The following is a 56,497-nucleotide window of genomic DNA, read 5'->3' as shown; positions in this document are numbered from 1 at the left end:
ATATCTCGGGGCGGATATACTCTTCATAATCTTTGATATTAAAATCTGTGTAACTACCACCGATATGACTAGTTACTTGCACTTCCCCAGCAGCCTTAAGTATTTTGTTGTAAACCTCATACTTTTGTTCTTGCTTTTCCTCAGAATTTTTCTTCTCAGCATCCGCAATATCCCAGTTTCTCTTTAATTCTGCTTGTTTATATTCTATTTTTGAACGCTGCCCATTCACAAGAAGTGTACCGATAACACCCAGGATACTACCCGCAATCGTCCCGAGAACAGGTAATGAAATTTCAAAAGCGGTTTTTTCCATAATTTAAATCCCCTCCCTATTCAATCCTATTAACTATAGCAAAATACTAGTACGCTCTCTATCTGTACTTCCAGTAAAATCGACAGTCCATTTGTAATGGTTTGTTAAAAGTCATATCCTTTATACACAAGATGCCTCCCCTAGCAAATATTTCCCCCCGTTCTACCTAATCAAGAACGTTTTCCTTGGTCAATTAGCGTATCCATTGAAGGGATTTACCGACTATTAAAGCTAATTCTGATGTAGATATTTCCCTATGTTGTAGCTGATCAATTTTCGCCTTTGGTTTCGCCAATTTCATCACCTCACTTTCGTTTTTAGCTAAAAATCACCATTGTTTATTTTTTACGCATTAGATGAAGCCGAAATTAAAAAAGTGTTAAATTAGTCTATCCGCAAGCAAAAGCGAAAGTAAATTTCAAAATTAAAATCTAGCGGGATTTCGGGGCTCGCTCGACCCGCATAGGGCCTACCCTGTCAGAAGGACCCACAGCCGCAACCTCCCAAGCATCGGAAGTTTAATTGCGCCTCACTTATTTGGGCATCCACACGGTTATACACACGTGAATACTAACAACTGCTAATACGCACGTGAACCTTAACTTTTCTTAACAAGGTGACTGTGTAAAGGAATCCCTCGCTGCTGCCCTTAAAATTGAGGGGAGTGTCAAATTTGACGCTCCTTTATTCAACGTTGAACGGAGTATGCCAGCAAAAAAAGTTTTGGGAGATTCACACTATTGGAAAAGGCTGTCGGAGTCGGTCTACAGAAATGCGATCCGGATAGTTATCATGTGGGGGGATACCTCAGAACAAGGGGAGAAGACAGTCGTTAAGATTTGTCTTTTTTCTTTGTAAACAAAAAGAAAACAGACACATGAGGTCTGCTGATTGGTAGGAATTGTTATGAGCTTTATTGTGTTTATCGTATCTTGTTACAGTTATCCTTGTGGGTTATCGCTATACATAATAATAGGAGGTTTTTTAGGTAACGACATGCTATTTGCACCAGTGGAAACAACAACTAGAAAGCAAGCTATTACCAGTGAAACTCTTGAAAGGACAGCTAAAAACTTCCTCATATGTTACCCCTCATTTCTTTTCCCGAATTTAATCATATTATATACTTCATTCAATTTTTTCAGAAGTTCCAAATCCATATCTTTTTTTAATTCACAATGATGCATGTTTATCTCAACAGCGCAAGACATTATTTCTTCGATTCGATTGATTTTTCCGTAATACACAATACTTTGTAGATAAGCATCCATGCCCTCATTGAAATGACCGCGACTAACAAGGAAGGCTCCTTTGTTTTTGTAATAATTACCCATTCCTGAAAAGTTGTAAGCATTATTAAAATCAAAAGAGAAGTTATGTTCCTCTGTGTTGATAACTTGTTCGATGGAGTTTACGTCATTAACGTAAAGTAATGCTTCTATTAGGTCGTTGACTCTATGGATTAGATTGTTCTTTGTCGCTTCCCCTACACACTCCCTGAGCAATGGTATTGCTTCCTGATAATGACCAGTCTTTGACAAGATAATTGCACGTAGATACTTGGAGCGTTCCATGATAAAACGATAGCCTAACTTTTCGTACATTTCTATATGGGATTCCATGTCTTCAAATTTGCCCATTCGCATATAGGAATTACAAATAGCCAAGGCAATGCGTTCCTTTATTTCATTGCTTGTAGAATCCTCGGCATGTCCCATTTTTCCAAGTTCAATACACTGCTCATATTTTTTCAAGTCATGTGCATCAAATGCCATTAAGTAGCAAAGGTTAATTCTCTCTTCATGACTCAAAAACTCTATGTAATACAATACTTCTTCCCCGTGACGAAAGGTTTCTTCGAGGCGGTGTGGGTTATTTCTTTCGATACGGTATCTATGAAATAAAGCTTTAGACATGTATGGTTGAATTCCGCGAATCCGACAATATTGAGCAAGTTGGTTAAAGAGCACTAGCTTAATTTCTGTGTCTTCAACATTGAGGGCAGTATTGTACAGGATCTCTACTGAGTCCTCAGTTTTTTCTTTTGGATTTTCGAGTATACGGGAAACTATTTTTATAGTTAGGTCTTCATTTGGGAGTTGAATAGCTTCGAGCAACAAATCGTGTAAGCTATTGTGTCGTGTCTCATTAGAGATGTAAAGTTCGATTATCTCCTCATATTGTACATCTAAGGCTTCAAAGATGCGTAACAAGGTTATTAGTTCTGGTCGCTTTGTTTCTCCATTTTCTATTCTTGAAATAGAGCTTTTACTGACACTTGACTTTTCTTCTAGTTCAGAAAGAGTGAGGTTATTTTGGGTTCTGTACCGTAATATTGTTTCGCCAATATGGTCTTCCACATTGTTCACTTAATTCACTCCTTTACCATTTTATTACATTTACGAAAAGCATTATATCAATAGGAGTTAGAACTATCAAATGCAAGTATTCGATCTGTTTCGACAATTTATGGCTTTTAAAATTATTTTGTGTCGAACGTTGCATAAATGGAAAAATACTCGTTATTACGCAACAACTGGTATTCTTTGGAAGAAGCGAGGTGATGTAATGGGGGTGAGTTAAATAATGAGAAGGCATGAAATGAGGAACGAAGACTTATTACAGAAGATTGATACCCTTCAATTCCAACTGAACGAAATTTTCAAACAGAAGGGAAGTCTAACTGACTGTGCTGTGGTAAGGGTGAGTCAAGAGCTTGATGATTACTTAGTGGAGCATCAACGTAGAATGCAAGATGAAGTGTCTGGCAAAGAGAGCATCACCAGTAAAAGTCGAAGAGTAATCTGATTAACAATTTAGGGGGTATTGTGATGAAAAAGGCAGTTCTGGCAGCATTTTTATCTTTAAGCCTGCTATCGAGTGTATCTTTACTGTTTTTAGAGAAGAATGATTTATTGGATGATGCGTAGAATTAAGTCAGCTATTGGATCAATACATTCTAGTAATTCAATCAAAAATGATGGAAAAAGAATAAATGTATAAAACGCTAGGACAGCAACACAAGGATTTAGAAAACGAAAAGGGGTGGAAGTCCATGAAAAGATTCAAACAAATGTTAGTTCCTTTGGTCACGTTCTCATTGTTACTAGTTCCCGTATCAGTATCAACCCCTGCATCTGCGGAAAGTACAGAAGAAGTCGTTGAAAGTCCAAAAGAAATTGCCGAGACAGAAGAGGAAAACAGCGAAAGTATAGAGGAAGTCGCGGAGACAGAAGAAGTCGTTGATTTCGAAAACCTTCCCATACAACTGGCGGAGGGGGTAACCCTAGAGGAATTGGCGGAAGCCATGGACGAGCCTGGCATACTCGAAAGCAAAAACGTAACTATTATGGAGAGCAGCGCAACGGATGAAGTCGTCGGAGTGCGCCAAATGGTGTATAGCCCCAATGCAGCCCCAGTTGAAAAAGAAGACGACTCTAAGTTTGACTTCGGTGCCTTCTCTTACAACAGTGCTGACAAAGCTGTCGAGGTTGCTGAATCTGACACTGATGAGGTTGGAGCTATTGAGCCAAGGAGTTGGCTTCCTACCGTTGATGGAGTGTTCTTTGATCACCAGATGACGTCCGACTGGGCTGGTGGTGACGTATACTCGACGGTTAAAGTAATCGCCGTGGTAGGCAGAGTAGCCTCTGTGGACGCTACTCACACTATTATCCGTTCGGCATCAGAGGACGGGAAGTATAACGTAGAAAGAAATGGAAATTTGGATTTTAAGCCTCCTTACGCGAACCTATCTACGCATAGGGTACGCGCTAATGCGGAGACTTACTGGTGGTCAGGGAAATTGGAAGGAACTGTTAGGTACCTGGGAGGAGGCTCCTCACCTATCGCCCATTTGAAGGAGGTAGAAAAGATCCTGACTAACAATAAAGGCGAAATCTACCCTGATTATGTCGATCCACAGTCGAACATCCAGTTAATTAAACCGGACGCTGACATGGTGCCTCAGAAGAGGGAACGAGCGGTGGATAGAGAGGCCTACAAGAAACGTTACGAGGGTTACTTCGGCCCCTCTCAATATTTCAGTTGGAACGAAGTTGAAATCCATCATATGATTCCGTTAGAATACTATGGAAAAAACGATTTCGACAACCTGATCCCCCTTCTCAAAAAAGGTTACAAAAACGATTACATCCTGGTACATGATGAAGTAAATGACTGGTGGAGAAGTTACCGAAAAAATTAAAAAAACGGACTGTCATTTAGGTGGCAGTCCATACTTTTATTGAAAGGGTGTGTAGACATGAGTAATTCGTTTGACGGAAGCATCCGTATGATCCGAGGAAGTCGAACAGAGCGGGATGGGAACTTGCATATTATAAATGGAAAAAATGAGTTCATTTTTTACAAAGCAAACGATCCAAATACCAGTATAGAGGCGCATTTGAAATCGTTTGATCTCCCTGAAGACTATGTAGAATTTTTACATAAATTCGATAGTGCCGTCTTATTTCAAGGGTTGGGATATGGCGGTGGTTGCAGTATTTTGAGCCCCCAACTCGTCATTCAGTATTGGAAAGGATACAGTATAGATCATCCTTACTATCCTATCGCATGGAGTAGCCACTCGCTAGGTTGTATATGCGTAGATCAAGACAGAATCGACAGCGGAAACGGCTACCTCACATGGATTGAATCAATGGACCCCGATAACCCGATTGACATTGACCTGACATTTACAGAATGGCTGGATAAGCTCATCGAACACGAAGGGAAGGAATTCTGGATACCGCCCTTTGGAGAGCAGTAGGCACGAGAATTTGAATGGTAGTAATTCCTAAAGCCCCCTCTTTAACAGCTTGAGGGGGCTTTACTATACTGAAAAGGAGAGTGCCCATGATACTTTTTTTAATTATTTTACTGGTTTTTTGGGGATTTTCTTTTATTTTTTCGTTGTTGGAATCTATTAAATATGTAACGCAGAAAAATTTCATTATATACAACACCTTACGGAACATTTCTTTAATAAGTTTTGTTCTGCTTCTTATCGTTTCTTTTTTTATTGCGAGAATAATAGCTAATTAAGATTCAATTTTAGAGATTTAAAAGAAAGGGCTGTCCCTAGGTATACTTGTACCCTTGTGGAGAGCTACGTTATTTTAGTAACGTTCCCATTCGATTCAGTAGTTACGTAACCATTGCCATTAGTAACGTTAGCGCGGCTCGTCAAAGGGTAGTTGGCTCACCCCTTTTCTTTCGGAAGTAAAAAATAAATCGCTTCCTATTCTTGACCCAAGGTAATTCGGGACAGTAGATGAAGCGTTTTTTCAGTAATAGCAATGCTCTGTGAATAGGAAGTGACTTTTTAAATTTAAGTCTATCTGAATTTCGGGGCTCGCACGACCCGCATGCTTCTACCTCTCCAGAAGGACCCGTTCCTTTTCCTAACGTCGATTCTGAGCCATATTTCGTGATTAGATAGACACGATTTAGCTCCTTTCTTATCAGTCTAGGTATCTCTGTACTCTTCCACATAATCAATCATGTTTCAAAGCAATCTCATAGATGATATCAAACTCTCATTCCTCTAATAGACTATTGGTATCTCCCTCCTTTCACTGCAATAAAAAATGCCACTCTAAATACGAGTGACATATCGCGAGTATATTTCTTTAATATTTTCTTTAAAGATTTTCTTTAGGCTTCGCGCTCTAATGATGGAAAAAGTTTGACTGTACTCTACGTGGAGTACGGATCTGTACCCTTTCCGTTTGCCAAATTCTTAACCATGACGGAAAAACTCTGGAGCCAGGAGCAAAAACGGCATCAGGTATCCGCTCCATTGGCATCGATAAGGTAACAGCAATTGAGTTAGAAAAACTACGCTACCGCACTAAAGAAGAAAAGATGGCAAATCGAAATATATACGAGGATAACGACCTGATGATATGCACACAGTTAGGCACTCCAGTTTCACCACGAAACATCAATCGCACTTTCTATCGCCTAACTGAAAAAGCGGGATTGAAAAGAATTCGTTTCCACGATTTACGTCATACTCATGTTGTTATGCTTTTAAAAATGAGAGAGAACAACAAGCGAATTGCTGAGCGTATGGGATGGTCGAGCGTGAAGATGCTGGATCGCTACTCGCACGTTACTCCACACATGCAAAAGGAAACAGCGGATGCTTTCGGGGAGATGTTCTTTTCGGCACCAAATGGCACCAAAAAATCTTTAGTCGAATAAAGGGCACCATTTCGGCACCAATTTGCTTTTGTTCGCACAAAAGGGGAACAAGCGGGGTCGCTACAAAAATAAGAAAAACCCTTGATTACCAAGGGTTTCAGCATTCGTTCTATGGTGATCCGGACTGGGTTCGAACCAGCGACCCCCACCCTGTCAAGATGGTGCTCTCCCAACTGAGCTACCGGATCATGGGATATGTGTGTGATCGTTTAATGGTGGGCCCTGTAGGACTCGAACCTACGACCAATCGGTTATGAGCCGACCGCTCTGACCAACTGAGCTAAGGGCCCGAATCGTATCGGACGTCGATCACATTTATTACTATACAGTATCGTAAAATGGATTTCAAGAGGAAATGAATAATTTCTTGTAAAAATTTTCACTCGTACCAAAAGAACACTAAAAAACCCAGTGAAATCAGGCTTGTTTTTTCCTTGTAAAAAGCCATTCCCCACCGCTGCTGCCCACATCCCCCTACAAAACATGGGGATTTCCTACAAGATGGCATCACATCATACATGACGCATCAAGCATATGAGCTACACCGGTGAAGAATTGGTCTCCTGCTAAGCTGAAAACTATTCAATAGAGATGAAAACAAACAAGATAATTAGGTAACGATCGAAACAAACTCCCTCATCCCATACCTAACCTACCCAGCCTGCTCCGTCCCTTTCCCTTTCTCCTCAACACGCAGCTCCGCTTCCTGTTGCTTCAACGCCTCACTTCGTGCCAATTCCGCCTCCTGCTCATCTCTCATCCGATGGGCCATGCGGCTAGATGCATTGGCTGCCACACTCGCCACGAGGTCGTCCAAAAATGTGTGAACACGTCCCTCTGCCGACTTGGTATCCAGTCTTTTAATCACCCCGACCTTGTGTTTATCCAAATGTCCAAAGGTGGTCACCGCGATACTTCCATATCCAAATACGGAGCCTAGTGCCAATGTTTCGTCGCATCCGAACAGTCCTTCATCTGACGCGATGATGGATTGGAGCGGCTCGGACAAGAGGCCCTTTTCTGCTAACGTATCCAACTCAACGCCAACCAGGATGGCGTGCTGCATTTCCCTTTTTTCCAAGACCGCTTTCACGCTCTCGATGCACTGCGCCATTGTGAGATCTGGATGGTAGGGCGACTGCATGAGATAGACGATCTCTGCGATATCATCCAACGTCACTCCGCGTTCTGCCAAACGTGCGAGAGCAGCGTTTCTGACTTCGATGCTGTGTACTTGCTTCTTCATATAAGAGACAACCCCTTCCACAAATCGAGTGAAGTCGTTTCCTACCATAGTATCACACGCTGACCAAATTGCGACAATCTTTCGCCCAATGCCTGACCCTGCACCCAAACTATTGGGCATGCCCGCTCCCTCCTGTATAATAATGAACAGAATATCCCAATAAGGAGGACACCGCAGTGGCCCTTGAGGAAATCGTCTTGAAAAGCCGGCATTTGGGGACGCCGGAAAAGCTGGTTGTCTACACACCCCAACGCTACTCGCCACTCTACTCGTATCCAGTCCTCTACGTACAGGATGGAGAAGATTACTTGGCAATGGGCCGGATGGCTACTTTGTTGGATCAATTGAATCAGGACAAAGAACTGCCTGATATCATCGCTGTCTTTCTCCCTGTCGAGAAAAGCAAACGGAACGACCGTTATCATCCGGATGGCAAGGAGCACATGGCCTACCGACGCTTCCTCGCCGAAGAAGTCGTGAGCTATGTCGATACGCATTACTCCACACATCCTTTGGGGAACGCACGAACACTTCTTGGCGAATCTTTGGGCGGGGTTGTCTCTCTGTTCACTGCTCTTAACTATCCACATACGTTTGGACAAGTTGCCTGCCAGTCGATAGCCATGGACGCAAACCTAAATCGTTTGGTAGCTGACGCTGACTTTTCCGTACCACAAACCATTTATTTGGAAATTGGGACGGAGGAAACGGCAGTAAGCACGGGGCGCGGCACATTGAATCTTCTTGCGGCCAATGAAGAACTGCGCGAGATTTTGGGCACGAAAAAAGCCACCCTCGTTTATGAAACGTTTGAGGGTGACCATACGTGGGGCCACTGGCAGCGCAATCTACCGCGTATGCTTAAGACGCTTTACGGGTAAACTTACCGTGGCTGTTCTTCTTGTGGACCTTCATCCTTGATAGTGGATACGAGTGCCTCTTCGAATTCTCCTTTTCGTATCGCAGTCAAGATGGTGAAGGTCAGCACAGACAGTAGAAGCAGAACGAGAAAAATGAATGTGATCATCATAGCCGTATACATGCAGTGCGGCACCTCCTTGCACTACACAGTCTTTCCTTAGGCGCAAGGAATATACGGACCCACGCTTAACATTACACAAATGAAGAATTTTCTGTTAAAATAATATCTTGTAGAGCATGATAGATAGTAAGGAGGAGTGGTCCTGATGATGTACAGTATCGTAATATTCCCATCTAGCAAGGTGCAAGAAGTTGCCAACTCTTACCGGAAACGTTATGACCCGGGCTATGCTTTGGTTCCTCCGTATATCCGTTTGAAGGAAGCCTTTGAGCTGGACGAAGCCAAGCTGCCTGAGCTGGTGAGCCATCTGGAGCAGGTTGCCTCCTCTACCGACAGCTTTTCGGCTCATTTCCATCGAGTATCTTCTTTCCACCCTACCAACAACGTGATCTATTTGGCTGTGCAAAACAAAGAACCATTTAATGAGCTGCATCAAAAGATTGCCAATCAGTGTGTGAATGAAAAAGAAACCTATGCATACGTACCGCATCTGACCATCGGGCGCGACCTGTCCGACGATGAGCTGCGAGATGTAACCGGCCAACTAAGCATGGCAAAAATTGACCTGAACAGCGAGATTGATCGCTTCCACTTGATTTATCAGCTCGAGGATGGCATCTGGAGCGTTTACCAGACTTTCCTTCTCAAAAAATAAACACCCTTTCCTCAATCACCAACCCTCACTGCGTATCCATCGCAGGGAGGGATATTTTCTAACAAAGGACGAATATCGATGAACCTGCAAACCTACCAGATCCAAAGAGTCACCACTGAACAAGAATTGGCGGATGCCCTGTCCGTACGCCGCGTCGTTTTCATCGAGGAACAGGAAGTACCGGAAGAGTTGGAAATAGATGAGCATGACACATTGGATGGCGGGACGATTCATTTTGTGGCCTACCGCGATGGAAAGCCAGTGGGCGCAAACCGTCTCCGTACGTACGCACCTGGGGTGGGAAAAATTGAACGGGTGGCGGTTGCTAAAACAGAACGCGGTACCGGGCTGGGCCGCCAAATCATGCTCGCGATGGAAGAGCTAGCCAAACAACACGAGTATGACAGCCTGAAGCTGAACGCACAGACGCAAGCCCAACGGTTTTACGAAAAGCTCGGCTATGAACCTTTTGGCGACTTATTTGACGATGCGGGTATCGAGCATATTGCGATGGTCAAATCCATTCGCGAATAACAAAAGCTGCGTGCAGCTCAATCCCCTTAGTCGGAAAACAACCTCGTTTTCGCTATGATCATCATGCGAAGCGAGGTTGTTTTAAATTTCAACCAAAAAAATCAAATCACCAGCGGTTTCCGAATTGCCTCAATCACGCGCTCAAAAGAGTCAGCACCCTAGCCCTCTGCTACACTGCCCGCCAGCACTGCCCCCTTCTCGACTAGACCTTTGGCTCTATCTGCTGAACGGTTCCAGACAGTGGTTGGATGACCGCCTTTTAGAAAAGCATCCGCGAGTGCTACTCCCATATTACCAAGGCCAATAACTGATACAGACGCAGGAATTGATGTTGATTTCATTGTTTGACACTCCTTTCATTTTTTTGCAAGCGAGATGAACCAGCGCTACATGCAAGGTCTATCGCTCTTGATTGCGATTCTAAAGCTTTACACTAGTGTGAATGTCAATACAAAATTCAACGCTTCTTGACACTTCTCACTCGGTGGAATAACATGGAATCAGAAACATACGATATCGTATCTTTTGAGGTGAGCCATGCAATACGTACGTGAAGATTGGATTCGAGCAGGGCTCGATATGTTGGCTGAAGCAGGCATTGACGCTGTCCGTGTGGAACCTCTCGCCAGAAAACTAAAGATCAGCAAGGGGAGCTTTTATCATCACTTTACAGATCGTCAAGCGTTACTGGACTCCATGATCGATTATTGGGAGGAGCATGCGACCGAGCGGATTATTCGAGCGCCACACTCAGACAACATGTCGTTGGAACAGCTGTTGTCGAGCGTTTTTAGTAGCGAACGGAAAATCGAAGCCGCCATCTACAACTGGGCGAAACAGCATCCTGCCCTTTCCAAACGTCTCGTGGAAATCGAGAAGCGCAGGATCGGCTTCGTTGCCTCTTTGTATGAGAAAAAAGGGCTGGCTCCCGCTGATGCAAAGGCACGCGCTCAACTCGCGTACCTCCTCTATATTGGTTGGCTCGTGCGCAGAGAGCTAGAAGCGCCTTTTGATATGTCTACACCCTTGCATCATTTTATGACTTGGATTTGATTACCCCCTTCCTGCCTGACAGATTGTCTTGCACAGGGATTTTTTCACCCAAAACATACGGATGCGTATCTTCTACAAAAACCTTACGAATCATTAGGAGGCATTCCCATGACGCATGTTTTCCCTATCTCATCTGCTATCTTCTTAGTCATCGTGTCCTTGCTGCATTTTTATTGGGCCTTCGGAGGAAAATGGGGGACAGATTCCGTCATTCCCACAACTGCTGATCATTCACGTCGAACTTTTTCCCCTCGGAAAGGTGGTACGATCGTCGTTGCCTGCTTGTTGACTTGTGCCGCTTACCTTTTGCTTGCCCAGAGCGGTTATCTCCCGCCCGTAATAGCCCCTTCTTTGATTCAATGGGGATGCATTGTCTGTGCCGCTGTATTTGTCCTGCGGGCTGTGGGAGACTTCAACTACATTGGCTTTTTCAAAAAAGTAAAAAATACGAAGTTTGCCCGTCAAGATACGGCATTGTTCATTCCTCTATGCTTGTGGTTAGGGATATCATTTCTACTCGCATTGTTTTAAGATCACAAAAAAACCCTCTTCCCATAAAAGAGAAGAGGGTCGCTTCCATTACGTATGGATGAATTACGCCTTCCGCTTCGCCGAAATCGCACGTAGCTGTTCAACAGCATCCATCGCTGCGGTATGGGAGCCGAGCATCGCATGAAACGGCTCCTCTCCACGCCAGCCATGGAAATCAGAACCGCCCGTTACAACAAGTCCGTATTGTGCTGCCCACTTGCTGTAGCGCATTTTTTGTACCTCATCGTTGTCCGGGTGATTGACTTCAATCCCGTCCAATCCGAATACGATCAACTCCTGGACCAACTCATCATCGTCATACAGACCCGGATGAGCCAGCACCGCCACTCCGCCAGCCTCTTTGATTAGCGTGATTGCTTCCTGCGGGGTAATGCGTGGAGGATTGACATAAGCCGCTCCCCCTTTGCCCAAGTACTTATCGAAGGCCTCCGCAATCGTAGAAACGACGCCCAGCTCTATCAGTTCTTCGGCAATATGCGGTCGCCCGATGTTTTTGTCCGTGCCCTGCTTGCGGCGGTATACCTTTTCCAATGAAATGTCGATACCGAGCTCCTGCAACCGTGCTATCAGCAGTTGGTTACGCTCATGCCTTGTCTCTCGCAAACGAAAGAGACGCTCTTCAAAAGCTGGATCTTCATACGGGACAAAATAGCCGAGAACGTGAATATCCTGCCCCTTCCCTACGGAGCTCACTTCAACTCCCGGAATGATTTCCACGTCGAGTGCGCGGGCAGCCTCCATTGCTTCTGGAATCCCTGCTACCGTGTCGTGATCCGTGATCGCCAGTGCAGCAAGTCCCGCCTCCTTCGCCAAACGTACGTTTTCCGCTGGCTCGCAGGTACCGTCTGACGCTTTTGTATGTGTGTGCAAATCTGCTATAAATTCCATCCTCGTCCACTCCTTCTTTTCTTTTTCTACAAGTCTGAATTGGTATTGCCGTACATAGTAATGGAGTAAGCTTGATTTCTCAATGGTTGAACCGAGGAGGATGTCCATGCGGTTAAAAAACAAGACCCTTACCGGTGTCGTTCAGCCACTCTCTTATGTTGACAAAATGCTGCGGCAACAAGGCTTTCATCGATCAGGCGGGGACAGTATGCTCACGTACGATGTCGTCATGTACGATTCCGCCAGCAGCAGCGCGTATTTTTTGCGCATCCCTACGAACTACACCAACACAACAACCGGAAAAGGGGAACTGAATGTCAAACTGGGTCATCCGTATTTAGAAGCAAAGTTCTATATGAACACCACATCCGAAGAAGTTTTTTTCATTCCCAAGGCCGTCCGCGAAGCTGCAGAGCATAAGCTAGCAGAAATCGCCGATTACCTGTCTGCTCCCTCCGCTCCATCCTGAACTGTTCTCCACAACCACCGATTATGTTCAAACCGGTATGCCACCCTCTTTGTTTTCTGAAGCCCGACCAAGTAACCCATAAACGCCGTCCGAAACAGGACGTAGCTCGAAGCATTCTCTATGGAAATGTGTAAACGCTCACACAGGAGAGTTAACGCTTCTTCTGGTGTTCTCTCCTCTACTAAAATGTCGCAGATCACCGAGAAAATCCGCTCATGCCAAGCAATATTTTTGTTCACGGCATCATGAGAGGTGGTGGTATATGCTCCGTGCCCAGGCAAGTATCCCTTGTAGTTGGTTGCAAGCAGCTTATGTAGACTAAGTAGGGTCTCATGCGCATCCACAAGAAACGGCAGCTTGTGCTTTTCCAAAACCTCTTCGCCTAAATAACTGTCGGCAGCGAAGCAAATCTCGTCACAGACGACGCCAACCTGTTGCCAGCTATGCCCCGGCAGAGAAAGGATATAGAAAGGTACGCCAGCAATTTCGATCCCTTCATCCAGTGGAAGGAGGTGGTCCACCCGAGAAGGTTGCGCCAACAAAAACTTGTTTTTGAGATCCTCAAGTGGTGCTGCACCCATGTTCAAGTAAATGGGCTCAAGTATCGGATTCCGAATGATCGCCTCTTCCAGCGGTGGCGCATAGACCCTTGCTTCGGGCCAGCATCCGAACAAGTAGGCGTTGCCACCGAAATGGTCGGCATGAGAGTGTGTTTGAATGATTGCACACAAGGGCTGGGCGATAGCGTCCAGTCCTTTCTTGATTTTTTTTGCGTTCTGGGTATCCAGACCAGAATCAATCAAGATCGCTCCATGCTCACCAATAACAAGGCCTATGTTAACATGACCGGGAAAATATCCAACACGCTCCGTTATCATTTGAAATGCTTGTCCAGACAAAATAGTCCCTCATTTCATCCTTTTCCTATTTATTTTCTCCAAAATATCGCCTTCCCCTTCCCTATTCCTATATCTCGTGTACGTGTTTACATAGAGCCGCGACGAGCGACCATCCATTTTACGCGAAAAAAGCGGGCCAATGATCGTATACGGTGGCAGAGGTCGTCCGAGTCCACTGAACATATGCGTAGTCGCCGCAACCGCAACGATTGTCAGCAAAGAGAAAATCAATCTCTCCATCCCGATCGTTTGAATCGAGCAGAGTACGATCAACCCATCAATTAGAAAAATTAGCAAAGCAACCCGCAGCTTGTATCGCCTGGCAAGAAATTGCGCGAGCAGGTCTGTCCCACCCGTATTCGTCTCGTAGGCAAGCATCAAGCCAATCCCCATTCCGATTAACACGCCGCCAGTTACAGCGGAAAAGGATGTTGACCATAGATTCCAACCACGCATATCCGAGAGAATGTCTATAAAGAAAGCAGAAATCAGCATGCCGTGAAAGCTGTGAAAAAACAATCGGCGATCATAAAAAAAGACGATGACATACACAGGGATACTTACCAAAATCATCACGAGCCCCGGCGGCATCTGCATGTAATACGTCGCCAACAAACCGATCCCGATCATGCCCCCGTCCATCAGGCGATGTGGAACCAAAAACAGATTGACTCCTACCCCTAGAAGCACGCTTCCTGTGAGAATCGCTAGACTTTTTTGCAGCCAGTACACGTCGCTCTCCCCCTTGGACCGTGCTCGTTTATGTTTATGATCGGAAAGAAGCAGGTATGTCCAAGTATTACCTAAGAATGCGCTCGTTCAAATCGGAACGTTTTGACTGTTCGGTTGACCTATTGGTATACTTACGAGTAACAAGTAAACCTGTAGCATGGCTCATGAAAAGCATATCCATTGCAGGTTTTAGATCGAATATTTATCCGTTTTTGGTCGTACATGTAAAATACCATTATCGTATCGGAGGTGAATTCTCCACCTTTCGCACTGCGGGAGGCGGAGGTGTGCTTGGAGAGTCCGATAGGGGAGATTACGCTGAATCTGCTGCTCGTGGTATTTTTGGTTCTTCTGAACGGCTTCTTCGTCGCAGCAGAATTCTCGTTGGTAAAAGTTCGCCAAACTCGTCTGACCCAGCTCGTCAGTGAAGGCAATAACAAAAGTGCCCGCTACGCGCAAAAAGTCACACGAGAGCTCGACGCCTATCTGTCCGCCTGCCAGCTCGGAATTACGCTGGCTTCGCTGGGATTAGGCTGGGTCGGTGAACCTGCCGTCGCCCATTACGTCGCGCCCGTCATGGCATTTTTTCATTTCCCATCTTACTTGGTCGGTCCGACCTCACTTGCGGTTGCCTTTGCTATCATCACATTTTTACATATCGTCTTCGGAGAGCTTGCGCCTAAGTCTTTGGCAATTCAAAAAGCGGAGGCCACTTCCCTATGGACTGCCGCACCGCTCATGTTTTTTTACAAGCTGAGCTACCCGCTCATCTGGTTTTTAAACGGAGCAGCCAATTTACTGATCAGACGCCTTGGAGTCGAGCCTGCCACCGAAAACGAATCTGCTCATACAGAAGAAGAAATCCGCCTGCTCATGAACCAGAGTCATAAAAGTGGTCACATTGACCAGACCGAGATGGCTCTCGTCGACAATGTCTTCGTGTTTTCCGAACGTCTTGCCCGGGAAATTATGATCCCACGGATTGAAATGATTTGCCTCTACGACGACAACACGTTTGATGAAAACCTCGAAATTATGAGAGAGTCTCGCCATTCACGATTTCCCGTTGCTCATGAGGATAAGGACAGGCTGATTGGCTTTGTGCACACTTCTGATTTTTACCTTTCTGCACTAACGACAGGGAAAGCAGAGTTAACTGATTTTCTCCGTCCATTATTGACGGTGCCGGAATCCATGGAAATTAGCCACGTCTTGCGCTTAATGCAAAAACGCCGTTCCCAACTCGCCATCGTGATTGATGAATATGGCGGTACAGCAGGGTTGTTAACAATGGAGGACATTTTGGAGGAAATCGTCGGAGATATTCAGGATGAGTTCGATGAAAATGAGCGCCCTGAAATTGAAGAAAGCTCCAGCAATACGCTCTCGGTTTCCGGCAAAACTCTCTTGACAGAACTGAATGATTACATATCGATTGAAGTCGTTTCCGACGAAGTCGACACCATTGCCGGATGGCTCTACAGCCAGTTAAATGAAGAGGTCGCGAAAGGCAAAACCGTTACATTCCAAGGCTATCTTTTTACGATCAGTGAACTGGAAAACCATCGCATTACACGGGTGAGCATCACATATTTGGGAGCAGAAGATTCGTCCCCTCTTCCTAAGGATATCGTGTCGCTGCACTCCTAATCGAAAAGAACAACCAAAATGGCAAGTGTCCCCTGCCGACAGGGGGCACTTCTTGTTTCCGAGGTGTCCTGATGAACTACGCTTTACTAGACAACAAACCCATCCTGTTGCTACCAGAGAACTACAACCGCATACCGTTTTGGCGCATGGCTGCCCGGCAGGACAAGGTACGCTGTCCAGCCTGTGCATCGGCGCTTCGTCTTCATGCTGGCATCAGCTTTGAGCCGCATTTCTTCCATCCTGAAGGAGCAGAGTGCCCGCTTCTGACGGAAAATGGTCCTGCTCCTCTCGATTCGCTACAAGCGATTAATGAGACGGCTGCCACTGCCTTTCAGGCTGTCTTGGCTGCTACGGTCGAAAAGGATCACAGCGTCGATAACACGAAAGAACCACTCGCATTCTCAACCAAGGAGAACAGCGAGGCATCCATAGACGAAGAAAATACACCGACCATCGGCTCCTTTCGCCTTCCGAAAAAGAGAACGATTGGCACGAGCACGACGCCTCCCCCGCCAGCTCCGAAGCCACCGGTTTTCCGCAAACGCTTGATGCCGAAGAAGACCATTTCTCACATGGCTGAGCAAATGCGTGATCAATCGCTGCACCCGGGACAACAGCAAGCGGTGCACGCTACCGAGGGGCCTTTTCTCATCCTCGCGGGAGCCGGAAGTGGCAAGACGCGCGTCATGACTGCACGCACGACTCACTTGATCTCAGATTTGGGCGTAAAGCCGAATCAAATCATGGTCGTGACCTTTACGACCAAAGCCGCCGATGAAATCCGTCAGCGCATTGCCCGGCAACTACCCGCTGGACAAGCACGTGAGCTGATTGCCGGTACGTTCCACAGCATCTTTTACCGAATGCTCCTGCATCACCAGCCAGAACGCTGGGATCAGCAGCGCCTCTTGAAAAAGGATTGGCAAAAATGGCGGTTGATGCGCGAGACCGGCGCACTGCTCGGTCATGACGACCTTGCCACGTTAAAAGAAACCGAGATCACCGAAGCACTCGGCATCATCAGTCGCTGGAAAAACGAATACATCCGCCCCCAGGAGGTCGCGTATCGGGAAGCAACGAGCGATGCAGAAAAACGGGCGATCCAGCTTTATCCTCTGTATGAGGCCACGAAGAAAAAGCATCAATGGTTTGACTTTGACGACATGCTCATTGGCTGCTACGAAATGCTGCGCGATGATCCAGGACTCCTACGCCGTTATCAGGAACGCATTACCTATGTGATGGTCGATGAGTTTCAGGATATCAATCGCATTCAGTACGAGACGGTCAAGCTATTAGCCGCTCCACAAAACAATTTGTGTGTCATCGGGGATGACGACCAGTCGATTTACGGCTTTCGCGGCAGTGATCCGCAGTACATCTTGGGCTTCACCAAAGACTTCCCGCAGGCGTCGACATTTACACTCGAGGTCAACTACCGTTCCCATTCCTCGATTGTCAGTCTTGGCTACTCACTGATCGGTCACAACCGAGAGCGGTGGGCAAAGGAATGTCAGTCCTTTCATCGCGAGGAAGGCGACACGTATTTATTCGAGCCGGAAGACGAAGAAGAACAAGCTTCCCGAATCGTCGATGAAATTATCCATCGTCGTGAGCATGGGGCCATTTTGGGTGAATGCGCGATCTTGTACCGCACCACTGAATCTGCACGCCCCATTTTGGAGCGTCTGAGCGAAGCAGGGATTCCTTTTCATTACACGCAAGAGGAAGATTCCTTTTACCAACGCCAGACGGTTCGCTGGACGCTGAATTATTTGCGACTCGCGTTAAACCCGGATGACACCGATGCACTTAAAGAAATATTGTCGACCCTCTACATCTCAGCTGAAATGTGGAATACCTTGCGCAGCCAAGCAATCATCGAGGACAAGCCGATTCTGCACGTTCTTCCTCATTTGACACAGCTCAAACCGTATCAGCGCAAGCACATGCAGCAAATCAATGAGATTCTCACCGCGTGCAAGGATATTTCACCTGCTCAGGCGTTGGAGCTCATCTATGAGGATGGCAAACTGCGCGACTATCTAAAAAAACGAGCGAAAGACCGGGAAGATGGCCGGGAACGTTGGAGCGATGAGCTGCAGCAAATACTGGCAGCTTCTAAGCGCCATGCGACAATCAGCGATTTTTTGGCTTATATCGATCAAATGGCGCGACAAGAAAAAGAGTGGCGCAATATGCGACCACTCCCGGACGAAGCTGTTCATGTTTTAAGCATTCATCGGGCAAAAGGTCTCGAATACGACCACGTCTTCTTGCCCGATCTGGTAGAAGGTGCCCTTCCTCATGAGTACACATTGGATGAGCTGCGAAAAGGCGGCTCCGGTGCGCTTGAAGAAGAACGTCGTCTCTTATACGTCGCGATTACCCGGGCCCGTCACAGCTTGTGCATCGGTATCCCCCGGGAGCGATTCGGACGAAAGACCCGCACCTCCCGCTTCATCGCCGAGATGGGCAGGTAAGTACTGAAAGCCGCCACCCATATAAATCAAGAATTCTTCCATATTCGTAATCAATGGAAACATAAAAAACAGGCCCCCTTTCACGCATTTTGGGTATAGTATGCGAGAAAGCGGGGCCTGTTATTCTTTTTCGGGAAATTTACTTCTGGTTAACCGCCCATAATGCTGTAGCCAGCATCAACGTGCAAAATTTCACCCGTGATTCCTCGGGAAAGATTGCTGAACAAGAAAAGAGCGGTGTCGCCTACTTCCGATTGGTCAATCGTGCGGCGTAATGGAGCTTTTTCCTCAATTTCCTTCAGTACGGTGTTGAAATTGCGGATTCCTTTTGCAGCAAGCGTACGGATTGGACCAGCAGAGATCGCATTGATACGAATGTTCTCTTTACCCAAGTCGTTTGCCAAATAACGAACAGATGCATCAAGCGCAGCTTTGGCTACACCCATTACGTTGTAGTTTTGAATCACGCGCTCACCGCCAAGGTAAGTCAAGGTCACGATGCTACCGCCCTCGGTCATCAAAGGACGAGCAGCACGAGCAACTGCTACCAGGGAGAATGCGCTAATGTCTTGTGCCAGTGCGTATCCTTCGCGGGATGTGTTAACATACTCGCCTTCGAGCTCTTCCGTTTTCGCAAACGCGATGCAGTGCGCTAGACCGTGAATAACGCCCACTTTTTCTTTGATCACAGCAAAAGCCGCTTCGACATCCTCATCCTTCGTGACATCGCAATTTACCAACAGCGACTCTACTCCCATTTTTTCCGTGAGTGCCGCCACGTTTTCACGCAGACGCTCCCCTTGGTAGGTAAAAATCAGATTCGCTCCAGCATTATGTAAGGATTGCGCAATTCCCCAGGCAATGCTGCGGTGGTTTGCTACGCCCATGATGACGATGTTCTTTCCTTGCAACAATGTATTCATTATGTATCTGCCCCTTTCCCAACTTATTCCCCTGCATTATAACCGATCTTGTCCATGGATACGAGGGGATAAACGAGAGGGGCGGTACAAAAACATTTAATCAGTACTTCCTGCCTGATCGATTAGCGCAGTTAGAACGTCAGAGGAAGCCCACGATTCCTGCAATGGATTCAACGATGTCCCCATAACCGGGAATTCAGTCAGTGACTGCAAAAGATCGTCTGTTTGCATTTGCTCTTGATGGTTCATACTGTCAGTCCACACTCCCTTCCTCCAGTCTAGACTGGCTAGGAATGGGACCTTTTATGCATGCAAGTGGTTCGCGTGCAAATAGGCAGACAAAATCAGATACACGGCCATGGCACCAACAAAATAAACTCCGTACTGTGCCTTTTTGGTTTGTCCGATATAAGGGACGAGATGGCTGGCGGATACATACAGAAATATACCGGTCGTCATGGCCAACATAATGCCAGACCAATTCGGTGGAAACATTTGCTCGGCAAAACCAAAGCTGAGAGCTCCCGCAATCGTCGCGATTCCAAGGGATGTCGCCCCCCAAAATGCTTTCTTTCTCGAATTGGTCGCTGCCAGCAAAAGAGAGGCAATGGTTACGCCATCCGGGATTTTGTGCAGCAGCATCGCCACCAATACGGATACCCCTACTTCTGAATCCATCCGCAGGCTAGCGACTAATGAGACCCCTTCGACAAATGCATGCAATAAAAAACCTGTCATGACCCCAATAATTCCCGTGGAGCCAAACTCTCCGCTCGACTTGCTAATTAATTCCAGAGCAAAAAGCGTCACAAAGCCAACGAGCACAAATGGCATCAACCACAGGCTTTTGTCAGAAAAGACATGTGGCATCAAATCTAGCAGCGTAATCGCCAGCAGTAGCCCAGCCCCTGCACTGATCATCGCAAACAAAGCCTCGGTTGACCAGGCACGCAGACATAACAGCAGTCCCCCGATACTGCTCGCCAAGGCAGCAGTCAAAAGGACAATCCAGAAAACAGATTGCATCATCCGGTCCTCTCCTCACCCAACGAGCAAAAACATGCTTACTCCTTCCATATGTACGCGCCTGTCCCGGTCATTATGAGCAGACAACCAAATTTGACAAAATGCGACGATCTGTCCGAATCGGACGAAAGATCACTAGTTTTTAGAACCTTTGTCGATTCTCTCTTACCCGGAAAATTTTGGTGCTATAATGAGTCCACCGGGAATACCGAGAGGAAAAAAAGGAGTGATTCGGGATGGATGTACAAGTTTGGATGGCTTCAAAAGAGGTAGCTGATCGCCTTGATGTGCATGTTCGTACACTGCGTAACTGGCTGGACTTGTTCGTACCCGCACAGGAACGTCTGAAAAATCCGCAGGGTCACTATTTGATCAGCGAAGCAGGCTTTGAACTGCTCAAGGAAGTAAAGGAAAGAAAAGACAACGGCAGCAGCTCGTTAAAAGATATTCAGCGCCAATTAATAGAAGAAGGGCGCCTGTCTGAGGAAATGCTCATGGAAGAAGAACTCGCAGGCGCGGAAGAAACCGCCGTTACGATCAGCGCCACAAACAAGCTGGGAACGGGCATGCGAGAAGTGGAATTGACGGTTCACGAGACACTCGTCCAATTTCAGCAAGAGCTCACACAGCTCTCTTCTATGAATCATATGCAATCGACCATTCTGCAAAAGATTGCGGATATCGAAGAAATGCAAGAGTCCCTTCGCTTGGAAATGCGTCGTGTTACTTTTGAACTGGATCTTATGCAGCAGCGCTTGACTCGTCGCAAGGAGCGCTATGCCCGCTACGAACCTCGCTGGTCACTCAACCCTTTCCGCTGGTTTACACGTTCAGATCGCGCAGCCGAGCAATAATCGTGTTTTTCGATAAGGGAAAAAATGACAATTGAGAGAAGTACCTCAACAGCGGTAGTCTCCCCATGTTCTACTGTGATAAAATGGCACTACATGAACTGACTGAAAATCAGGACTATTTACATTCCACAAAAAAAGGACTGGGGCTTTCGTTGTGAGAAAATTGCATATTACTTCGGTAAAGCCGGGCGATATTATCGCCAAGAGCGTGTTCCAAGAAAATGGGAACGTTCTGTTGGGGATCGGGGTACAACTAACCCCCCGTTACATTGAACGGCTTGTTCAATTGGGAATTGATACCCTTTACATTCAAGACAAGCACACAGAAGATATCATGCCGGAAGATGTAATCCGCGATGAGACGCGTAAAGAAGCCGTGGATGCCGTGTACAAAACGATGACTACCCTCATGGATCAGCCGCAGATCAAGCGCCGTACGTCCGCACCTGATTTCGGGAGCAGTTTTCAAAAGGTGTTTCGGGAAATCTTTCAAGATTTGAGCAGTCGCAAAGATATCTTGGTCAACCTGTCCAGTCTTCACGTGTTGGACGGTTACCTTTTTCATCACGCTGTCAATGTCGCCATTCTGTCTGGTGTGGTAGGGATGGCCAAAGGCTACAACCAGCAGCAGATGATGGAGTTGGGCATTGGTGCGCTTTTGTTCGACATCGGCATGACACAGGTTCCCAAGGAGCTCTGGACCATGCGTACCGAGTTAAGTGCAGAAGAACGCCAACGTGTCCAATACCATACCGAAGAAGGCTTCAATATTTTGCGGAATCAGCATAACATCTCAGTCGTCTCCGCACACTGTGCGCTACAGCACCACGAGAGATACAACGGAACAGGATATCCCCGTCAGCTGTGTGAGAAAAACATTCACGAGTATGCACGCATCGTGGCAATCGCTGATGTTTACGATGCCTTAGTTTCCCCGCGTCCATTTCGGCAAAGCTATTCGCCGAGTGATGCTACCGAGTACTTGTTCGCTACAGGAAACACCTATTTCGACCTCGACCTGCTCAAGCTATTCCTGCAGCACGTCGCTATTTATCCAATTGCTTCAACTGTATTGCTGAGTACAGGGCATACGGGGGTCGTTTCCAAAGTGAATCCATTGGCAGTGAATCGACCTACAATCCGGATTCTTACCAATGAAGATGGCTCTGAAGTAGCCAGCACCTATGAAATCGATCTCTACGATAAAGAATGGATGAGCGTGACGATCGTCAAAACCTTATAGGCCCAGGACAAAGCTGAGATTCATTATTCATCTCAGTTTTTTCATGCGTGGGTACGTGTTGTTTTCGTACGTTGCAAATATCCCGCAACTAACACGAGAGCAACCACCCCAATTCTGATTGCATATTCAAGCCAAAGCCTCCCGGCGATCCACTCATGCATCGTATCTTCCATTAGAATCATATTCACCGCTGTCACAGCTAGGACACCTGAACCAACATAAACAAGCCATACAAAGCGCTCCATTGCTTTTAGAATGAGCTGGCTGCCAAAAATCATGAGAGGCACACTAATCAAAAGACCCAACACGATGAGGACGATATCTCCTTGTGCTGCCCCTGCAATGGCGAGTACGTTATCCAGTCCCATCATCACATCTGCTACGACAATCGTCTTGACCGCTTGAACCAAGTCTTCACTCGAGCTGATCGCTTCCTCTCGCTCGTCCTCGCGTAACAGGTTGTAGCTGATCCATAGTAGGATAACTCCGCCGATCATGTATAGATACGGGATTTTCAGCAAATAAACAGCAAGAATCGTAGCGATCACGCGTACGATGATAGCAAGAAACGTCCCCCACAATATGGCTCGTTTTCGTTGTTCGATAGGAAGCTTCCGACAAGCGATGGCAATGACCACGGCATTATCTCCACTTAATACGATGTTGATGGTAATGATGAGTAGCAGTGACGAAAAAAAGGCAGATTCAAACAAAGGATGCAACCTCCCTGAACTTTTTGAGCCCTACTCGTCACCCTTGTACGGTGCCCCTAATTTTTTGTATGATGGTAACGAGGAGGGTTGTCGAAATGTCGAAACAATTCGTTATAGAAGCGATCATGTTGGCTATCTACGGGGAGTTGATGGTCCCATCGCAACCAGTAGAATATCTGATACCCGCGTCGACAATCTATGAATTGGACGAATTTATCCAGAGTCCTGAACCTATCATGCCCTACTCTACTGATGATCAGTATGTCCGGCGGATTATGAAAGAAATGAGCCAATTTTTTGCCGACCCATTCAATCGCAAGCGAATGGAAAAAGGACTGATAGCACCATGGTCCAAGGTTCCCTTTTCTTTTCCGAACGGTGTGACCCTGACGGTCGTAAAAGTGGAGGACAACGCCATGTGGGGGGAGATATTTGATCCCGTAGAGACACAGCTATTGTTGACAGCTATGAAATTTGAGGCGCCACTTCTCACAGACCAGCCTGATTATCAGGATCGGATATTGGAATATATCGTGCCTGTTCAATTTTACGATGTGGATGATTTTGATTTCGCGCTCGAGCAAGGAATCTCATTGAACGACCTTCGTGAACCATAATCAAGAAAACAGACCGACGAGCCTGACGCTTGTCGGTCTGTTCTTTTTGTTACTTTGGAGTCAGCATGACCATTGTTGTTCTCGCTTCCTTGCAGATTATCCCCTGAAACTAGTTCATAAGTCTTTGCCCTCACAAAAAAACGTCCTGAGTAGGTTTGTCCATGGTACAATATGGGTAAAGACATGGAAAGCGGTTCGGGGAGGAATAGTGCACATGGAAATGACGAAAAGAAGCAACGGTTCGGATTGGGAGACAGAAGCAGCTGTTGACCAACAGATTTTGTTTAAAATGGGGAATGAATATTACGGACTGTCGATTTCACTCGTACGTGAGATTATCAAGCCGCTGCCCATTACACGTTTTCCAAAATCTCCACCATATGTCGAAGGAGTCATTGATCTGCGTGGGCGGATCTTACCGATAATCAACTTGCGAAAAATGTTTGATCTGGAACCTTTGGAAGAAACGGATGACACTCGCTTTGTCGATTTACAGATGGATGGGTTGAACATCGGGATTATCGTGGATGCGGTCTCTGAGGTCATGAATATTCCGCAAAGCTTGATCGAGCCTGCCCCACCCATTATCGCTGGTGTAGAGGGCAAGTATTTGCACGGCATTGCCCGTATGAACGACAAGCTGATCATGCTGCTCGATGTGGATGAAATTTTTGGACAGTGGAAAAAGAAGTAAGTGGCAGTGTAAAGCCCAGTGCGATGATGCACTGGGCTACTCTCTTCCTCCGCTTGCTAAATACGCATAATTCACCCACACCATCTCTTCGATTCCCAAAATTTCTTTGAACAGGTCAACCGAGTCGTATAACAGTGAAGCTCCTGTGTCGTCATCGACATTCGTCAACAACTGCAAATCAAAAAGGGAACGTAACTGCTGAATCTGCTTCGGACCCACGATCCGACCAAACGACTGCGGCTTGATACGTGTGATTCCTTTACCTACCTCGCGCCGATACAACTCCGAACGCACTACCCTCTCCAGTATGTCTTCATACTTTTGCCGAACGTCCTCGCTGTCTACGATTCCTTCCTGCAGGTCAATCTCTGGATAAAGCCTGCCAAACTCGGCTTCCGCCATTTCTACATCGAGCGAGTAGCTGATTGTCGCTGACGCAACCTCGAAGCCTGCATCGAACAAGCGAAAGCCCCAGCCATTGTCCTCAGCGTCATGAAACCAGAGGAGGGGTACGAATTGCTTGGACAGTCTCAGCAAAAAATCAAGCGTCGTGGAGGTTTCCAGCCACTCATCCTGCAGGAAAAATGCATTCCAGTCGCTGTTGACGTTTCTGTGGAAGTGTGGCTGCTCTGTCTTGGATAAGGCAATCAGTACTTTCGGTTCGTATTTGCGTGGATAAAGAATGCCGGTCGTGAACTCACCCATCCGCTTTCCACCGCTTTCTGGAAGGCTTCCCTGATCCTTTCTTCTTAGTCTATTCAGGCAACGCTTGTTTTTTGCTGTGATCTTTATCAAACGTGCTCGTGTGGATCATCGTATGTACGGCGCCCTCCGGCAACAACTCGGAACGATACAAATGGAAATGCCGTGCCTTCCATTGTGGCGGCTCCTGCGCTAAATAACGTTCATTCCAATCCTGGAGGGCCAACTCATCTCCGTTGCGATGCGGACCGCGGGCCAGCGTAATATGCGGCCGATACTGTTTCCGATCGTGGGACAAGCCTTCGTGCAATTCGAACCGTCTGCCCAACAATAAATGGAGCTGCTGGAGAGGAGAAAGTTGGCCGCGCAGTCCCAGCCAGAGCACACGTGGATGCAGGGCATTCGGAAAAACCCCAAAGCTACCAACACGCAGGGTAAATGGCTGGATGATCGCGCTGACGATATCCATATCCTCACAGATAGCGGGTACGAGTGACTCATCCACCTCCCCAAGAAAATGCAGAGTCAAATGCAAATTAGCAAGAGACTGCCACCTGTCCGCAGTCACATCTTGCTTCAACCGTTTTTGAACATCGGCAATATAAGCGGCAGCCTCAGCTGGAATATCCAGTGCTATGAATAAGCGCATTTCTGTCCTCCTTCGAAAAAAATAGCCCTCCTGTGACGGAGAGCCATTTATCTTTCATGCCGCGTTAGGCAGCCATCATCTTTCCGGTTACGATTCCCAAAACACTCCTGACATATTCCGCAAGAAGGTTCGATCCAGGCTGGTAGGTAAAACGCAAGGTCAGCTCACTATGACCGACATGACCAGCAGGAGGGATATTCCAGAAGTACTCTGCTTCCCCGTATAAATACTCTTCAATGCGCTGCTTCTTTCCCTCGATATCGATACTCGGATCATGCGTCAAGGAAAACTTCATCATGACAGAAAACGAATCTGTCCAAACGTGATCGCGCTTATGTAATTTCCCATGGATAACTACTAAGCCGGCTTCTCCCCATAGATTGTACTCGAGTAAAGCCTGAAACTGCGGATGTACCTGCAGCTCCAAGGCAGGAAGCCCTCCTTCGATCGTAAGCGCATGACGTTGTGCCAGTAGCTCAATCTCCCCTTGAAAACGGTGGGCGCATTCAGAAACAGCCTGGAACAAATTGGGTTCAACAGCGTACATCGTCGTCACCTCTCCCCAATGGATTGTCTATCTTACCTAATTCGAACTCCCGCTTGTCATATCCTTTGTTGAAAAATGACTTATTTACCCATATTTCATCGAAGACCAAAAGATTCCCGCGTGAGTCTTTTTTCACAATCTCTCAACAATTACAGGTAAGGGACAGACATTCCTGGAAACGCTTTCGCAAACACCTGCGCGAGATGCTTCTGTACATCTTCATCCAGCTCCAAATGATAGAGGCAACCGCTCTCATAACGCAATAGTGGATAGGCGCCCAACTGCAAGGGAGAAGCGTCCTGCGTCTGCACGTACTCCGGCAAGGTCATCAAAAAGCGCGAGAACGGATTTGCTTCATCCTCTGACATATGAACGACCTCGAATAAATGCGAGAGACTTGGCGTCAACACGATCATCGCGTAATCGTCCGCTTCCGCAGCCCATACGGTAAAGGACGTATCCCGGACCTCGCTACGGGCGTGCCTGCGCATAACCCACACTGCTTGCTGCACAGTACTCATCAATAAATGCTGGGCTCCTTCTTCACCATGGACATCTCTCATGTGCTTGTAGCGCAATACGAAGGCCATCCCCGATTCTGTAAAAACAGACCCAGGCAAGCTCATCGCTGAGATGCTTTCGGTCTCTTCCTCACGCACCTGCACCTCTTCTGGAAGTGTATCGGGTGTTCCCTCATAGAGCGCCTGAATCATCTCATGCGTACGAGCCACTTCCGCTGGGGAAAAAGAGATTGATTCGGAATAGATGTGGATAAGCTCTCGATCCGTGTAAGCCAAGTAGTGCAAAGAGGTATACGGCTGCTCGATCATTTTCAAGGCCATGCTTCGCTCATCAGCACGCGCTATGTCAAACGTCAAGGGAAAACCAAGTGGATTCAGCGGGTCCGACAGTGTCCAAATAACAGCTAGTAGTTTATTTTGATATGTCTTGAACTCGAGCGAAACGGCATCTCTCGTCTGCTCACTGAAAGCATCCACCGATTCGAACACCAAATACAGCTCCACTTCGCCCGTTCCACTTAGACGGACAAAGTAAGGAAGCCCCTCTTCTTCTGCCAGCTTGTACAAATCGTGATAAACCACGGGATCGAGAACCTCTCCCTGTGTTGACTCGTCTGGAGAACACAGGGTGTCATCGGGGGTTAGCGGAGGGAAAAATTCCTCATTCATGCGTTAGTCCTCCTGTTTTCCCCAAGCTTTTAGCAATGCCCAATTGTCCATTTGTTTTAAGAGAGTCCGATCTGTCGCGTCAATGTGGACAGGGGTAATCGCAATATAGCCATGCTTGAGCAAATCATAGTCCAGCGGCTCCGCCAGTGGCATGACTTGAGGGTACTCGCGTGCCAAATAATAGCCTTCTGCTTCTTCGCTATATTTGTCTTCATAGTGGTTCATGGACAAGGTGGCCGGAACCATTCCTTTCACCTCAGCAAGCGGTACATGCGGGATATTAATATTCCAGAATACCTCTGACGCCAGTTCTCCTTTAACCGCACGATTGCTGAATTCTTTTACAATCGGACGAATCATCTCCACTACATCGCCGTAGTTGTCTTGATCGAACCAGTTATCATAGGAAAGGGCAACACCGGGAACACCCAAGATTACCGCCTCCCTGGCACCGCTGCACGTACCGGAGTAATAAATATCACGTCCGAGATTCGTCCCGACGTTAATCCCCGAGAATACGATATCCGGTTTTTTCCCATGTTCAAACAGGAGGTGGTAAGCAGCTTTTACACAGTCTGCAGGGTTTCCATTGACCGCCCACGCTTTCACCGGCATTCCGTAAAAATCACGCTGTTCAGGCGCGAGTGCACTGCGATAAGTGATTCCATGTCCGACCCCGCTTTTCTCTTCAACCGGTGCCACTATATAGACTTCCGTTTCCTCCAAAGTGAGCAAAGCTTCTACCAACCGCTTGATACCAAGAGCATCGATGCCATCATCATTCGTAACCAAGATCCGCAAAATAGGGTCTCCTCCTTCATCCATAGCGTTGCCACTCGCTGAGACGTTATTTTTCTTATTGTACTGTAGATAACGAGGCTGCGCCACGCTTCCACCTAAAACGAAAGGACCCCAATCATATTGGGGCCCCGGCTATTCGCCTACAATATCCTTCCAGCGTTCGCGCCAAACAATCCCTTCGCGAATCCACTCTTCTACTTGACGCTGCTTTTCCTCCGAGATTCCGATCAGGCATGCGATACGGGCAATCTCTTTTGTCTCCGACGGTGATAGCTTCCGATCGATCAATGCCATGTGGTAAAGCTTGCGCATCATAACGAGCTTTTCAGCCTGCGTCATGGCTACCAGATCTTCCACGATGACCTCCGGACGCTTCGGATAATCCATGTCATCCATTAAAATTTGTCGTTCTTTCAATGTAAAATGCTCCGAATTCACGATTTCATGAATACGATCCATTTCTTTATTTCCTATATAACCGTCGGCGTGCCCGACGCAGATCATCAAGCGAATAGACGCAAACAAAATGTGTTTGTCCTTTTCGATTTTGGTATACACCGGCATAGTTCCTCCTCAAAGAACTTTATGAGCATAATATATAACTACATATGATAATACGATGAAAAACGAAAGCGGTTTCACATTATTATGTGACAAATTTATGCTATTCCCTAACAAAAATGCGTCTGAAATCAATCCAGCCATAGGCATCCAGACTTACACCAGATAACCGCGGATGTGCAAGCATTTCTACCCGATTCGAATACAGTGGGACAAACGTACTGTAAGCCGCAAGTGTATGCATGATACTGTCCACGCAAGCTTGTCGGTCTTGTGGTGTTTGGACGCACGACATGCGGTTCATCCAATACGCGATCTCTTCCTTTCCAAGCAGATCTAAATGATGAGAAATACTCAACGCACCAGCGTATAGAAATTCTCGTAAAGACAGCTCCGCCCTTTCATCTACATTCGCACTATCCACAACCAAATCTGCCTCTTGTAATAACGAAGGCAAGGCAAGCTCCTCCGGGGATGCATACCTGATCTCTATGGCAATTCCGTATTCCTTGCACGTTTTCTGAATCCACTGGGCATCTTCTATATGATCGGAATCTGGATACGTATAGAGCCACAGTGTCTCTCCCTGATACCCGCTCTCTTTGAAAATACGAACCAACTCCTGTGAATCAGGCACCTCTCTTTTTTCTTGGAACGACTCAGTTCCACCCCAGATGACTGCATGCTCTCTCGTTCCCTGTAGTTCTTGTCTCAAGGCTTGTCCACAAATGATAGCCACCATGAGACTCCGAAACTCGCTATGTGACAGCGGGCCATTTTTTGCTCCATTCAAGCTCACGTATTGAAAACAATCTTCCAATCTGCAAACGTCACTCCATGCCAGAAAGCTCGTATCACGATGATCATCCAAAGCCGTTACGGATAACAAGCTCTCATCTCCCTGTGCTTCTGCTGCCATTCCAGGTACACACCAGATTTCGATTCTGTCCAAGAACGGCCTCCCCCCAAAATAAGGCGTGAACGCTTCCAGTACGAGCATGGAATCGTCGTTGCGGACTACTCGAAACGGCCCCGTTCCTACTGGCATTTGCGCAAATTGCTCCCCCATCTCCAGAACGTAATCACAGGGGACAATCGCCATATATTCCTTGCTCAGTGCCTGTAAAAACAATTCATCCGGCATATGCAAAGAGATCGTCAATACGTAGTCATCTTTGACGGTAATCGATTCGATTGAAGTGGCTAGCCAGCGATGTTTATAGGAATGCTCTATCAAACGAAGCAAGGAAAAGCGCACATCTTCAGCAACAAGTGAACGGCCATGATGGAATAAGACACCTTTCCGCAAGTAAAAAGTCCACTGCTTTCCTTCTTCACTAGCTTCCCAATAAAAAGCGATAGCGGCTTCAATCCGTCTCGTGACTGGATCAAACTGGACAAGAGAATCAAATAGCTGCTTGACCATATGTGACTCGGAGCGCAGAAGAATATGAATCGGATCAAGCCCTGCGAATGGTCGACTGTAAAACAATCGCAAGGTATCGACTCTGCCCTTACTTCCCTTTTCCCGCTTCACACGATGTCCAAACTGACTATTCATCCATCGTGAAAATTTTTCACCCAAAACAGGCAAATTTACTCCATACTCGTCAATCATATCCCGTGCAGCACGAATCTCCCCTTTTTGCACGAGTTCCTTGGCTACGCTCATAATCAGGTCTTCGGGCGCAAGCAAGCATGTCAATACAGATCGATTTCCTCGCCCTCTCCCCGGCTGCCAGACTACCCATCCCTGGCTTTGCATTTTTTTCAAGGTCAAGGTCGCATTCCGCAATGTACAAAATAAAAGCGAAGCAACTTCAGCTAACGATATGTCAAGCGGATGCCCAATCGCTTCAGTAGGTCGACCCGCACACAAACGCATGTATTGTTCAACGAGTTGCATCTTGCCACCACCAATTTCCTCATAAAACATGAAAAAGCTATTCGCCTAATCGTACGCTTTTTCTCCGGTCTTTGCCACCTTACAATTCTAAAAACACCAACTAACCGGAAAAGCCGGAGAAAGGACTTTCTTATGTCACACATCCCTAATGCACTCAGTCGATTCTTTGCTACGTATCCGACACTCCTCTGGATCCGTTTGTTCGGCGAAACGCTCACCTCTTTATCCAGCGCCATGATCGCCCCGTTTCTCGTTTTGTACTTGAGCGAGAACATCGGCGGCTCTGTTACCATGACCATGCTCGTAATTGGTTTGCAACCCTTCTCCGAGATTTTGCTGACGCTATTTGCTGGTGGCATCACGGACCGCTATCGCCGAAAAACGATCATGCTACTCGCCTTGTTTCTGCAAGGCTTCGCCATGTTGGGAATGGCTTGGGCAGACTCTATGCTAGGCTTTGCGATCCTGTACATCATCAACGGTGCTGGCCGATCCCTGTTTATCCCTGCCAGCCGCGCGCATCTCGCTGATACGATTTCCTCCGCACAAATGGCCGGTGCTTTTGCCCTTCTCAATACTTCTAGCAGTATCGGGGCCGCATTGGGCCCTTTAGTCGGCGTCATCATTTATAAGTACGATCCTGCTATGGCATTTTTGTTTACTGCGATCTCTCTATTGATCTATGCTCTTGCCGTCTGGTGGAAAATCCCGCAAACACCACTGCCAGAGGCTCCCGTCGAAGAAGCAGCAAACGTACGTTCACGCGGCTCCTGGCATGTTTATCGACCAGCCCTTGCGATTATGATGCTGTCTTTGCCGATCAGTCTGTTTTACGCGCAAACCGAAACGAACCTCCAGCTTCATCTGAAATACACGCTACCAGACTATTTGCAAACACTCGCCTTGCTCATTGCTGTAAAAGGAGTCTTGCTGCTCCTTTTCGAGTATTTGCTCGTCAAATGGACCCAGCACTTGTCGACTCGCCTGTTGATTAGCGGCTCGTACATTTGTTTTCTCATCGTATCCTTGGGCTACGCCTTCATCGACAACGTACCTGTCCTTCTCGCTTTGCAAGTGTTCCTCGTCATCGGAGAGAGTATTGGTCTGACTCAGTTGATGGCCTTTGTTACACGGATATCACCTGTCACGATGCGCGGGCGGTACTTCGCCATCACAGGAACACACTGGGATATTTCCCGCATGTGCGGACCGTACTTGGGCAGCCTTGTCTTGCTGCATTATGGTGGCACGATACTTTTCACCATTGTCGCAGGCATCCTCTTGATCGGTGCCGGATTCATGTACGTGTATCTTTCCAACAACGAAAAAGCCTCCCCGCTTGAACAGGAAGGCTGATTCGATCCGTTAGGTTAATAAGAAGCGATCTTCACTGAAGCTTTCTCCACCGCGGGCTGTTTCGAATGCTCGAAGCAGATCCTGCGGTTTCATCGTCCGTTTTTTCTCATCCGGAATGTCGAGAATGATTCCCCCATCGTGGAGCATCAACAGGCGATTACCCATGTTCAACGCTTGTTCCATATTATGCGTGACCATGATTGTCGTCAGTTTATAGCGCTCCACGATTTTTTCCGTTAATTCTACAATCAACTGCGCCCGTTTTGGGTCAAGCGCTGCTGTATGCTCATCGAGGAGCAAAATCTTCGGCTCTGTGAAGGTAGCCATCAACAGGCTAAGCGCTTGACGCTGTCCTCCTGAGAGAAAACCAACTTTGGTCTTCAAACGGTTCTCCAGCCCTTGATCCAGCTGCTTGAGCTGCTCACGGAACAGCTCTCGCTTCTGGTTATTCACCCCAAATCCAAGTGTACGACGTTTTCCCCGCCCCAAAGCGATTGCCAGATTTTCCTCAATCGTCATGTTCGGCGCTGTACCTGCCATTGGGTCCTGAAACACACGGCCGATCAGACCTGCGCGTTGGTGCTCCGCTAAGCGCGTGACATCTTTACCGTCAATTGTAATGCTTCCGTTATCTGGCGTCATTCCACCGGAGATCATGTTCATCATCGTCGATTTACCGGCACCATTACTACCGATAACGGTGATGAACTCTCCCTTCTTAACGTGCAGATTGACGTTTCGAAGCGCGATCTTTTCATTCACAGTTCCTTCGTTGAATACTTTGTTGACGTTTGTAATTTTAAGCATCGCTGCTTCCTCCCCTTGCCGTGCGTCCCGCTTGCTTTTTCCAAATGCCTTTTGCCACAGTTGGAACAGTCAGGGCAAAGATAACAATCAGGGCAGTAATCAGCTTCATGTCAGAAGGATTGAGTCCTGCATCCAGAGCCAGTGCAATGACTAAGCGGTACACAATCGAGCCGAGAATGACAGCAAGCGTCACTCGGAAAATCGAAGAGCTGCCAAACAAAACTTCCCCGACAATAACGGAAGCGAGACCGATAACGATCATCCCGATCCCCATTCCTACATCCGCAAAGCCTTGGTATTGGGCTACCCACGCACCAGCTAAAGCTACCAAGCCATTGGAGAGAGCCAAACCGATGATCGTTGTCGAATCTGTGTTTACCCCAAAGCTGCGGATCATCTTCGAGTTGTCACCTGTCGCACGCAAATCCAGACCCATATCCGTATGCAGGAACCAGTCAATGATGAGCTTCAACACCATAACACCTACGATAAAGACGATTGCTACACCAGACAGCAAGGTAACTCCACCTACTGCCAGATTCGGAATGCCCATATCCTTCACATAAGTGAACAGGGTATCCTCCCGCAAAAGAGGCAGATTCGCTTTCCCCATGACACGCAAATTGATCGAGTACAGGGCGATCATCGTTAAGATCCCCGCCAAAAGTGCGTTAATCTTTCCTTTGGTATGCAAGACGCCCGTAAAAGCTCCTGCCAAACCACCTACGATGAAAGCCAGCAGAGTAGCCAAAAACGGATTGGTTCCATCGATAATGAACTTGGCTGCGATTGCGCCTCCCAAGGCAAAACTACCATCTACAGTCAAGTCAGGAACGTTTAGGACTCGGAAGGTCAGATATACACCGAGAGCCAAAATACCAAATAGTAAACCTTGCTCAATGGCTCCCATTACTGCCAGTTGATTCATAGAAGAAATCCTCCAATTACTGCATTTATTACTCGATCACTTGTCCAGCACGGTCGAGCATGGCTTGCGGAATCGTCACACCCATTTTTTCCGCTGCTTTCTTATTCAATACGAGCTTCATGTCTGCTTGCACTTCAACAGCCATATCAGCTGGCTTCGCTTCACCCTTCAGGATTTTTGCTGCCATATCAGCTGTTTGCTCGCCCAGCTTCGTGTAGTCAATCCCGTAAGTGGCAATCGCTCCGCTATTCACAGAGTTTTCTTCACCAGCGATGACCGGAATTTTTTGTGCTTCCGCTACACCGATAACAGCTGCAATCGAAGATACGACCATGTTGTCAGTCGGTACATAGAAAGCATCTACTTTGCCCACCATGGACTCAGCTGCTTGCTTCACTTCTGTCGCGCTCGTAATTGCTGCTTCTTTGATTTCTAAACCAAGCTTGCCGGCTACAGCTTTTGCCGCATCCACCTGTACTTTGGAGTTGACTTCACCTGAGCTATAAATGATTCCAACAGATTTCGCATCAGCTTTCATTTCTTTGATCAGCTTCAATTGCTCTTCGACAGGGTTCATATCCGATGTACCGGTTACGTTCGCTCCTGGCTTGTCCATCGCTGCAACCAGACCAGCTTCTACCGGATCTGTTACCGCAGTAAACAGGATCGGAATTTCTTTACTAGTTTGTGCGGCAGCCTGTGCCGTTGGAGTCGCAATGGCCAACACCAAATCTACTTTGTCAGCCTCGAATTTTTGGGCAATCTGAATGGCTGTATCCATGCTCGCCTGAGCGGATTGCACATCAATTTTTACTTGCTTGTCTTTTTCGTAGCCGTTTTTAGCCAGTTGGCTGATAAAGCCCTCTCTTGCTGCATCCAAAGCAGGGTGTTCAACGAATTGGGCAATTCCAATTGTCAGCTGCTTGGTTTCAGTAGACGGTGCAGGTGCCGTCGTGGTTGCAGGAGCTGGTGTAGAATTGTTTGCAGGGGTAGCGCTTTGCTGTCCACAAGCGGTAACAGACAAAAGCAATAAAGGAAATAAAAAACTCTGAAAAATTTTAATACTCTTCTTTTGTTTGAACATTTAGTGAATTCCCCCTCGTGAATTTTTTTCTACAATTTTAACATGGATAAAACGGTTTTAAAAGAATAAAAAGAGAGCATGACGCTCTCTTTTTACTTGATGATTTCTTTCGCCTGTTGTTTGAGTGCCTCAGAAATAGTGAGCCCAAACTTTGCAGCAGCTGTTTCATTGATATACAAATCAGCTTGTTTCGAAATCTCTACAGGAGTATCAGCAACACTTTGCCCTTTTAAGATACGGGCAGCCATATCGCCTGTTTGTTTACCGATTTGGTAGTAATCAATCCCATACGTAGCAACCGCTCCACGTTTCACTGTATCGGTGTCAGAAGCAAATACAGGGATTTTGTTTCCCTCTGCTGCTCCGAGTACCGCTTCAAACGAAGATACGACGGTGTTGTCAATTGGGATAATAATCGCATCTGCTTTACTAGCAAGCCCTTGAGCTGCCAGCTGCACTTCGGATAGCTGCGAAATGCCTGCCTTGACGATTTCTACGCCTTCTTTTTGCGCTGCGTCTTCCAATTCCTTGACCTGTACCTCTGAGTTAATTTCGGAGGTCGTATAGATCACACCCAGCTTTTTCAGCTCAGGCAGGAAGGCTTTCACCAGCTTCAATTGTTGTTCCATCGATACTTTATCGGACGTCCCGGTCACATTTTTGTCTGGCTTCTCCAGACTGCCAACCAGTTGAGCCGAGATCGGGTCTGTTACGGAACTGAAAACAACAGGTTTGTCAGCAATCGCCTTGGCTGCAGCCTGAGCGGATGGCGTCGCAATCGCTACGACAAGATCCTTTTTATCTCCGGCATACTTCTGTGCGATCGAGACCGTATTGTTCATGTCACCATGGGCGTTCTGGGAGTCTACCTCCAAGTTCTTGCCCTCTTCGTAGCCAGCATCCTTCAGACCATCCAAAATTCCTTTATGAATAGCATCCAGCGCAGGGTGCTCCACGAATTGTGTCAACCCCAGCTTCACTGTTTGCCCTTGGCCTGTCGTTGCTGCTGTCTCTGTTTTCCCACCTGTTTCGTTGCCACATGCTGCCAAAGAAAACGCCAGCAATGCGGTCAGTACCATACTGACTGCTCGTCTCATCTGTACTTCCTCCTCTAGTCTCTACTCTTTCGCTGCTCCTAATCACCCTAAGCAATTAGGCTCATTGCCATCTATGCAACTTGTGTCCCATTATAGCAATTATATGACGCATTGAGAAGCCCCCTTTCCTCACTTACGTGGAACTGACCTCTTCCTCTGCTTTGCCGATTTTCTTTACATATACCCTAGTGATTCTGTAATGGTCGACTTCTCCCACGACAAATTCGTACTTCCCCTCTTTTACTCGATCCCCCACGCGTGGCGGATGGTCGATTTGCATGTAAATCCAACCTGCTAGCGTATCTACATCGCTTGACTCCAATTCGATGTCCAGATAATCGCCCACTTCCTCCAGTAGCATACGCCCATCCAATGACAGCATCCCGTCACTGCGCTCCACCTCCGGACGCTCGTCGTCGAACTCGTCTTGAATGTCTCCAACAATTTCTTCCATTATATCTTCAAGGGTCACCAGCCCCGCAGTGCCCCCATACTCGTCTATGATAATTGCCATTTGCCCTCGTTGCTTTTGCAGCATGGTCAACAACCGGCTGATCGAGATCGTCTCCGGTACAGTCAAAATCGGACGCATGAAGGTCTGAAGGTCATGGCTTTCTCCTTCTAATAGCCCTGTCAGCATATCCTTGATGTGCAAGCTACCTACTACATGATCCTTGTCACCATCCACGACTGGATAGCGGGTAAACCGTCCGTTTTGGACATGCTTGACGTTTTCGTCAAAGGGATCGCGCAGGTTCAAGACAACCATATCCGTACGCGGAACCATGATTTCTCTTGCCATCGTCTCCGAGAAATCAAAAATATTATCAACCAGCATCAGTTCGGTTTGATCAATCAAGCCGCTTTTATGACTTTCATTGACAAGAATGCGAATCTCTTCTTCTGTATGTGCTTCCTGATGCGGTTCCAAGGATATATGAAAAAGCGCAAGAAAACGGCTCGCTGCCCAGTTCAGCATTTGAATAAAGGGATACATGATTTTGTAAAAGAGTTGGATTGGCTTGGCTACCGCAAGTACCACCTTTTCGGAGTATTGAATAGCCAGTGTCTTAGGAGCCAGCTCCCCCAGCACGATATGCAAAAACGTAATCAGCGAAAAAGCGATAATAAAGGAAATACTGGTAACAACCGTATCATTTAAATGGAAGTATCGAAAAACTGGATGCAGGAGATGCGCGACGGCAGGCTCTCCCAACCAACCGAGTCCTAATGAAGCGAGCGTAATCCCGAGTTGGCACGCGGAGAGATAGGCATCCAAATTGTGCAAGACCCTCTCGACGTCAACAGCGCGCTTGTTTCCTTCCGCTGCGAGCTGGGCAATGCGCGATTCCCTTACTTTGACGATCGCGAATTCGGTCGCAACAAAGAACCCGTTTAGTAGTACGAGGATCATGACCAAGATCAAATTAAACAAGCTTCCCCAAATTGCCATGCTCCCCGCCGCCCTTTCCGTCCATGCTTTGGGATATTGTTTCCCATCCTCGCCAAAATGTTACCTGTTCGTTTTTCTTTCTTTTTGAGATTGTGATACCATAGTGCTGATTCCTATGCCTTTTGTAACGAGGTGAGTCTATTGTCGTACCGTCCAGACCTGCCCTTGATCGTTCAAAGCGATCGGACGATATTGTTGGAAACACAGCATCCTTTATTTCCCGAGGCGAGACAAGCTATCAGTGGTTTTACCGAGCTAATCAAGAACCCAGAATACATCCATACCTATCGGATCACCCCTTTATCGCTTTGGAATGCGGCTGCTTCTGGTCTTACATCTCAAGAGGTAACAGACGTGCTTGGCAGCTACAGCAAGTACGGTGTCCCGCCTACCATCGTCAAAGAAATAGTAGATACGATGCGAAAATACGGCTTGTTTCGTTTGGAACGCATTGGCGATCATCTCGTATTAATGAGTGATGACCCACTTCTTTTAGCAGAGGTGACTAGTTATAAATCAATCGCTGCTCTTTTTGAGAATGAATTCGTTATCAAAAGCTATGCGCGCGGTCTGATCAAACAAGAGCTGTTTAAGCTCGGGTTTCCTGTTCAAGATTTGGCAGGCTATACAGAAGGCGAATCCTGTGCAGTTAGCTTGCGGGAAACGACATCCCGAGGCAGAGCATTCTCTTTGCGTTCTTATCAAAAAGAAGCTGTCGATGCCTTCTATTCTGGTGGAGCTGTGACTGGGGGAAGCGGCGTACTCGTTCTGCCCTGTGGTGCTGGAAAAACAGTCATTGGGCTTGGTGCCATTTGCCAGCTGCAAACAGCCACACTCATTTTGACCACAAATACGACATCGGTTCGTCAATGGATCGCAGAGCTCTTGGACAAAACAGGACTTGATCCAAATATGGTCGGCGAATACACTGGTGACAACAAAGAAGTCAAGCCAATAACTGTGGCGACTTATCAAATTCTTACATACCGCCCCACCGCCGAAGATGATTTTCCTCATCTGAAACTCTTTTCAGAGCGCGATTGGGGGCTTATTATTTACGATGAGGTGCATTTGTTGCCCGCACCCATCTTTCGTGTTACTTCTGGGATTCAAGCCACTCGCAGACTTGGGCTGACTGCTACTCTTGTTCGGGAAGACGGGCGGGAGGAAGATGTATTCACGTTGATTGGTCCAAAAAAGTACGAGGTTCCGTGGAAAGTCATGGAAGAGCAAGGCTGGATCGCAGAGGCGCATTGCCGAGAAATTCGACTCCCCTTTGAGCCGAAGTGGCGAGAGGCTTATGCACATGCAACCGCTCGTCAAAAGTTTCGCATTGCGGCGGAAAATCCAAAAAAACTGGAGGTCGTCCGCGAGCTATTGGAGAGGCACGCCCACGATCGTGTTTTGATCATCGGGCAATATATCGATCAGCTTGAGCAGATGGCATCAGCCCTCCAACTGCCACTCATTACAGGAAAAGTACCGGACAAAGAACGTGAGCTTTTGTACACGCAGTTTAAAAAAGGGGAAATTACACGCCTGATCGTATCCAAGGTAGCTAACTTTGCGGTTGATTTGCCCGATGCCAACGTCGCGATCCAAATTTCCGGGACGTATGGTTCCAGACAAGAAGAGGCACAGCGCCTGGGACGTATCTTAAGGCCCAAAACAGACGACAACACCGCCCATTTTTATACATTGGTAACACGAGACACGCGAGAACAGGAGTTTTCGCTCCATCGCCAGCTTTTTCTGGTCGAACAAGGCTATCCATACGATATTATAGAAAGCGAAACGCTGGTCTGAAACGTTTACGAATAACCAGCGTCTCATAGAGGGAAGGGAGGCCAAAGATTCAATGCAATCCGACGCCGAAATCATTCAGCGGATTCTTCAAGGCGACATCGAAGCGTATCGCGACCTCATCCAGCGATATCAGCATATGATCTACGTTTTCATTTACAAAATGGTAAACAATCGCTCTGATGCAGAGGATCTCACTCAGGAAGTATTTGTAAAAGCGTATGAAAAATTGTCCACATTCCGCGGGGACAGCCAATTTTCTTCTTGGTTACATACGCTTGCCCGAAATAAGAGCATCGACTTCTTGCGTCGCCGAAAGTATCATGACTCGGATGAACAATTGGCCTATGTGCCATCTAATACACGAGATGAATCCCCTCAGGAATCGCTCATGACAAAAGAGCAACGTCGAGAAATTCAGGAGGCCTTTGCTTTACTGTCGGATTCTTATCGAGAAGTGATTGTCCTTCGCTGTACGCACGAATATCCGTTTGAAAAAATAGCTACACTCCTCGGCATCGCCGAATCTACAGCTCGCGTCCGTTACTTGCGTGCTCGTCAGGAACTCGCAAAATTGTTATCCCGCAAGGAAGGGGGGCTCGTACATGAACTGCCAGGCATTTAGAAAAGCATGGCTAGATGACACAAATAGCGATTCACACTCACATATTGAAACCTGTGACGAATGCATTGCTTGGATAGAAACGCAAATGACAACAGAAGAGGAGGTGCAGTTCTTGAAGGAGGTTCCACTACCTCAAGCGAACCTGGAAGACAGAATCATGCAAGCAATCTACCAGACCGCCGGAAAAGGTGTACCCCCTCACGCCGCTACTGCATCTTCAGAACAACAAACGAGCACAGTGATTTCAAAGCCAAACAAGCGTTGGACCAAAGGCTTCCCTTCATACGCCTGGGTTAGCGCAGCGGCTGTCTTGCTCGCAGTTGGTTTCGTCGGCTACCAACAGCTGGCACCGAGTAGTACTCAAATGGCTGCCATACAAGAAAGCGGGACGCACGACAACCAGAACACTTTTGCATTCAACGATACGGTATCAAAATCGGCACCGCAAGCACCTGCTATCGCTTCCGTACCAGCAGCTGCTGATAGTCCGACGATGAAAAAAGCAGAAAGCAATCCACAGTCCGCTGCTACACAATCGCAGGTCGCTCCGACTGCATCTACAAAAGATACACCTCCTGCATCACCTACCCAATCGAACAATGCAATTGCGATGGTGAAACCACAGGAAAAAGTAGCCACACCAGAGCCACGTACAATCAATAAAGACGGGCAGAACAGCGTGGCATCTCGCGGATTACAGGGGAACTCAGCTGATCAAGCGGCAAAAGCGAAATCGGAAGTTCCAGCCGAGTCAGCAAAAACTGGTAACCATATAGCCGCTAAGGAAGCCAATGGCGCTGCTGCTGAGAATCCTACGACCTTTGGGATCGCTTCCCAATTGGAACCAGACAATGCTGATGGCGGTACGACTGAGAATGCATTAGTGGGTCCAACGTTGCCGACGGCAGCGAAGCAACCCATTACGCTCTCTTCCTTCTCGGATTTGAACACCGCTGTACAAGCATCAGATATGCCCGTGCCTGCCCTCTCGCAAGCACCGAATGGGTTCTCGATGAGTACGGTATCGGTCCAATATGAATCCGAAACCAGTCAGAAGGTGACTCGCTTAACTGCAGATTACAAGAAGAACAACGACTGGATTCGCATAGATGTTGTGCGCAATACAGAAGGCAAGCGCAGTCTCTCTATCCCAGGTACTTTCTCCGCTACTCAGTTGTTCGCGGTCAACGGAGAACAAGCCATCGCTGTTTCATTTGATCAAACTGACTCAAAAGGATCAACGGCCCAGCACGCGGCTCATTTTAACGCACAATCCGACAACCAATCTTTGTATGTAGTCATAACGGCACATGGAGTCACCTTAAATGAATTAATGGATGCTGCCAAACATATCACGTGGAATCCGTAGAAAGATCCCTACAATCGAAAAAGACACGGTACACTCCGATCCGTTTTCCGCAAACAAAATCTGTAGCAGGAACTGCAACAGTACCGAGGAGAGCTGATGCCTCTACGCCGGTTAGAGATTCAATTGAAGTAAAAAACGCTGTTCTCTTTCGCAAAGAGACAGCGTTTTTTTCTATCTTTAATGCTTTTGATTTTTCTCCTGATTCCACTGCTTGATTTGCTCGATGATTTCCCGAATTTGATTCCGTGCTTCCATATGCTCAGGCTCGCTTCCCCAATGCTGAATCAGCGGCGGCATCGCTTTTGCCATTGTCGTGTACAGGCACCATACTTTTACCATTTCTACGCGCTCAGGAGTCGCTTCTCCTGTCAACAGCTCTGTAAATTTATGAACTAGATCCTCCAGTTCAGGGACCAACGCTTCTTTTTTCTCGTCCATGTCAGCTACCTCACTTTCGGGAACTTTTCTATTTGTATCCTTGGTTTATTTTACGAAAAAAAGCCCACGTGGAAAAGGAAGATTTTTCAGGTGGGATCGGTTACGCTTAAACTATCAAAATGATCGAGGTGAAGACTTATCAAAGACATTCGTATTCGATTGGTTCCAACAACCAGAGATAACTGGCAAGATGCATTACGCTTGCAGGTACAAGATGAGCTGCAGCACTTTGTCCCGTCAGTTGCCGTTTCATTGGCGAAGGTCCATATCCGTCCTGATGGTGACAACTGCGCATATGAACCATTCTGTTTGTATGACGCTGATGAAATGGTTGGGTTTGTCATGATTACCTATGACGCCTCAACAGATTGGTGTTTCTGGTTCAACGGTTTTTTGATCGATCACCAGCACCAAGGCAAAGGATATGGCAGAGCGGCTCTCGCAGCGATCGTAGATACGGTACGGAACCATTTCCCGCAAAGCCGATTTGTCAACCTGACTGTATGCCCGGACAATGCAGGCGCAAGGCATTTATACAGTCAAGCCGGTTTTGAAGAAACTGGCGACGTATACGATGGAGAGATTGTCTACAGGCTCACGTTATGAAGAGCATGAACAAAAACCGCCAGAAATTGGCGGTTTTGATGCATATAGCTATTTCGTTTCTGGTACCATGAATTGCAAAAGACCAAACGCCACTCCTGCCGTCAATAACACACTCCAGATAATGATGCCCACCGACATCCACAACATGAGCTTTTTCGTAGGGGCTCCCAGCGAGATACCAATAGCAGCTCCCAGTGGGGCTCCCGTTAAAAGCGGAGAAGCGAGACCAAGGCCGACCACTCCGTATTTATCCCATATCTGCCACATACGCCCCTGACGCTTGCTCCGTTTCTCTACACGCTTTAAAAGCCAGGCGCGTAAGGAACCTCCCAGAAAAATGACGATACCTGCGCTGATAATCGCACCCACCGCACTAAATATTCCGATCAGAACCGGTGGTAGCTGCAACATAAAACCTACAGGGATCGCTGCCCACAGCTCAAACATGCCAGATAATGTCACCGAGCCTGCTTTCCATAATACATCCATTCTGTTTCGCCTTTCTCCTCTCGCTGTCTTTTTCATTCGTCATGGTAAAGACGAGCAGACATGTAATAAAGTAACGAAAAAATGTCAAATTAGGATGTGACATCCCTACGGATAAAGGTCGCGTACGCAATGATCAGCGCTACGATCGCCCATACACTCAACACGGTCAACGAGAACGGCAACGTCATCCCCTTAATCGGAGGTAGTGTTCCATTGAGGTAATCCGTAAGCTGCAAATTTACCACGAACAAGTATTTGGACGATTCCCAAGAGGATGCCATCTGCGTCAGGATTGTTCCGCTGATTAGCGCTGCCATCATAATCCCCATCCCCGCAGCAGCACTCCGAACCAAAACAGAGACCATAAGTGTTACCGTTGCAACCACGACACAGACGAACCAGCCTAGCCCGTACTGCATCAGCAAAAATTGCCACTGTGGCAGCATGAAAGCGCCAGATGTCTCGAGCTCTCCTCCCGCTACTTCAAAGCCAGTCAAAATGGGCAGGTCCCAACCTGAATAGCCAAACACGACCCCAGAGAGCAAATAAGCAAGAATCAGTGTCGTGAGAACCGTGAGAGAGGTAAACAGCAACAGGGTGATGTATTTGCTGGTCAGTACCTTCCAACGCCGTACGGGTCGCGTTAATAGCAGCTTGACCGTCCCCTCGCTAAACTCAGAAGATACGAGGTCAACCGCAAGTACGACGATTATCATGGGTAAAAACATCGAAATGGCTTGGTCCATAAAACCACGGGCGAATGTAGGTCCACCCGGTGCCATCGGGTTAATGTCGTGATCCAAATAATATTGCTGCTGTGCGATCCTGACCTTGATAAAATCCCGCCACTCTTCAGGAAGACGGCTTGATGCCAGCCTGTTTTGCATATCGACGATTTGTTGGGTTAATAGTGGTCGCCAGTCGGTCGTCCCCATTCGTTCTTGTGCAGTGACAACCGAACGATACTGCGCGTACGTAAAAATCGGGATGAGAATCGCCAAGATCAGCACAACGACGAGAAAACGGCGACGACGCAGCAATTTTATGGTTTCATTCTGTACGAGCCCCACCATGCTCTGCTCCATGACTTCCCCCTCCTCCCGTCAATGTAAGGAACAGGTCTTCCAGTGTAACCGTCTTCGTTGCAATCCCCATCACAGGTATGCCGCCATTGACCAACGCTTGGTTAGCCTCGCTCACTTTTTCTATATCCATGCGTGTTTTCAGGCGCTCTTCACTGACCACCCACACATCTGTCACTGCTGGTAGTTTTCGCAGGACTTCCTCGGCCTTTTGTATATGGGAAGACGGGATTGTCCAATCGACCTGATCAGCAAACTGTTCCATCAGTTCTTTGACTAATCCAACCGAAATGACCTTCCCTTGACTGATAATCGCCACCCGGTCGCACATCATCTCGATTTCACTGAGAAGATGACTCGAAATGAAGACAGCGAGTCCTTCTTCCTCAGCAAGCTTGCGAATAAACTGGCGCAATTCACGAATTCCCGCCGGGTCCAAACCGTTCGTCGGTTCGTCCAGAATCAATATTTTCGGCCGGTGCAAAAGTGCCTGCGCGATCCCCAGTCGCTGCCTCATTCCGAGCGAGTACGTTTTTACCTTATCATCAATCGCCCGCTCCAAATCAACGAAGCGAACGATTTCCTTAATTCGCTCAGGAGTAATACCGCCGCTCATTCTCGCAAACTGCTCCAGATTCTCTCTGCCCGTCAAAAACTTGTACAGCTCCGGGTTTTCGACGATACAACCAACCTGCGCAATCGCTTGCGGAAACTGTTCCTGAAGGGAAATGCCTCCGATGCGAATATCTCCCCCATCCGCTTTTGCCAATCCAACGAGCATGCGGATCGTCGTGGTTTTGCCTGCGCCATTCGGCCCGAGAAATCCAAATACCTCTCCGGCGAAAACGTCAAACGTAATATCATGAATGATCGGCTTTTTGCCAATCGCTTTTTGCAATCCTTTTACTGAGAGGACCGTTTCGGCCAATGTGCGCCCTCCTATCTGGGTCACGCCTCATCAACTGACGATGGCGTTCTGTTTATGGTACACTGTCATAAGATGTCCATCCACATTATACCATGACCATACACTTTAAAACGAATAGGAGGATACCCGATGCGCACATCCGGCCAATTTCTTTGGCGCACGGCAGGTCTCTTGTCTTTACTCTCATTTCTCTTATTTGCGACAGGGTTTGTCCTCGCGATGAATCCGCAGCAGTTGGCACCGTCCACAGCAACCCCACCTGCGCAAAAAGAGCAGCCACCCTCTCCTTTACCAGAAAAGGGTGTTCACAAAGTAGTCGCACTAGGGGATTCCCTCACGCGCGGTGCCGGAGACGCAAACGGCCAAGGCTATGTCGGACTCGTTCGCCAAGCATTGGAGAAAAAATCTGGCCAGTCTATTACGTTCACAAACCTCGCGATTAATGGACAGGAATCATCTGAGCTGCTCAAACAAATGTCCCAGGAGCAAGTGAAGAAGCTGCTCGCTGAAGCCGATCTGATTCTTTTTACCATCGGCGGCAATGACTTGTTCAGGCAGACAGGCGGGCTGTATACCATTGAAAAAGAAAAAGTGACCACAGCTCTTAATCAGCTTGCGGTCAACTATGAAGAGATTCTCAAACAGATTCGCAGCGTCAACAAGACGGCGACGATCGTATATACTTCCCTGTATAATCCTTTTGGCAATACCGAAGCAGCCGTCGACACCATTGGGCCCGTGCTCGACTGGAACAATCAGGCGTCCCAAATCGCCTCACGGTACCCGCAGGTACTCGTGGTGCCGACCTACGACTTGTTCTTACGTAAAGAACAAAACTACTTGTATACAGACCACTTTCACCCGAATTCTGATGGCTATAAACGGATGGCGGATCGTATCTTGCAAGCGTTAGAGTGATTCAATCCTCGCCTCATTCAAGGTCTTCCCACGGGTTGCCTCAAAGGCGCGAGCACCCGCCCATTGGAAGGCACTGCTCATCATCGAGGTAGCTGCTACCACCAAGAACAAGGTCGTACCTCCGTAGTGTGCCAACAGCAATCCGCCCATCCACGGACCGATGAACTGGCCGAGGTTGCTGAAGCTTTTCGCACCGTAATAGCTGCCTCGCATACTCTCTGGGGCCATTCGGTCGATGAGGACGTCCCCTGCGGTAAACGTAAGGATTTCGCCAATCGTGAAAAATACCATCGCCACAATGAATATCAGCCATGAATTGGCAAAGGCATAACCCACGTCACCAACCGCATACATGGCGTTTCCCACCAAAATTGCGGTGAGAGGCGTCTTTTTTTCTGCCCAAGTCGTCAACGGAAGCTGCATCACAACGACGACAATCGCATTGACTGTCATCAGGATGGCAAACAGCTCAGTTCCATTCACGACCGTCATTTCTGCGAATTTGGCCAGCGTAGAAGACATCTGCGAGTAGCCAATCGCTCCTAAAACACCGGCGAGCATGTACAAGCGAAACGCCTTGTCCTTCACGACTACGCTGAATGCACGGCTGAATGTAACGACTTCTTTCTTTTGGCCTTCAATTTGTTTAATGCCGAACTTGTTCAATAACCCTTGCAAGCTAATCACATAGATAAGATAAATCAGTGCAGTCATCAGGAATGGTAGGGCTACTGAGCTTTTCGCCAGCACTACCCCTGCGATAGGCCCAACTGCTACCCCCACGTTAATTGCCATGTAGCGAATACCGAACACACGAAGCCGCTTCTCTTGCGGCGTTACATCTGCCATCAGTGCCTGTGAAACGGGTTCGTAGAAGGATCGACAGAGTCCCCCTGCTATATTGAGCAAAAGCAGAATCCACGGGTCTTTACTAAGCGCAAACCCGACGAACACGAAAGTCCATACATACAACGCCCCTAGCATGACTCGCCTGCGCCCGATCCTGTCTGACCATGCCCCCGCAATAAAGCCTCCGATTGTACCCGCGAGCGGTCCTGCTCCAATTGTCAACCCGATCATTGCCAAGCTCATATCTGTTTGATTGGACAAGTATAAAAACAAAAACGGCATGCTCATCGAGCTGGCGGCCCGGACGAACACGGTCCCGACGACTAATGACCAGACGATCGGGTGAAACTCCTGCAAACGCATCTTGATCCAGCTCATTTTCTCTCTCTCCTCACCACTGTTATGCTTTTCCCTCGCTGCCAGAACAGATGCTCTGTGATGTTCCCATTGTAGAGAGGCAATGGTCGTTCGTCAATGAGCATTCAAAATTTTTTGATTATGAAACATTTCTATGAGAGTAATCAAAATTTCGATAGGGTTGGACACAGTAACCCTAGACAACGCAAAAGACCGCCAGAAAACGCTGACGGTCTTAGCCTATCGCTTTTTACAAAACAACTTCTATACGATCAACCATTTCTCCCTGCTCGTTCCATTTCACCGCACGGTAAACGCTATCGTGGTAAAACGTGAACCAAGCTCCTTGCTTGATCCCGTTGTTGATCCATTCTTCTTTTGCATAGATGGATGTCATCGGATAGTCGTCGTAGGCCATCACCCATAATGGATTTTGATGAGCGTGTGTAGGCATGATGTCCGCTAGATGCAAAAGCAGCTGCCCCTCTGTCTCCATCCGGACGATAGCATGTCCCTGGCTGTGACCGCCTGTATGATGAAGCGTGATTCCTGGCACAACTTCGTGCGAAGCTCCGTACGTCTTCACCTGATTCTCAATCGGACGCCAGTTTTCTTCCCAATATGTATTCTTCGAGCGAACATTTGGCTCTCTCATCTCCGCCCATTCCTGCTCCTGCACGTAGATGACAGCTTGTGAAAACGTAGAGACAAGTTGTCCATCACGAAGAGAGACAAGTCCGTTGGCATGATCGTAGTGCATATGCGTCATGATGACGATATCAATATCGGCAGGAGTCAACCCTTTTGCTGCGAGGGAATCCACCACTTGAGACTCTTCTTCCAAGCCAAAATTGCGCTTCTGTTTTTCCGTTAGCCGATCATTTCCCATACCCGATTCAATCAAAATATGCTTGCCATGAGCTTTTACCAGGATCGGGTCAGCACGCAAAGGGATTTGATTGAGATCATTCGATGGGTATCGTTTGCTCCAAAGTGGCTTGGGCACCACACCAAACATTGCGCCCCCATCCAGCTTCGTGAGTCCACCTCTCAGCCAAGACAATTGAAACTGACCTATCTGCCATTCGTTCCCTACCATGATCCTGTCGCCTCCTCGATTGCTCGGATTGATGATTGATGATTGAAGATCGAAAGCGAAAAGCACCCCGTTCAGGGTGCCTTACAGCTTTTCTGATACACTTACAGTTCTAGTCGCCGGGGCGATTTCTAACAGGAGATCACTCGATACTGCCTGCACAGTGACATCTGAATCACTTCGTCTATGATGAAGCACGAGTTGCGCTACCTTTTCATTCTCTCGGTAAACGCTGATTAATGTCTGTAATGGATTGGCACTCCCGCCTGCGATCATCTTAAACCCCGGGGCTATCGTAAACGTCCATCCCTCCACCTCTATTAGCGGTGCTAACGAGTACAGGAAGTAACGTTTCCCTAAGAGAATGCCATTATGGTTCATCAAGGCGAGAGCCCCCAATCAAATGAATTTGAACAGTATAACTTCATTTTGCAAGAATTAGCGGAGGATGAAAAGCGATTCGACAAAACTTCTAAAAAGACGACATACTTTTCTTAATCATATCCGATTACCCTAGATTTCGAAATAGAAAATCTTTTCAGCGCCTTAAATCGCTCTCCCTACGGTCGCACCCTCCAAAATGGCTCGCTTGGCATCGAGCTCTCCCGCTTCTTTCGCCCCGCCTATGAGGTGCACAGGCAGCCGATCCAGCAATGCGTGGTATAGCGAATTGTTGGAGGTCGCTCCAGCCGCTACAATGACCGTATCAGCAGGTATCATGCGTTCCTCCCCGTTCTGAATGAAATACACCCCTTCTTCTGCAATCCGGCTGTATTCAATTTGTGTCAGCATCTCTACGCCACGTCGCTTCAGGTTGGCGAGAACTGCCCAGCGCGTCGTTTTACCCAAGCCCGATCCGACATGCTTCCCACGCCGCAGCATGCTGATTTTTCGTTTTCGCTGTTGCAATTGCTGTACAGCTCTTCCATCCAGAATCCGAAACTCCTGCAAGTATTCCGCTGCCTTCGGTGAAATCGTTTCGTCGTGCATCAGCAAATGGGACAAATCACATGCGATTCCCCCCGCTCCGACGATGACTACCTGTCTACCGACCTTGCCACGCTTTTCAAATACCGCATCATATCCCTTCACATGTCCGAGCTCCACACCTGGAATCTCTGGACGCCGAGGAATGACTCCCGTTGCGACCACAACTTCTGCAAAGCCTTCTTCGATCAGGGCCTCTGCCTCTGCCAGTGTTCCCAGCCTGATTTCGACACCAAGACGTGCAAGTTCTGTCCGATAATAGCGAAGTGTTTCATTAAATTCCTCTTTACCTGGCACCTGTCTGGCGTAGTTTAATTGTCCACCGATCTGTTTTTTGGCCTCCATGATGACCACCTGATGCCCTCGTTCTGCCAGTACACGAGCTGCCTCCAAGCCGGCAGGCCCCGCACCGATTACAGCCACCTTCTTGCAGTTTTCCGCCGGAACCAACTGCCACTCTGCTTCTCTGCCCACGAGAGGATTGACCAGACAGGAGGCTACCTTCCCATCAAAAATATGGTCGAGACAGGCTTGATTGCAAGCAATACATGTGTTTACTTCATCAAAGCGTCCTTCTTTACTTTTTTGAACGATATACGGGTCCGCTAAAAATGGACGAGCCATTGAAACCATATCACTGCATTCTTCATACAAAATCTTTTCTGCCTGGCGCATGTCGTTAATTCGATTGCTGGCGATAACTGGGATGTTCACGACCTGCTTGACTTGCTGCGCCACCCATACATATGCTCCACGCGGCACCATCATGCCAATCGTCGGTACTTGTGATTCATGCCAGCCAATTCCGATATTGAGAGCATCAGCTCCTGCCTCCTCCAGCATTTTGGCAAATTGCAATGTCTCTTCCATCGTCGTACTATCTGGCATCAAGTCCAATCCCGACATCCGATAGATGATCGGATAATCCGGTCCCACTGCTTGTCGGACACGGTTAGCCACCTCAATACCAAAATGGGCTCTACGTAAAAAGTCCCCACCCCACTCATCTTCTCGCTTATTGGTCACAGGGGACAAAAATTGATTGATCAAGTATCCTTCCGAACCCATAATTTCTACGGCATCAAAGCCAGCTTTTTTAGCACGGACGGCGCCATCAGCAAAGCATTGGATCGTTGCTTCGATCTCCTCTACGCTTAACTCTCTCGGCTTCCAACGGTTAATCGGCGCCTGCAATGGCGATGGCGCTACCGGGTCTAATCCTGTTGCTTCCTTGTACGCATAACGGCCAGCATGGAACAGCTGCAACGCAATTCTCCCATTGACTTGATGAACCTCTTTCGTGATTAGTCGCAATTTCTCGATATCCTCGTCTTGGTATACATTGCAATACTCGTCGCCCATGCCGCCTTCTAGATGTACGGCAGCCCCTCCTGTCACGATCAGACCTGCCTCTCCATTGGCACGCTCTGCGTAAAAGGTAGCAAGCCGCGCTACACCATTCTGAAGCTTTTCAAATCCGACGTGCATGGACCCCATCATAATCCGATTTGGCAACGTCATCGAACCAATTTGAATCGGTTCCCATACTTTTGAAAGTTCCACGTTAAACGCCCCCTAACGAGTGAATGCTCATTCATTTTCATTATCTATACGATTCTCCCTCTTCTCCTCATATTCCTCCTTCCTCACCTTTTATGCAAAAAGCTCAGGACATTACGCCTGAGCTTTCCTTATGTACAGCCTATGTTTTATCTGCCGAGTTTGATGAGCATCCCCAAGTCTGTGGAAAATCTTTCGATGGTTTCTGTAAATGCGATTTCCTCAGCTTCTGTTCGCGGCATCTGCACGACAAAGTGATAATCCAGCACGACATGCGCTTCTGCCTGCTTGCCAGGCTCCACAAAGCGACGCTTTTCTGTCAGCGAGCACTCAGCTACCAAGCTTTTTGCTTGCGTCCATAATTGTTGGATCTCCTCATCTTGCAAGCTATAAGGATAGTCAATTTCCACCTCAATTTCACAGCTGTCCTCTTCCGCAAGCAAAAACAGATGGATAGAAGCCGTTGGTTGCTTCTCATCCTCCGCCTCGGAAAACGTGATCAGAACCTCTTGCCCTTCCGATTCTTCCAACAACGAATGCTCGGAGCGCAAGACGATATCCGAAATCATTCCATGCGTATGTAACTGTTGATTTAGTTTTTCCACCATAAATTGTAGCACGTACTTCTTTCCTCCTGTTTCACGATATCCTCTCGTAGCAGTATAGCACGAGTTCTACAGATGCGAAAAACCCCTTCACGAGGAAGGGGTCGGTGTATTGTTCATATTTTTTTGATTCATGAATTCTGACAGCCACGCACGACGTACTTCTTTGTTTGGACAGTAACCTAAAATGTAGCTTTCTCCGCGCATATATTTTTCCTTAATCCACTCTTTATGCTTGCGGAAAAAGGCATGCTGGAAATCAATCGGCATCTGCTGATATTCTTCCAAAGCTGAAGGGTTCTGGAGGAAAAAATCTTCATCGTACACAAACTCTTCGTTTTGTTGGCGGCTGATCAGGTACACAAAGGCAATCACCAGGAACAGGTTCACCAAGAAAATCGTCATAGAAATCCCTCCAGTCAGTAATAATTATCTGATTAATCTGTCTTATCAGCATATTATTATTGTACCATGAAATTGGTGTTTTCTAAACCTTTTCCATAAACGAATTTTTAAAAATTTTTAACGAATCGACAAATAAAAACACCCGCTCGTGATGAACGGGTGTTTTTCGTACTCGTTAAGAGTTCGTGTTCGAACCTCCTGTAGGAGGACCTGCATCCTGACTCGACGGTGGGATAATATCCGGCGGTGGAGTAGAGTTGTTTCCGTTATTACCTGCCGGTACATTCCCAGGAGATTGTGTTGCATCAGTCGCAGGCGTCTGTGCTCCCTGACCTTGATCTGTCGACTGGCCTTGCTCTTCTTGGTTTACGACATCAGGTGGCGGCATTGTGCCTTCATTTGCCGTACCGTCCTGATTGTCTGGTGAATCCGTCGGCTCTTGTTCTTTCGGAGCCGCCGTTTTTTGTTTCGCCGGTGTTGACGCAGCTGATTCTGTCGTTTTCTTTTTGACGCTCTTCTTGTTGCTTGTCGCTACCGCTTCACCGGAACCGAGTATCGGCGAATTATTGAGCGACGCTACGACGCTCTCACTCAATCCCATCTCTGATTGCAAGGAATCGCGAACAGTCTCAAGCTTTTCTTTTTCAAGATACGTGTATCCTCCCTGCCAATATGCCCCATTATCCAATGCACTGACCGTAGAGGAATTAAATCCTTTGAAATCGTAGGCCAAGCCTTTGATCTGATCCTTGGAAAGATCGGTATGTATATTCTTGGCACCTACGTCCATGACGTTAAATATCTTAGTCAGTCCTTCAAGAGAAGCTGTTTTGTCCACGACAGCCTTGATGACCTCTTGTTGGCGACGGTTACGGTCGAAGTCACTGGAGTAGTACTTCGTTCCACGGTTGTCATGACGATGTCGTACATAACCAAGTGCTTGCTCGCCATTCAATTTTTGAAGTCCTGGCTGGAGATCGATGTGTGTATCGTCAGTTGGATCATCGTATACCAGTCTGCGATCCACATTGACTTCCACACCACCTAATTCGTCAATGACCGCTTTGAAACCATCGAAGTCAATGGCTACAAAATGTTCAATCGGAATACCCAGTATTTCATTCAACGTTTTCTTCGTTAAGGAAATACCATCTTCGGTAACCGTCTGGTTGTTGCGCTCTGCTTGTCTGCGTTCTGCTTCACCATTGGCATAGACAGAATTGATCTTATGGTAGTCGCGATAGCCTGGGATCTTGACGCGTGTGTCCCGTGGAATTGATACCATGGTAACTTTCTTCGTCTTTGGGTTGGCAACTGCCACGATCATTACGTCTGTATTCATGGAACCTGTTTCAGGACGAGTATCAGAACCAAGCAATACGAACGACATTGGCTTATCCGAATAGTATACAGGATCGACATTTTGGGATACTGGCGAAGTAAATCCGCTGTTTGCAGGGCTCGTTACTTCCGTCAGAGTGTCTTCAATTTTCCAATAAATTGCTCCAGCCACACCGCCAACCAGCAGCAAGGTGATCAATGTGAAGGATACCACGAGTTTACGTATTTTTCGATTACGGCTCGGCTGTTTCTTTCGAGAAGCTGAAGCGCGTGTTTTCACAACAGTATCTGGCATATGAATCAGTCTCCTTGTTCGCGCACGCTTTTTGACAAAGTAAAGGGAGGCACGATTTTGAATTGTGCCACTCGACAATATGCACCACTTTTTTCTTCAGTTGGCAATACTCTGATTCAGGTATTGTATCATATCGTTGTCTGCATTTGTAGAAAAATGTTCCTTTAAACGAAAAGTCCCCCATCTTTTTGTCGATAAGGGGACTTTAGTTTCACATATAATTTTCAGCTTATTGCAAGCCTCGTGGTGCCTGACTAAACCCTTGTACAGGACCCTCAGGACGCTTGTTTTTGGAGCGGTGTGAATCTCCGCCCTGCCGAACATGGCTCTCTTGTTTACCGTTCACATCATTCGATTTCTTTTCCATGATATACACTCCTCCTCTGTACCAACTAACGGGTAGTGTACGTCAAGCTATGTATTTTCATTCTCTGTCGAGGATCTGTCTTTCTTTTGCGGCATAGTAATCTTTTCGTGCCAAAAGGGCATCGATATCGTATCGGTCATTTCCCTTTGTTCTCATCTCGGCAAGAGCAACGCCGAAAGCTGCTTGTTCTGTAAGGGACAACGCTTTGTTTTGCGCATAAATGATACCCGCGGCAAACGCATCTCCCGCGGACTCTCGAATCGGCATAATCGGTGCAGCAAGCCATTTTTCCTCATGTGCGCTGCACAGCCACAGCCCTGCTTCCCCACAAATGACCATGACCTGATGGATACCTTCTGCCACCAATTTTTTCGCGCATATTTCCACATCATTATAGGAATGAAGCGATTGGCCACCTAACACTTCCAGTTCATCAATGCTCGCGACAAGTATATGAACGCCTTCAAGCAACCCTTTCCATTTTTCTGCTTTTTTCACAGAAACAGGGTCTACGATGATCTTTTTGTCGAGTCTTCTGGCTTCCGCTAAAAATGCCCGCATAACCTCGACGGGAAGATTTGCATCCAGAAACAAGCCTGTGGCCTGAAGCAACCGCTTGAGGCCTTGCTGGACAATCTCCGCTGGCCACTCTTCATTTAGTTCCATATCTGCAACAGCCGTGTACAATTCACCATCACGATCACGAATAGCCAAGTAGCGCCCCGTCGATTTCCCTGCGATTCGCAACATGCCATGGGTAGCCACTCCACTATTTGCTGTGACCTGTCTTAACCACTCGCCGTCTGCATCTTCTCCCACCAGAGCAAACAACTGCACTTCTTCTCCTAGCCATCCGAGATTTTCCGCCACGTTTCGTGCTACGCCGCCTGCTGCTTGATGCACTTCACCCGGATTACTTGTTCCAGGTAACAGTCTGGCAGAAGTGACTCCCTGCACGTCAACATTGGCTCCTCCCACGCATAGCCAGTATTCTGTTATACCTTCCAGCATTCCAGCATTCCCCCTAGCCTTCTGCTCATGGTCTAGTCCATTGTGCTCCTCTCTTTTTCGACAGCATCTCCCCATTTACCTACCTTTTTAAAAACTTCCTGACAGATCAAATTCTTTATTTACGACCATCATATCGCCATCATTTATGGATGACGTCCTATAGAATCCGTGCTACATTGAAAAAAATGAAAAAGTAAGTTACGAAAGAAAGGTTGGGGATGAACTGACATGAGTGCCTCATCGACACCCATTCACTCTACACCCGCAGGGACTGCGGCACCGACTGTCTATCGCATGCTCTTTGCCATTAGCATTGCGCATCTGTTAAACGACAGCTTGCAAGCGGTCATCCCTGCATTGCTTCCTGTTGTAGAGAAGAATCTGGCATTAACGTTTACACAAGTCGGGATGATTTTACTCGTCATGAATCTTACCTCATCCGTTTTGCAACCATTCGTCGGTTACTTCTCCGATCGCAAATCGATCCCTTTATTGCCACCACTGGCTTTGATCGTATCGGGATTAGGGATGCTGGCACTCGCTTTCTCCGGCAGTTACTATTTCGTTCTCGTAGCAGTCGCCTGTGTTGGAATTGGTTCAGCCGTCTTCCACCCAGAAGCCTCACGCTTCGCCCACTTGGCATCCGGTCCTCGCAGAGGGCTAGGACAATCCATTTTTCAAGTTGGTGGAAATGCTGGGCAAGCACTCGCTCCCTTGATGACTATCCTGGTCTTTGCGAACCTGGGACAGACTGGGGCTGCCTGGTTTCTGCTTCCTGCGCTATTAGCTAGCGGCATCTTGCTCTATGTTGCTCTCTGGTATCGTGGACAACAGCGTTTGAAAAAGGCTACTGCCGCACCTGTCACGTATACGAACCGGAACAAGCGGCTGATTGCCCTCGGCCTCCTGATTGTCATCGTCAGTGTGCGTTCCTGGATGAATGCTGGCTACCAAAGCTTTTACCAGTTTTATTTGATGTATGTGAAAGATATGGATTACGCCAATGCACAGCTCGTCATTTTTGGTTTTCTTTTCGCAGGAGCGATTGGGACATTTTTTGGCGGACCGCTGTCTGACCGATTCGGAAAAAGGAACTTGCTCATCATTTCCACACTTGGTTCACTTCCACTGACATTGCTGACGCCTTACGTCTCAGGCTTTATGGCCTTTCCATTGCTGGTAATCAGTGGCTTTATCATGCTTTCCAGCTTCTCCGTCACAGTCGTATACGCGCAGGAGTTATTGCCTGGCAAAATCGGTACCGTATCCGGGCTGATTATCGGGCTTGCCTTTGGAATGGGAGGCATGGGCGCACTCGTATTCGGCTATCTCGCCGATCTCTACAGTCTGAGCTTTGTCATTCTGTTATGTTCGTTCCTCCCGTTGATCGGGTTTATGGGCTTTTTCCTGCCGAAAGACAAGACACTCCGCGAATGGGCCCACTAATCTATACCAAAGAAAAGGCAAAACAAAAAACCCGAGGACACGA

Annotated in this window: 59 protein-coding genes, 2 tRNA genes and 1 pseudogene (1 of these 62 cut by a window edge); 23 read left to right on the top strand and 39 right to left on the bottom strand. The window is 47.4% G+C overall.

Features of this window, described 5'->3' with window-relative positions:
• Together ACM6JA_RS11120 and ACM6JA_RS11115 are read right to left on the bottom strand one after the other, a co-directional pair.
• Positions 1-313 carry the 5' portion of a hypothetical protein gene (locus ACM6JA_RS11120; RefSeq protein ID WP_414852353.1) on the bottom strand. 173 nt of this gene lie to the left of the window's left edge, so 313 of the gene's 486 nt are visible here — the first part of the coding sequence; it begins with the start codon at positions 311-313; its stop codon lies beyond the left edge, outside the window.
• 1,085 nt (positions 314-1,398) lie between these two features.
• Entirely contained in the window at positions 1,399-2,682 is a 1,284-nt protein-coding gene (locus ACM6JA_RS11115; RefSeq protein ID WP_414852352.1) for a helix-turn-helix domain-containing protein, read from the bottom strand.
• Between the two features lie 217 nt (positions 2,683-2,899).
• On the opposite strand from ACM6JA_RS11115, the gene ACM6JA_RS11110 reads away from it, so the two are divergent.
• From ACM6JA_RS11110 to ACM6JA_RS11095, 4 genes are all read left to right on the top strand, one after another.
• Positions 2,900-3,121, top strand: a complete 222-nt coding sequence (locus ACM6JA_RS11110) for a Spo0E family sporulation regulatory protein-aspartic acid phosphatase (protein WP_414852351.1) — start codon at positions 2,900-2,902, stop codon at positions 3,119-3,121.
• A 247-nt stretch (positions 3,122-3,368) separates the two neighbouring features.
• The gene (locus tag ACM6JA_RS11105; protein ID WP_414852350.1) at positions 3,369-4,520 is read left to right on the top strand and encodes an HNH endonuclease signature motif containing protein; all 1,152 of its coding nucleotides are present in this window, start codon (positions 3,369-3,371) and stop codon (positions 4,518-4,520) included.
• A 57-nt stretch (positions 4,521-4,577) separates the two neighbouring features.
• The gene (locus tag ACM6JA_RS11100) at positions 4,578-5,084 is read left to right on the top strand and encodes an SMI1/KNR4 family protein (RefSeq protein ID WP_414852349.1); all 507 of its coding nucleotides are present in this window, start codon (positions 4,578-4,580) and stop codon (positions 5,082-5,084) included.
• 1,097 nt (positions 5,085-6,181) lie between these two features.
• Positions 6,182-6,523, top strand: a complete 342-nt coding sequence (locus tag ACM6JA_RS11095) for a tyrosine-type recombinase/integrase (RefSeq protein WP_414852348.1) — start codon at positions 6,182-6,184, stop codon at positions 6,521-6,523.
• Between the two features lie 112 nt (positions 6,524-6,635).
• Here the strand turns inward: ACM6JA_RS11095 and ACM6JA_RS11090 are convergent.
• From ACM6JA_RS11090 to ACM6JA_RS11080, 3 genes are all read right to left on the bottom strand, one after another.
• Positions 6,636-6,711, bottom strand: a tRNA-Val gene (locus ACM6JA_RS11090).
• Positions 6,712-6,736: 25 nt separating this feature from the next.
• A tRNA-Ile gene (locus ACM6JA_RS11085) sits at positions 6,737-6,813 on the bottom strand.
• A gap of 362 nt (positions 6,814-7,175) precedes the next feature.
• Complete coding sequence (locus ACM6JA_RS11080; protein ID WP_173617498.1) at positions 7,176-7,769, bottom strand: phosphatidylglycerophosphatase A; 594 nt, start codon at positions 7,767-7,769, stop codon at positions 7,176-7,178.
• Positions 7,770-7,945: 176 nt separating this feature from the next.
• On the opposite strand from ACM6JA_RS11080, the gene ACM6JA_RS11075 reads away from it, so the two are divergent.
• Complete coding sequence (locus ACM6JA_RS11075; protein WP_414852347.1) at positions 7,946-8,650, top strand: alpha/beta hydrolase; 705 nt, start codon at positions 7,946-7,948, stop codon at positions 8,648-8,650.
• A 2-nt stretch (positions 8,651-8,652) separates the two neighbouring features.
• Here the strand turns inward: ACM6JA_RS11075 and ACM6JA_RS11070 are convergent, their stop codons facing one another.
• Positions 8,653-8,811, bottom strand: a complete 159-nt coding sequence (locus ACM6JA_RS11070) for a hypothetical protein (RefSeq protein ID WP_017250308.1) — start codon at positions 8,809-8,811, stop codon at positions 8,653-8,655.
• Between the two features lie 145 nt (positions 8,812-8,956).
• Between ACM6JA_RS11070 and ACM6JA_RS11065 the strand changes: the two genes are divergently transcribed.
• Both ACM6JA_RS11065 and ACM6JA_RS11060 read left to right on the top strand, forming a co-directional pair.
• Positions 8,957-9,466, top strand: coding sequence for a YjcG family protein (locus ACM6JA_RS11065; protein ID WP_048033880.1), 510 nt, complete (start codon positions 8,957-8,959; stop codon positions 9,464-9,466).
• 78 nt (positions 9,467-9,544) lie between these two features.
• On the top strand, positions 9,545-10,000 hold the full coding sequence (locus ACM6JA_RS11060; RefSeq protein WP_414852346.1) for a GNAT family N-acetyltransferase: 456 nt from the start codon (positions 9,545-9,547) through the stop codon (positions 9,998-10,000).
• 164 nt (positions 10,001-10,164) lie between these two features.
• Here the strand turns inward: ACM6JA_RS11060 and ACM6JA_RS11055 are convergent.
• A pseudogene (locus tag ACM6JA_RS11055) lies at positions 10,165-10,341 on the bottom strand (NAD(P)-binding domain-containing protein); the annotation flags it as partial.
• Positions 10,342-10,537: 196 nt separating this feature from the next.
• Between ACM6JA_RS11055 and ACM6JA_RS11050 the strand changes: the two are divergent.
• Positions 10,538-11,053 carry a TetR/AcrR family transcriptional regulator gene (locus ACM6JA_RS11050; RefSeq protein ID WP_414852345.1) on the top strand — a complete coding sequence of 172 codons (516 nt, stop codon included), beginning with the start codon at positions 10,538-10,540 and terminating at the stop codon, positions 11,051-11,053.
• Between the two features lie 108 nt (positions 11,054-11,161).
• Positions 11,162-11,584: a DUF3995 domain-containing protein gene (locus ACM6JA_RS11045; RefSeq protein WP_414852344.1), complete on the top strand. Its 423-nt coding sequence runs from the start codon at positions 11,162-11,164 to the stop codon at positions 11,582-11,584.
• A 63-nt stretch (positions 11,585-11,647) separates the two neighbouring features.
• Here the strand turns inward: ACM6JA_RS11045 and ACM6JA_RS11040 are convergent, their stop codons facing one another.
• A complete protein-coding gene (locus tag ACM6JA_RS11040) occupies positions 11,648-12,493 on the bottom strand; it encodes a PHP domain-containing protein (protein WP_414852343.1) in 846 nt (281 codons plus the stop codon).
• A gap of 106 nt (positions 12,494-12,599) precedes the next feature.
• On the opposite strand from ACM6JA_RS11040, the gene ACM6JA_RS11035 reads away from it, so the two are divergent.
• Positions 12,600-12,962, top strand: a complete 363-nt coding sequence (locus ACM6JA_RS11035) for a hypothetical protein (protein ID WP_414852342.1) — start codon at positions 12,600-12,602, stop codon at positions 12,960-12,962.
• Here ACM6JA_RS11035 and ACM6JA_RS11030 read toward each other — a convergent pair.
• Positions 12,932-13,861 (bottom strand): MBL fold metallo-hydrolase, encoded by a 930-nt coding sequence (locus ACM6JA_RS11030; RefSeq protein WP_414852341.1) that lies wholly within the window; start codon positions 13,859-13,861, stop codon positions 12,932-12,934. The genes ACM6JA_RS11035 and ACM6JA_RS11030 overlap by 31 nt on opposite strands.
• Positions 13,862-13,870: 9 nt before the next feature.
• Entirely contained in the window at positions 13,871-14,593 is a 723-nt protein-coding gene (locus ACM6JA_RS11025; RefSeq protein WP_414852340.1) for a YitT family protein, read from the bottom strand.
• A 285-nt stretch (positions 14,594-14,878) separates the two neighbouring features.
• Between ACM6JA_RS11025 and ACM6JA_RS11020 the strand changes: the two genes are divergently transcribed.
• Positions 14,879-16,243, top strand: coding sequence for a hemolysin family protein (locus ACM6JA_RS11020; RefSeq protein ID WP_414852339.1), 1,365 nt, complete (start codon positions 14,879-14,881; stop codon positions 16,241-16,243).
• Between the two features lie 71 nt (positions 16,244-16,314).
• Positions 16,315-18,726, top strand: a complete 2,412-nt coding sequence (locus tag ACM6JA_RS11015; RefSeq protein WP_414852338.1) for a UvrD-helicase domain-containing protein — start codon at positions 16,315-16,317, stop codon at positions 18,724-18,726.
• A gap of 149 nt (positions 18,727-18,875) precedes the next feature.
• Here ACM6JA_RS11015 and fabI read toward each other — a convergent pair whose 3' ends face one another.
• The 3 genes from fabI to ACM6JA_RS11000 form a co-directional block, all read right to left on the bottom strand.
• Entirely contained in the window at positions 18,876-19,649 is a 774-nt protein-coding gene (gene fabI / locus ACM6JA_RS11010; RefSeq protein ID WP_414852337.1) for an enoyl-ACP reductase FabI, read from the bottom strand.
• Between the two features lie 96 nt (positions 19,650-19,745).
• Positions 19,746-19,898, bottom strand: a complete 153-nt coding sequence (locus ACM6JA_RS11005; protein WP_414852336.1) for a hypothetical protein — start codon at positions 19,896-19,898, stop codon at positions 19,746-19,748.
• 54 nt (positions 19,899-19,952) lie between these two features.
• The gene (locus ACM6JA_RS11000) at positions 19,953-20,678 is read right to left on the bottom strand and encodes a ZIP family metal transporter (protein WP_414852335.1); all 726 of its coding nucleotides are present in this window, start codon (positions 20,676-20,678) and stop codon (positions 19,953-19,955) included.
• Positions 20,679-20,911: 233 nt separating this feature from the next.
• Here ACM6JA_RS11000 and ACM6JA_RS10995 point away from each other — a divergent pair, with 233 nt between their 5' ends.
• A complete protein-coding gene (locus ACM6JA_RS10995) occupies positions 20,912-21,529 on the top strand; it encodes a MerR family transcriptional regulator (protein ID WP_414852334.1) in 618 nt (205 codons plus the stop codon).
• Between the two features lie 154 nt (positions 21,530-21,683).
• A complete protein-coding gene (locus ACM6JA_RS10990) occupies positions 21,684-22,772 on the top strand; it encodes an HD-GYP domain-containing protein (protein WP_007716948.1) in 1,089 nt (362 codons plus the stop codon).
• 41 nt (positions 22,773-22,813) lie between these two features.
• Here ACM6JA_RS10990 and ACM6JA_RS10985 read toward each other — a convergent pair whose 3' ends face one another.
• Entirely contained in the window at positions 22,814-23,494 is a 681-nt protein-coding gene (locus ACM6JA_RS10985) for a TerC family protein (RefSeq protein WP_414852333.1), read from the bottom strand.
• An 86-nt stretch (positions 23,495-23,580) separates the two neighbouring features.
• Here ACM6JA_RS10985 and ACM6JA_RS10980 point away from each other — a divergent pair, with 86 nt between their 5' ends.
• Entirely contained in the window at positions 23,581-24,102 is a 522-nt protein-coding gene (locus ACM6JA_RS10980) for a hypothetical protein (RefSeq protein WP_007716952.1), read from the top strand.
• A 214-nt stretch (positions 24,103-24,316) separates the two neighbouring features.
• Entirely contained in the window at positions 24,317-24,796 is a 480-nt protein-coding gene (locus ACM6JA_RS10975; protein WP_414852332.1) for a chemotaxis protein CheW, read from the top strand.
• Positions 24,797-24,832: 36 nt separating this feature from the next.
• Here ACM6JA_RS10975 and ACM6JA_RS10970 read toward each other — a convergent pair whose 3' ends face one another.
• From ACM6JA_RS10970 to ACM6JA_RS10940, 7 genes are all read right to left on the bottom strand, one after another.
• The gene (locus ACM6JA_RS10970) at positions 24,833-25,501 is read right to left on the bottom strand and encodes a hypothetical protein (RefSeq protein WP_173617072.1); all 669 of its coding nucleotides are present in this window, start codon (positions 25,499-25,501) and stop codon (positions 24,833-24,835) included.
• A 49-nt stretch (positions 25,502-25,550) separates the two neighbouring features.
• Positions 25,551-26,147: an RNA 2',3'-cyclic phosphodiesterase gene (gene thpR, locus ACM6JA_RS10965; protein WP_414852331.1), complete on the bottom strand. Its 597-nt coding sequence runs from the start codon at positions 26,145-26,147 to the stop codon at positions 25,551-25,553.
• 64 nt (positions 26,148-26,211) lie between these two features.
• Positions 26,212-26,694 carry a hypothetical protein gene (locus tag ACM6JA_RS10960; RefSeq protein ID WP_414852372.1) on the bottom strand — a complete coding sequence of 161 codons (483 nt, stop codon included), beginning with the start codon at positions 26,692-26,694 and terminating at the stop codon, positions 26,212-26,214.
• Positions 26,695-26,843: 149 nt separating this feature from the next.
• Positions 26,844-27,884: a hypothetical protein gene (locus tag ACM6JA_RS10955; protein WP_414852330.1), complete on the bottom strand. Its 1,041-nt coding sequence runs from the start codon at positions 27,882-27,884 to the stop codon at positions 26,844-26,846.
• 3 nt (positions 27,885-27,887) lie between these two features.
• Complete coding sequence (gene surE, locus ACM6JA_RS10950) at positions 27,888-28,709, bottom strand: 5'/3'-nucleotidase SurE (protein ID WP_414852371.1); 822 nt, start codon at positions 28,707-28,709, stop codon at positions 27,888-27,890.
• Positions 28,710-28,817: 108 nt separating this feature from the next.
• Entirely contained in the window at positions 28,818-29,249 is a 432-nt protein-coding gene (locus ACM6JA_RS10945) for a DUF533 domain-containing protein (RefSeq protein ID WP_048033900.1), read from the bottom strand.
• A 100-nt stretch (positions 29,250-29,349) separates the two neighbouring features.
• The gene (locus tag ACM6JA_RS10940) at positions 29,350-31,152 is read right to left on the bottom strand and encodes an SgrR family transcriptional regulator (protein ID WP_414852370.1); all 1,803 of its coding nucleotides are present in this window, start codon (positions 31,150-31,152) and stop codon (positions 29,350-29,352) included.
• A 132-nt stretch (positions 31,153-31,284) separates the two neighbouring features.
• Here ACM6JA_RS10940 and ACM6JA_RS10935 point away from each other — a divergent pair, with 132 nt between their 5' ends.
• Positions 31,285-32,508, top strand: coding sequence for an MDR family MFS transporter (locus ACM6JA_RS10935; RefSeq protein WP_414852329.1), 1,224 nt, complete (start codon positions 31,285-31,287; stop codon positions 32,506-32,508).
• A 9-nt stretch (positions 32,509-32,517) separates the two neighbouring features.
• Here the strand turns inward: ACM6JA_RS10935 and ACM6JA_RS10930 are convergent, their stop codons facing one another.
• The 5 genes from ACM6JA_RS10930 to ACM6JA_RS10910 all read right to left on the bottom strand — a co-directional run bounded on the left by ACM6JA_RS10930 (position 32,518) and on the right by ACM6JA_RS10910 (position 37,877).
• A complete protein-coding gene (locus ACM6JA_RS10930) occupies positions 32,518-33,315 on the bottom strand; it encodes an ABC transporter ATP-binding protein (protein ID WP_414852328.1) in 798 nt (265 codons plus the stop codon).
• On the bottom strand, positions 33,308-34,243 hold the full coding sequence (locus tag ACM6JA_RS10925; RefSeq protein ID WP_007716970.1) for an ABC transporter permease: 936 nt from the start codon (positions 34,241-34,243) through the stop codon (positions 33,308-33,310). The genes ACM6JA_RS10930 and ACM6JA_RS10925 overlap by 8 nt, the downstream gene beginning before the upstream one ends.
• A gap of 28 nt (positions 34,244-34,271) precedes the next feature.
• The gene (locus tag ACM6JA_RS10920) at positions 34,272-35,327 is read right to left on the bottom strand and encodes an ABC transporter substrate-binding protein (protein WP_414852327.1); all 1,056 of its coding nucleotides are present in this window, start codon (positions 35,325-35,327) and stop codon (positions 34,272-34,274) included.
• A 92-nt stretch (positions 35,328-35,419) separates the two neighbouring features.
• Positions 35,420-36,424, bottom strand: coding sequence for an ABC transporter substrate binding protein (locus tag ACM6JA_RS10915; RefSeq protein ID WP_414852326.1), 1,005 nt, complete (start codon positions 36,422-36,424; stop codon positions 35,420-35,422).
• A 133-nt stretch (positions 36,425-36,557) separates the two neighbouring features.
• Complete coding sequence (locus ACM6JA_RS10910; RefSeq protein WP_414852325.1) at positions 36,558-37,877, bottom strand: hemolysin family protein; 1,320 nt, start codon at positions 37,875-37,877, stop codon at positions 36,558-36,560.
• A 141-nt stretch (positions 37,878-38,018) separates the two neighbouring features.
• On the opposite strand from ACM6JA_RS10910, the gene ACM6JA_RS10905 reads away from it, so the two are divergent.
• The 3 genes from ACM6JA_RS10905 to ACM6JA_RS10895 are packed head-to-tail and all read left to right on the top strand — an operon-like array spanning position 38,019 to position 41,674.
• Complete coding sequence (locus ACM6JA_RS10905; RefSeq protein ID WP_414852324.1) at positions 38,019-39,683, top strand: DNA repair helicase XPB; 1,665 nt, start codon at positions 38,019-38,021, stop codon at positions 39,681-39,683.
• A 52-nt stretch (positions 39,684-39,735) separates the two neighbouring features.
• Positions 39,736-40,305 carry an RNA polymerase sigma factor gene (locus tag ACM6JA_RS10900; RefSeq protein ID WP_007716978.1) on the top strand — a complete coding sequence of 190 codons (570 nt, stop codon included), beginning with the start codon at positions 39,736-39,738 and terminating at the stop codon, positions 40,303-40,305.
• Positions 40,286-41,674 (top strand): hypothetical protein, encoded by a 1,389-nt coding sequence (locus ACM6JA_RS10895; RefSeq protein ID WP_414852323.1) that lies wholly within the window; start codon positions 40,286-40,288, stop codon positions 41,672-41,674. Before ACM6JA_RS10900 ends, ACM6JA_RS10895 begins: the two co-directional genes overlap by 20 nt.
• A gap of 177 nt (positions 41,675-41,851) precedes the next feature.
• Here ACM6JA_RS10895 and ACM6JA_RS10890 read toward each other — a convergent pair whose 3' ends face one another.
• Complete coding sequence (locus ACM6JA_RS10890) at positions 41,852-42,112, bottom strand: DUF2573 family protein (RefSeq protein WP_007716985.1); 261 nt, start codon at positions 42,110-42,112, stop codon at positions 41,852-41,854.
• A 159-nt stretch (positions 42,113-42,271) separates the two neighbouring features.
• Between ACM6JA_RS10890 and ACM6JA_RS10885 the strand changes: the two genes are divergently transcribed.
• A complete protein-coding gene (locus tag ACM6JA_RS10885; RefSeq protein ID WP_414852322.1) occupies positions 42,272-42,718 on the top strand; it encodes a GNAT family N-acetyltransferase in 447 nt (148 codons plus the stop codon).
• Positions 42,719-42,766: 48 nt separating this feature from the next.
• On the opposite strand, the gene ACM6JA_RS10880 is transcribed toward ACM6JA_RS10885, so the two are convergent.
• The 3 genes from ACM6JA_RS10880 to ACM6JA_RS10870 form a co-directional block, all read right to left on the bottom strand.
• Complete coding sequence (locus ACM6JA_RS10880; RefSeq protein WP_007716989.1) at positions 42,767-43,207, bottom strand: small multi-drug export protein; 441 nt, start codon at positions 43,205-43,207, stop codon at positions 42,767-42,769.
• A gap of 89 nt (positions 43,208-43,296) precedes the next feature.
• The gene (locus ACM6JA_RS10875) at positions 43,297-44,292 is read right to left on the bottom strand and encodes an ABC transporter permease (RefSeq protein ID WP_414852321.1); all 996 of its coding nucleotides are present in this window, start codon (positions 44,290-44,292) and stop codon (positions 43,297-43,299) included.
• Entirely contained in the window at positions 44,258-45,217 is a 960-nt protein-coding gene (locus tag ACM6JA_RS10870) for an ABC transporter ATP-binding protein (protein ID WP_414852320.1), read from the bottom strand. Before ACM6JA_RS10870 ends, ACM6JA_RS10875 begins: the two co-directional genes overlap by 35 nt.
• Positions 45,218-45,346: 129 nt before the next feature.
• On the opposite strand from ACM6JA_RS10870, the gene ACM6JA_RS10865 reads away from it, so the two are divergent.
• A complete protein-coding gene (locus tag ACM6JA_RS10865; RefSeq protein ID WP_414852319.1) occupies positions 45,347-46,135 on the top strand; it encodes a GDSL-type esterase/lipase family protein in 789 nt (262 codons plus the stop codon).
• Here the strand turns inward: ACM6JA_RS10865 and ACM6JA_RS10860 are convergent.
• The 9 genes from ACM6JA_RS10860 to ACM6JA_RS10820 form a co-directional block, all read right to left on the bottom strand.
• Positions 46,127-47,362 carry an MDR family MFS transporter gene (locus tag ACM6JA_RS10860; RefSeq protein ID WP_414852318.1) on the bottom strand — a complete coding sequence of 412 codons (1,236 nt, stop codon included), beginning with the start codon at positions 47,360-47,362 and terminating at the stop codon, positions 46,127-46,129. The two genes, ACM6JA_RS10865 and ACM6JA_RS10860, sit on opposite strands and share 9 nt — an antisense overlap.
• 229 nt (positions 47,363-47,591) lie before the next feature.
• Positions 47,592-48,440 carry a YtnP family quorum-quenching lactonase gene (locus ACM6JA_RS10855; protein ID WP_414852317.1) on the bottom strand — a complete coding sequence of 283 codons (849 nt, stop codon included), beginning with the start codon at positions 48,438-48,440 and terminating at the stop codon, positions 47,592-47,594.
• Positions 48,441-48,521: 81 nt separating this feature from the next.
• Positions 48,522-48,818 carry a hypothetical protein gene (locus tag ACM6JA_RS10850; protein WP_414852369.1) on the bottom strand — a complete coding sequence of 99 codons (297 nt, stop codon included), beginning with the start codon at positions 48,816-48,818 and terminating at the stop codon, positions 48,522-48,524.
• A 165-nt stretch (positions 48,819-48,983) separates the two neighbouring features.
• Positions 48,984-50,987, bottom strand: a complete 2,004-nt coding sequence (locus tag ACM6JA_RS10845; protein ID WP_414852316.1) for an FAD-dependent oxidoreductase — start codon at positions 50,985-50,987, stop codon at positions 48,984-48,986.
• A gap of 146 nt (positions 50,988-51,133) precedes the next feature.
• A complete protein-coding gene (locus ACM6JA_RS10840; protein ID WP_414852315.1) occupies positions 51,134-51,604 on the bottom strand; it encodes a hypothetical protein in 471 nt (156 codons plus the stop codon).
• Between the two features lie 75 nt (positions 51,605-51,679).
• Complete coding sequence (locus ACM6JA_RS10835; RefSeq protein ID WP_007717017.1) at positions 51,680-51,994, bottom strand: hypothetical protein; 315 nt, start codon at positions 51,992-51,994, stop codon at positions 51,680-51,682.
• Between the two features lie 175 nt (positions 51,995-52,169).
• Complete coding sequence (locus ACM6JA_RS10830) at positions 52,170-53,630, bottom strand: LCP family protein (RefSeq protein WP_414852314.1); 1,461 nt, start codon at positions 53,628-53,630, stop codon at positions 52,170-52,172.
• A 229-nt stretch (positions 53,631-53,859) separates the two neighbouring features.
• Positions 53,860-53,997: a hypothetical protein gene (locus ACM6JA_RS10825; protein WP_007717021.1), complete on the bottom strand. Its 138-nt coding sequence runs from the start codon at positions 53,995-53,997 to the stop codon at positions 53,860-53,862.
• Positions 53,998-54,054: 57 nt separating this feature from the next.
• Positions 54,055-55,008, bottom strand: a complete 954-nt coding sequence (locus ACM6JA_RS10820; protein WP_414852313.1) for a carbohydrate kinase family protein — start codon at positions 55,006-55,008, stop codon at positions 54,055-54,057.
• Positions 55,009-55,236: 228 nt separating this feature from the next.
• Here ACM6JA_RS10820 and ACM6JA_RS10815 point away from each other — a divergent pair, with 228 nt between their 5' ends.
• Positions 55,237-56,454, top strand: a complete 1,218-nt coding sequence (locus ACM6JA_RS10815; protein WP_414852312.1) for an MFS transporter — start codon at positions 55,237-55,239, stop codon at positions 56,452-56,454.
• Positions 56,455-56,497: the final 43 nt, after the last annotated feature.

The sequence above is a fragment of the Brevibacillus sp. IT-7CA2 genome (assembly GCF_949767855.1).
Classification (GTDB): domain Bacteria; phylum Bacillota; class Bacilli; order Brevibacillales; family Brevibacillaceae; genus Brevibacillus.
This window is presented reverse-complemented; position numbering and strand designations above follow the sequence as displayed.

What these genes read in the sequence shown, in the direction of transcription:
- ACM6JA_RS10875 (WP_414852321.1), bottom strand. Translation starts at nt 44,292, where the DNA reads ATGGAGCAGAGCATGGTGGGGCTCGTACAGAATGAAACCATAAAATTG.
- ACM6JA_RS11035 (WP_414852342.1), top strand. Translation starts at nt 12,600, where the DNA reads ATGCGGTTAAAAAACAAGACCCTTACCGGTGTCGTTCAGCCACTCTCT.
- ACM6JA_RS10915 (WP_414852326.1), bottom strand. Translation starts at nt 36,424, where the DNA reads ATGAGACGAGCAGTCAGTATGGTACTGACCGCATTGCTGGCGTTTTCT.
- ACM6JA_RS10945 (WP_048033900.1), bottom strand. Translation starts at nt 29,249, where the DNA reads ATGCCGGTGTATACCAAAATCGAAAAGGACAAACACATTTTGTTTGCG.
- ACM6JA_RS10880 (WP_007716989.1), bottom strand. Translation starts at nt 43,207, where the DNA reads ATGGATGTATTATGGAAAGCAGGCTCGGTGACATTATCTGGCATGTTT.
- ACM6JA_RS10815 (WP_414852312.1), top strand. Translation starts at nt 55,237, where the DNA reads ATGAGTGCCTCATCGACACCCATTCACTCTACACCCGCAGGGACTGCG.
- ACM6JA_RS10895 (WP_414852323.1), top strand. Translation starts at nt 40,286, where the DNA reads ATGAACTGCCAGGCATTTAGAAAAGCATGGCTAGATGACACAAATAGC.
- ACM6JA_RS10910 (WP_414852325.1), bottom strand. Translation starts at nt 37,877, where the DNA reads ATGGCAATTTGGGGAAGCTTGTTTAATTTGATCTTGGTCATGATCCTC.
- ACM6JA_RS10835 (WP_007717017.1), bottom strand. Translation starts at nt 51,994, where the DNA reads ATGACGATTTTCTTGGTGAACCTGTTCCTGGTGATTGCCTTTGTGTAC.
- ACM6JA_RS11080 (WP_173617498.1), bottom strand. Translation starts at nt 7,769, where the DNA reads ATGAAGAAGCAAGTACACAGCATCGAAGTCAGAAACGCTGCTCTCGCA.
- ACM6JA_RS10855 (WP_414852317.1), bottom strand. Translation starts at nt 48,440, where the DNA reads ATGGTAGGGAACGAATGGCAGATAGGTCAGTTTCAATTGTCTTGGCTG.
- ACM6JA_RS10825 (WP_007717021.1), bottom strand. Translation starts at nt 53,997, where the DNA reads ATGGAAAAGAAATCGAATGATGTGAACGGTAAACAAGAGAGCCATGTT.
- fabI (WP_414852337.1), bottom strand. Translation starts at nt 19,649, where the DNA reads ATGAATACATTGTTGCAAGGAAAGAACATCGTCATCATGGGCGTAGCA.
- ACM6JA_RS10975 (WP_414852332.1), top strand. Translation starts at nt 24,317, where the DNA reads ATGGAAATGACGAAAAGAAGCAACGGTTCGGATTGGGAGACAGAAGCA.
- ACM6JA_RS11005 (WP_414852336.1), bottom strand. Translation starts at nt 19,898, where the DNA reads ATGAACCATCAAGAGCAAATGCAAACAGACGATCTTTTGCAGTCACTG.
- ACM6JA_RS10940 (WP_414852370.1), bottom strand. Translation starts at nt 31,152, where the DNA reads ATGCAACTCGTTGAACAATACATGCGTTTGTGTGCGGGTCGACCTACT.
- ACM6JA_RS10970 (WP_173617072.1), bottom strand. Translation starts at nt 25,501, where the DNA reads ATGGGTGAGTTCACGACCGGCATTCTTTATCCACGCAAATACGAACCG.
- ACM6JA_RS11015 (WP_414852338.1), top strand. Translation starts at nt 16,315, where the DNA reads ATGAACTACGCTTTACTAGACAACAAACCCATCCTGTTGCTACCAGAG.
- ACM6JA_RS10920 (WP_414852327.1), bottom strand. Translation starts at nt 35,327, where the DNA reads ATGTTCAAACAAAAGAAGAGTATTAAAATTTTTCAGAGTTTTTTATTT.
- ACM6JA_RS10850 (WP_414852369.1), bottom strand. Translation starts at nt 48,818, where the DNA reads ATGAACCATAATGGCATTCTCTTAGGGAAACGTTACTTCCTGTACTCG.
- ACM6JA_RS11110 (WP_414852351.1), top strand. Translation starts at nt 2,900, where the DNA reads ATGAGAAGGCATGAAATGAGGAACGAAGACTTATTACAGAAGATTGAT.
- thpR (WP_414852331.1), bottom strand. Translation starts at nt 26,147, where the DNA reads ATGCGCTTATTCATAGCACTGGATATTCCAGCTGAGGCTGCCGCTTAT.
- ACM6JA_RS11045 (WP_414852344.1), top strand. Translation starts at nt 11,162, where the DNA reads ATGACGCATGTTTTCCCTATCTCATCTGCTATCTTCTTAGTCATCGTG.
- ACM6JA_RS10935 (WP_414852329.1), top strand. Translation starts at nt 31,285, where the DNA reads ATGTCACACATCCCTAATGCACTCAGTCGATTCTTTGCTACGTATCCG.
- ACM6JA_RS11100 (WP_414852349.1), top strand. Translation starts at nt 4,578, where the DNA reads ATGAGTAATTCGTTTGACGGAAGCATCCGTATGATCCGAGGAAGTCGA.
- ACM6JA_RS11000 (WP_414852335.1), bottom strand. Translation starts at nt 20,678, where the DNA reads ATGATGCAATCTGTTTTCTGGATTGTCCTTTTGACTGCTGCCTTGGCG.
- ACM6JA_RS11070 (WP_017250308.1), bottom strand. Translation starts at nt 8,811, where the DNA reads ATGTATACGGCTATGATGATCACATTCATTTTTCTCGTTCTGCTTCTA.
- ACM6JA_RS10890 (WP_007716985.1), bottom strand. Translation starts at nt 42,112, where the DNA reads ATGGACGAGAAAAAAGAAGCGTTGGTCCCTGAACTGGAGGATCTAGTT.
- ACM6JA_RS10925 (WP_007716970.1), bottom strand. Translation starts at nt 34,243, where the DNA reads ATGAATCAACTGGCAGTAATGGGAGCCATTGAGCAAGGTTTACTATTT.
- ACM6JA_RS10900 (WP_007716978.1), top strand. Translation starts at nt 39,736, where the DNA reads ATGCAATCCGACGCCGAAATCATTCAGCGGATTCTTCAAGGCGACATC.
- ACM6JA_RS10830 (WP_414852314.1), bottom strand. Translation starts at nt 53,630, where the DNA reads ATGCCAGATACTGTTGTGAAAACACGCGCTTCAGCTTCTCGAAAGAAA.
- ACM6JA_RS11050 (WP_414852345.1), top strand. Translation starts at nt 10,538, where the DNA reads ATGCAATACGTACGTGAAGATTGGATTCGAGCAGGGCTCGATATGTTG.
- ACM6JA_RS11095 (WP_414852348.1), top strand. Translation starts at nt 6,182, where the DNA reads ATGGCAAATCGAAATATATACGAGGATAACGACCTGATGATATGCACA.
- ACM6JA_RS11040 (WP_414852343.1), bottom strand. Translation starts at nt 12,493, where the DNA reads ATGGAATTTATAGCAGATTTGCACACACATACAAAAGCGTCAGACGGT.
- ACM6JA_RS10930 (WP_414852328.1), bottom strand. Translation starts at nt 33,315, where the DNA reads ATGCTTAAAATTACAAACGTCAACAAAGTATTCAACGAAGGAACTGTG.
- ACM6JA_RS10995 (WP_414852334.1), top strand. Translation starts at nt 20,912, where the DNA reads ATGGATGTACAAGTTTGGATGGCTTCAAAAGAGGTAGCTGATCGCCTT.
- ACM6JA_RS10860 (WP_414852318.1), bottom strand. Translation starts at nt 47,362, where the DNA reads ATGAGCTGGATCAAGATGCGTTTGCAGGAGTTTCACCCGATCGTCTGG.
- ACM6JA_RS10865 (WP_414852319.1), top strand. Translation starts at nt 45,347, where the DNA reads ATGCGCACATCCGGCCAATTTCTTTGGCGCACGGCAGGTCTCTTGTCT.
- ACM6JA_RS10955 (WP_414852330.1), bottom strand. Translation starts at nt 27,884, where the DNA reads ATGAATGAGGAATTTTTCCCTCCGCTAACCCCCGATGACACCCTGTGT.
- surE (WP_414852371.1), bottom strand. Translation starts at nt 28,709, where the DNA reads ATGGATGAAGGAGGAGACCCTATTTTGCGGATCTTGGTTACGAATGAT.
- ACM6JA_RS10820 (WP_414852313.1), bottom strand. Translation starts at nt 55,008, where the DNA reads ATGCTGGAAGGTATAACAGAATACTGGCTATGCGTGGGAGGAGCCAAT.
- ACM6JA_RS10960 (WP_414852372.1), bottom strand. Translation starts at nt 26,694, where the DNA reads ATGTACGCTGTTGAACCCAATTTGTTCCAGGCTGTTTCTGAATGCGCC.
- ACM6JA_RS11060 (WP_414852346.1), top strand. Translation starts at nt 9,545, where the DNA reads ATGAACCTGCAAACCTACCAGATCCAAAGAGTCACCACTGAACAAGAA.
- ACM6JA_RS11105 (WP_414852350.1), top strand. Translation starts at nt 3,369, where the DNA reads ATGAAAAGATTCAAACAAATGTTAGTTCCTTTGGTCACGTTCTCATTG.
- ACM6JA_RS11065 (WP_048033880.1), top strand. Translation starts at nt 8,957, where the DNA reads ATGATGTACAGTATCGTAATATTCCCATCTAGCAAGGTGCAAGAAGTT.
- ACM6JA_RS10980 (WP_007716952.1), top strand. Translation starts at nt 23,581, where the DNA reads ATGTCGAAACAATTCGTTATAGAAGCGATCATGTTGGCTATCTACGGG.